At 44.3% G+C, this 57671-nt stretch carries 31 protein-coding genes (2 of these 31 only partly in view); 25 read left to right on the forward strand and 6 right to left on the reverse strand.

Annotation, left to right across the window (positions count from 1 at the left end; genetic code table 11):
- The 5 genes from ALKIM_RS0113640 to ALKIM_RS18630 all read left to right on the forward strand — a co-directional run.
- Positions 1–41, forward strand: partial view of an XRE family transcriptional regulator gene (locus tag ALKIM_RS0113640; protein WP_026475127.1) — the 3' end only. The gene continues 757 nt to the left of window position 1, outside the view; only the last 41 of its 798 coding nucleotides appear in the window; its start codon lies off the left edge, out of view; the stop codon is at positions 39–41.
- A gap of 154 nt (positions 42–195) precedes the next feature.
- Complete coding sequence (gene menA, locus ALKIM_RS0113645) at positions 196–1095, forward strand: 1,4-dihydroxy-2-naphthoate octaprenyltransferase (protein ID WP_026475128.1); 900 nt, start codon at positions 196–198, stop codon at positions 1093–1095.
- 367 nt (positions 1096–1462) lie between these two features.
- Complete coding sequence (locus ALKIM_RS0113650) at positions 1463–2497, forward strand: o-succinylbenzoate synthase (RefSeq protein WP_026475129.1); 1035 nt, start codon at positions 1463–1465, stop codon at positions 2495–2497.
- A 572-nt stretch (positions 2498–3069) separates the two neighbouring features.
- Positions 3070–11442: a T9SS type A sorting domain-containing protein gene (locus ALKIM_RS0113655; RefSeq protein WP_157363913.1), complete on the forward strand. Its 8373-nt coding sequence runs from the start codon at positions 3070–3072 to the stop codon at positions 11440–11442.
- Positions 11443–11997: 555 nt separating this feature from the next.
- Entirely contained in the window at positions 11998–22662 is a 10665-nt protein-coding gene (locus ALKIM_RS18630) for a T9SS type A sorting domain-containing protein (protein ID WP_044117959.1), read from the forward strand.
- A 141-nt stretch (positions 22663–22803) separates the two neighbouring features.
- On the opposite strand, the gene ALKIM_RS0113665 is transcribed toward ALKIM_RS18630, so the two are convergent.
- From ALKIM_RS0113665 to tsaD, 4 genes are all read right to left on the reverse strand, one after another.
- A complete protein-coding gene (locus tag ALKIM_RS0113665; protein ID WP_026475131.1) occupies positions 22804–23679 on the reverse strand; it encodes a hypothetical protein in 876 nt (291 codons plus the stop codon).
- Positions 23680–23699: 20 nt separating this feature from the next.
- Positions 23700–23939, reverse strand: a complete 240-nt coding sequence (locus tag ALKIM_RS0113670) for a hypothetical protein (RefSeq protein WP_026475132.1) — start codon at positions 23937–23939, stop codon at positions 23700–23702.
- A gap of 4 nt (positions 23940–23943) precedes the next feature.
- Positions 23944–24231: a PqqD family protein gene (locus tag ALKIM_RS0113675; protein WP_235714457.1), complete on the reverse strand. Its 288-nt coding sequence runs from the start codon at positions 24229–24231 to the stop codon at positions 23944–23946.
- Positions 24232–24420: 189 nt separating this feature from the next.
- Positions 24421–25437: a tRNA (adenosine(37)-N6)-threonylcarbamoyltransferase complex transferase subunit TsaD gene (tsaD, locus tag ALKIM_RS0113680; RefSeq protein ID WP_026475134.1), complete on the reverse strand. Its 1017-nt coding sequence runs from the start codon at positions 25435–25437 to the stop codon at positions 24421–24423.
- Between the two features lie 273 nt (positions 25438–25710).
- Between tsaD and ALKIM_RS0113685 the strand changes: the two genes are divergently transcribed.
- The 5 genes from ALKIM_RS0113685 to ALKIM_RS0113705 all read left to right on the forward strand — a co-directional run bounded on the left by ALKIM_RS0113685 (position 25711) and on the right by ALKIM_RS0113705 (position 34233).
- Positions 25711–30102: a translocation/assembly module TamB domain-containing protein gene (locus tag ALKIM_RS0113685; RefSeq protein ID WP_157363915.1), complete on the forward strand. Its 4392-nt coding sequence runs from the start codon at positions 25711–25713 to the stop codon at positions 30100–30102.
- Between the two features lie 98 nt (positions 30103–30200).
- Positions 30201–30896 carry a MotA/TolQ/ExbB proton channel family protein gene (locus ALKIM_RS0113690; RefSeq protein ID WP_026475136.1) on the forward strand — a complete coding sequence of 232 codons (696 nt, stop codon included), beginning with the start codon at positions 30201–30203 and terminating at the stop codon, positions 30894–30896.
- Positions 30897–30907: 11 nt separating this feature from the next.
- Positions 30908–31300, forward strand: a complete 393-nt coding sequence (locus ALKIM_RS0113695) for an ExbD/TolR family protein (RefSeq protein WP_026475137.1) — start codon at positions 30908–30910, stop codon at positions 31298–31300.
- Between the two features lie 2 nt (positions 31301–31302).
- Positions 31303–32235 carry an energy transducer TonB family protein gene (locus ALKIM_RS0113700; RefSeq protein WP_044118323.1) on the forward strand — a complete coding sequence of 311 codons (933 nt, stop codon included), beginning with the start codon at positions 31303–31305 and terminating at the stop codon, positions 32233–32235.
- Positions 32236–33078: 843 nt separating this feature from the next.
- Positions 33079–34233, forward strand: coding sequence for a helix-turn-helix domain-containing protein (locus ALKIM_RS0113705; protein WP_026475139.1), 1155 nt, complete (start codon positions 33079–33081; stop codon positions 34231–34233).
- 111 nt (positions 34234–34344) lie between these two features.
- Here the strand turns inward: ALKIM_RS0113705 and pheT are convergent, their stop codons facing one another.
- Entirely contained in the window at positions 34345–36798 is a 2454-nt protein-coding gene (pheT, locus tag ALKIM_RS0113710) for a phenylalanine--tRNA ligase subunit beta (RefSeq protein WP_026475140.1), read from the reverse strand.
- Between the two features lie 402 nt (positions 36799–37200).
- On the opposite strand from pheT, the gene surE reads away from it, so the two are divergent.
- From surE to ALKIM_RS0113770, 12 genes are all read left to right on the forward strand, one after another.
- Positions 37201–38007, forward strand: a complete 807-nt coding sequence (gene surE / locus ALKIM_RS0113715; RefSeq protein WP_026475141.1) for a 5'/3'-nucleotidase SurE — start codon at positions 37201–37203, stop codon at positions 38005–38007.
- A 5-nt stretch (positions 38008–38012) separates the two neighbouring features.
- Entirely contained in the window at positions 38013–38312 is a 300-nt protein-coding gene (locus ALKIM_RS0113720) for a hypothetical protein (protein WP_026475142.1), read from the forward strand.
- Positions 38313–38572: 260 nt separating this feature from the next.
- Entirely contained in the window at positions 38573–39709 is a 1137-nt protein-coding gene (gene lpxB / locus ALKIM_RS0113725; protein WP_026475143.1) for a lipid-A-disaccharide synthase, read from the forward strand.
- Positions 39710–39753: 44 nt separating this feature from the next.
- Positions 39754–40485 carry a gliding motility-associated ABC transporter permease subunit GldF gene (gldF, locus tag ALKIM_RS0113730; protein WP_026475144.1) on the forward strand — a complete coding sequence of 244 codons (732 nt, stop codon included), beginning with the start codon at positions 39754–39756 and terminating at the stop codon, positions 40483–40485.
- A 43-nt stretch (positions 40486–40528) separates the two neighbouring features.
- The gene (gldG, locus tag ALKIM_RS0113735; protein ID WP_044117960.1) at positions 40529–42229 is read left to right on the forward strand and encodes a gliding motility-associated ABC transporter substrate-binding protein GldG; all 1701 of its coding nucleotides are present in this window, start codon (positions 40529–40531) and stop codon (positions 42227–42229) included.
- Between the two features lie 276 nt (positions 42230–42505).
- Positions 42506–43633 (forward strand): DNA polymerase III subunit beta, encoded by a 1128-nt coding sequence (dnaN, locus tag ALKIM_RS0113740; RefSeq protein WP_026475146.1) that lies wholly within the window; start codon positions 42506–42508, stop codon positions 43631–43633.
- A gap of 368 nt (positions 43634–44001) precedes the next feature.
- Positions 44002–46509, forward strand: coding sequence for a carboxylesterase family protein (locus tag ALKIM_RS0113745; RefSeq protein WP_044117961.1), 2508 nt, complete (start codon positions 44002–44004; stop codon positions 46507–46509).
- A 117-nt stretch (positions 46510–46626) separates the two neighbouring features.
- On the forward strand, positions 46627–47904 hold the full coding sequence (gene mnmA, locus ALKIM_RS0113750) for a tRNA 2-thiouridine(34) synthase MnmA (RefSeq protein ID WP_235714417.1): 1278 nt from the start codon (positions 46627–46629) through the stop codon (positions 47902–47904).
- An 86-nt stretch (positions 47905–47990) separates the two neighbouring features.
- Positions 47991–48425, forward strand: a complete 435-nt coding sequence (locus ALKIM_RS0113755) for an alanyl-tRNA editing protein (RefSeq protein ID WP_044117962.1) — start codon at positions 47991–47993, stop codon at positions 48423–48425.
- The gene (locus ALKIM_RS0113760) at positions 48388–48930 is read left to right on the forward strand and encodes a metallophosphoesterase family protein (protein WP_235714418.1); all 543 of its coding nucleotides are present in this window, start codon (positions 48388–48390) and stop codon (positions 48928–48930) included. Before ALKIM_RS0113755 ends, ALKIM_RS0113760 begins: the two co-directional genes overlap by 38 nt.
- A gap of 211 nt (positions 48931–49141) precedes the next feature.
- The gene (gene ppk1, locus ALKIM_RS0113765; RefSeq protein ID WP_026475151.1) at positions 49142–51238 is read left to right on the forward strand and encodes a polyphosphate kinase 1; all 2097 of its coding nucleotides are present in this window, start codon (positions 49142–49144) and stop codon (positions 51236–51238) included.
- Between the two features lie 105 nt (positions 51239–51343).
- The gene (locus ALKIM_RS0113770; RefSeq protein WP_044117963.1) at positions 51344–51853 is read left to right on the forward strand and encodes a SixA phosphatase family protein; all 510 of its coding nucleotides are present in this window, start codon (positions 51344–51346) and stop codon (positions 51851–51853) included.
- Positions 51854–52025: 172 nt separating this feature from the next.
- Here ALKIM_RS0113770 and ALKIM_RS18635 read toward each other — a convergent pair whose 3' ends face one another.
- Entirely contained in the window at positions 52026–54296 is a 2271-nt protein-coding gene (locus ALKIM_RS18635) for a PAS domain-containing protein (protein ID WP_044117964.1), read from the reverse strand.
- A gap of 355 nt (positions 54297–54651) precedes the next feature.
- On the opposite strand from ALKIM_RS18635, the gene hydG reads away from it, so the two are divergent.
- From hydG to ALKIM_RS0113790, 3 genes are all read left to right on the forward strand, one after another.
- A complete protein-coding gene (gene hydG, locus ALKIM_RS0113780) occupies positions 54652–56085 on the forward strand; it encodes a [FeFe] hydrogenase H-cluster radical SAM maturase HydG (RefSeq protein WP_026475153.1) in 1434 nt (477 codons plus the stop codon).
- Between the two features lie 353 nt (positions 56086–56438).
- A complete protein-coding gene (locus ALKIM_RS0113785; RefSeq protein ID WP_026475154.1) occupies positions 56439–57221 on the forward strand; it encodes a hypothetical protein in 783 nt (260 codons plus the stop codon).
- Positions 57222–57284: 63 nt separating this feature from the next.
- Positions 57285–57671, forward strand: the 5' end (the start) of a protein-coding gene (locus ALKIM_RS0113790) for a GH1 family beta-glucosidase (RefSeq protein ID WP_044117965.1). 945 nt of this gene lie beyond the right edge of the window; 387 of the gene's 1332 nt are visible here — the first part of the coding sequence; it begins with the start codon at positions 57285–57287; the stop codon falls past the right edge of the window.

The following is a 57671-nucleotide window of genomic DNA, read 5'->3' on the forward strand; positions in this document are numbered from 1 at the left end:
TTCAGCATGATGTGGGAGAGCTGAAGAACAAACTCCTCTAATGTTGGTTTAAACTATCGTTTTTCAATTTTTATAGCAGATTATCCTATTTTTGTATTAATCAACCATTTTTAAACCATAGAATGCTGAAAGAATAAGGTCATCTCAGGTAATTCCTTAGTCACTTTGCTTCTCTGCATTTTGCCATCTAATTTTATGACCAACATCAAAGCCTGGATTGTATCGTTTAGACTTCGCACTTTACCACTTGCGTTTTCAACCATTTTCATGGGCAGCGTGCTCGCAGCTGAGATGGCGTTTTTTAATGCCAACGTAATGCTATGGGCTTCGCTTACAACGCTCTTTCTACAGATTTTATCCAATTTGGCAAACGATTACGGCGACGCGGTATCCGGAGCTGACAATGCCGATCGTGTAGGACCTCAGCGCATGATCCAAAGCGGGGTGATTTCGCTTGCGCAGATGAAGATGGCCATGTATATCTGTGGTGTATGTGCTTTTGCATCCGGTCTGATATTGCTATGGATATCATTTGAAGGCGTTTGGCTTCAGGTACTTTTTTTATTGTTGGGAATGGCTGCCATTGCTGCTGCCGTAAAGTACACGGTTGGCAGCAGTCCTTACGGTTATCGGGGACTTGGTGATGTGTATGTCTTCATTTTCTTTGGTTTGCTGGGAGTGGCCGGAACCTTTTTCCTGCATAGCAACTACTGGTCGTGGGGCGTGCTGTTACCGGCATCTACCATTGGTCTTTTTAGTGCCGGAGTACTTAACCTGAATAACCTGCGCGACATTGAATCAGACCGTAACAGCAATAAAATCACGCTGGTGGTGCGCATGGGCGCTAAAGCTGCTGTTTGGTATCATCTTGGTCTTATAGCCGGTGGCTGGGTGCTGATGGCTACGTATATTCTTCTCTTTTCCGAATGGCGCATATTTTGGCCAGTGGTTTTATCGCTGCCGCTGTTTGCCCGGAATATTCTGGTTGTTTTCAGGCATAATCAACCTTCTCAACTAGATGGAGAACTGCGTAATCTGGCCCTTTCAACGCTCATTTTTGTGGTTTTAAGTGCACTGTCTGTAATGTTTCTTTGATTTGTGTGCAGGTAGGTTTTTATAAATTTCTATTAGTATCCGTTATAATTTTGAATTTACTTGAATGTGTTTGTACACAAGGAAACCTGTTGTTTTTTGTTTTCCTGGGGACTGCTTTCCGCCTCAAGGAATTTTCGTTAAGAAAATCAAATTGATTGTCGTTTGAAAATCCGGGTTGTTTAAGCGTAGCGAGTTTCCCGGATTTTAGACAATTGATTTGATTTTTAGAAAATTACTTGTAGCGGCGGCCTTTTTTGCTTCCTTTTTGGGGCTGTAGCCAAAAAGGAAGAGCCCGTGCGGCTTGAGCACTTAAAAGATAGAGTGTGTTTTTACCGGACAATAATGTCTCTTTATTAAAAAACAAGTAATGCTACCCAACACATACCAGGCATCGTATCAAGCTTACCAGCTTCATTTTAAGGAGCCTGGCGGCACTTCCAGGGGCGTTCTGTTGTCTAAGATGAGCTACTTTGTTACGGTGTGGCGCACCGGATTTCCTGAAATTAGAGGTGTAGGGGAGTGTTCCATCCTGCCAGGGCTTAGTCCGGATGACAAACCGAATCTTACGGAGATGTTGGATTGGTGCTGCAACAATGTAAATGAGATTGAAGGTGATTTTCACGACAGACTAATGGAGTGGCCAGCCATCCGTTTTGCCTTCGAGATGGCATTCAGGGATTTGGAGTTGGGTGGTCGAAGAATCTATTTTGATTCAGATTTTCTGAATGGTAGTCGAGGCATCTCCATAAATGGGCTTATTTGGATGGGCAACATCGAGGAGATGTCCATGCGCATTCGCCAAAAACTCAATGATGGGTATAACTGCCTAAAGTTGAAGATAGGTGCCTTGAATTTTGAGGAGGAGCATGCGTTGTTAAAAGGGCTGCGCAAACAGTTTGACCCGCAAACACTCGAACTTCGCGTAGACGCCAACGGAGCTTTCACCCCTGAAACCGCACCTGCTATATTAGAGAATCTGGCAAAACTATCGATTCACTCCATTGAACAGCCCCTAAAACATGGACAGTGGGAGGCTATGGCAACACTTTGCCGCAATACACCCATTCCCATCGCCCTCGACGAAGAGCTCATCTCCATCCACAATGAATCTCAGCGCAAAGAGATGCTCAACTACATCCGGGCACAATACATCATTCTAAAACCAAGTCTCACCGGCGGGTTTCTATCCTCTGAAAACTGGATTACCCTTGCATCTCAGGCAGGATGTGAGTGGTGGGTCACCTCTGCCCTCGAAAGTAATCTTGGCCTCAACGCCATTGCACAATGGACGGCTACGCTCCACAATGCCATGCCTCAGGGGCTTGGCACCGGGCAGGTGTTCACAAACAATGTGGAGTCGCCATTGAACGTGGAAAGAGGCGTGCTTTGGTACAGAAGTTAGGTTGGTGCATGCTTTTAACTATGATTCTCCCGAAAGCGCAGAAGAAACATCACATTGTTGGTCTCTTTGGGCTACTTATTCTCAAAATGAATACTCCATCAGCGTGTGCGACATACAAATGCATTGTATGATATGTAATTGCTATTTCTGCGGTTAAGTTTAAACCATCTCTTGATTCAATTCACAATTGTTGCTGGGGAATTCCCCGTTGATATTTTACGCCCTTCAACCATACCGATTTAAATTTTAACAGTTTATGCGCAGTGGCTTGTCTGTTTTCTATTCATGAGATGCTATAGACTCACTGTTATATGGGTTTTCCCGAATTTTTTATCACCAATTTTAATATGTTTATTATTGAGTCTTTTTTAACTTTTTAACTGCAACCAATTGAGCTTGTTGGCGTATAAAAACTCAATATTAATAACTATTTTTGTTGTTTTATTTTATGTGAAGCCGCTGTTTTTGCTTCATTTCAAATAAAACCAAACTGAAGATTAAACGTTTAAAATTGATATTACCGTTTTCGTAAACGGGTATTTAAGTGTTCGAATCGAATAAATTGTTGGTTTATGAGGAAGATATACACGCGAAGGACAATGATGATGGTGGTGGTGTTTGTTGTAGCAGCATTGTCCATCAACGCCCAAACCACCTGGTATGCATTAAACACAGGTAGCTGGGACAATCCCAATAACTGGACGCTGGATCCGGCAGCGGCAATACACTACAACCCATCCAATAGTTTTCCGCAATTAACCACAGACAATGTGGTTATTAAAACCGGTGTAACCATTACTGTTCCTGTTAAAGACCCGGCGCTTGTGCTAAATTGTGGCACTATTACCGTTGATGGGCGCCTCGATTTGGGAACTACCACCGGGCATGCTTTTGCTGTCATTCGTGGTAGCGGACGCATCCTGATGAAGGCTGACAACTTCCCTGCCGGTAATGCAACTCATTTTGTCACAAAAGGACAAGGAGAAGGAACTGTGGTTTTTCAGGGCAACTCATTTGCCATAACCAACACACGCACTTTCTATAACATGGAAGTTGAAATGAGTGCAGGACAATCGCTTGCACTTGGTGCCAATGTGATTCTTAACGGCAACCTGAATGTAATTACCGGGGCACTTAATATTGGTAACAGCACTACCGCTCGCACTTTGATTGTGAACGGAAATGTTACAGTTAATAATGGTGCCGCCTTTGGGGTGGGATCTGCGAATGCCACCCACTCTCTCGAACTTTTCGGCAATTTTACCAACAATGGAACTGTGCAGTTCTCCAATTCGGCACAATATGCAGCTGCCAATAATGGGGCTGTAAAAGTGCTGTTTAGAGGAGCTTCTAATAATAGTTTGGTGGCCAACGGCACTACCAACTTCTATAGAATGATTGTGAACAAAGGTGTTGACCAATCCTTTGTGTTGTCATTTTCTGCTAACAATACCAACAATTTCAAACTATTTGGTCCTGTAACCGGCACTACCGGAATCGATGCTTCTGATGGAACTTTGGGCTGGGAACAGCTACCAATTGTACTGCGCAATGGAACACTTAAGTTAGGTAGTAACATTGTTATTCCAATTTTAGGACACAATAGGGGAAGTAATAACCCAAGGGAGTTTACCATACCTCCAACATCTCGATTATGGATTGATGGAGCAAGTGTTACATCAGCACCCACACTGGGAGCCGGAGTGGAATGGAGCGGTGTCACAGTACGTGGTACACTTAGGGTTTCGGCGGGAGTTTTAACTACGCCTGCCAACTCTTCGGGGATAACTTATAGTGATAACGCTGCTACTCCTGCATCATTAATTGTTGAAGGAGGAACGCTTAATCTTACAAATATTCGCCGTCGCGATACGGAAGGCTTGTTAAACTTCTCTCAATCGGGTGGTACTATAAACTTTCTTACCGCTGGATACTACCATAATACTTGGGCCAATAATGGTCAAAATGCTGTTTTCTCATTGCCCGATAATCGTCAGGTTTTTGAAATGAGCGGTGGTTCCATGGTATTTGGGATTGCGAACGATGGTCACGTTGGTGGTATTAATATTGAGTCGCAAGAGGGTAATTACTTTGTTACCGGTGGAACAATTGAAGTGCGGGTTCCAATAGGTAGAGATTTTAAGATTCTGTCTAAAGCACCATTCTACAACCTCAGTACCGTTTCAACCGGCTCAACCCAAAAAGTTTGGATGACCAATCTGTATGGTGATAACAATGCCTATTTTGATGGCAATCTCGTTGTTTTAAATGATTTGAATATTGCTGCCGGAACCACCTTTGATCCGGGTTCGTATAATCTGTTTCTGGGCAGAAATCTAACCATAAACGGAACGTTTGCAACAGGAGGTAAAATAACACTGAATGGTTCGGCAAATGGTACAGTTACCAATAACAGTACTACTTTTACTATCAACAAACTATTTGTTGAGAAAGAGCAACCTTCGGCATTGATAAACCTTGCCGGTACTGGTAATTTTGCAATTACCGACAGTCTTACATTGGTTAGTGGTAATTTAAACATGGGCAGCAAGCAGGTGCCTGCACAAGGTCACATATCCCTATTTAACGGCAGCATACAAAATTCCGGTTCCGGGCGACTGGTTTTGTCGGGTAATACATCCAGGAACCTCTTCTCAGCAAGAGGTAAAGATTTATCCTTTGGGGTGATTGAACTCAACAAAACTTCCTCGGCTCCTCACATCACACTTACAAGTGCAGCTAAAGCCAGTGAGGTAATTTTTACCGGAAATCAAATTATGAATCTGGACATCCATAACCTCGAAATAGAAGAGGCCGGCACCTACAAAGACCAAACATGGACAGCAAACAGGATGTTCCGTACGGCCGGAAATGCTTCCGATGGTGGATTGACATTACCTGTGGTGTTAAATGGTAATTACGGAGCTTCAAATAATTCAACTGGAACAATCGTGCAAGTATTTCCTGTTGGTATTGATGCGGGCTATAATCCGATGACTTTGTACGCCAGAAATACATTAAATACATCTGGTATTGTGCGTGTTGTTCCCGTGAATAAGCAGCACCCAACAGTTGATGATAGTAAAAAGAATGATGCGATACCTTTTTATTGGCGTGTTTGGAATAATGTTGATGTAACAGTTAGTAGTTTGCGCTATCACTTTTTGTTTGGTAGCAATATTGATAACAATTTGCAAAAAGCCAGAGTTTTAACTGATTTTAACTGGGCAGAACCAAGTGCTTCTTTCCCAGGAAATACTTCCATTAATTTCGATTTTGGAGCACCTTTAGAGCAGGATTACACTTGTGGAAACCAATCAGCTTTTAACAGCATTACTCGCTTGTATAGTAAAACATCAGGAAACTGGAATGATGCAGCTACATGGACAACCAATGCCGATCATACAACAGGCACCGGTTCTGTTCCCAAATCGTACGATGTGGTTATAATTGGTGGTGCAGGAGCTACCAACCATAACGTAACCATCAGCGCCAATGGAGCAGTTGCCTCACAGGTTTACATCAAAGGAAAATCCGTAACCAACATTGGTGTTGGTAATGATGTAGTTGCGCCACCTACATTAACCATTGCCCATAACACATCGGGACATAATATCGATTTGATTAAAGGACATGGGCGGATAGTGCATCAGAATAACTTTACTTATAATAGTGATTACCCACGTATTAATGGCGATTATTCAGAGTTCTGCAACAGCACCGAAGCTATTTTGGAGTTTACCGGTACCGGAGCAGGCCCCAGAATAATGCCTGCCAATACTATTATTCCTGTTTATCCTAATTTGCATATTACCGGAACAGCCGGAACATCTCAGTTTAATGGTGGTGGTGACTTAAGAGTGAAAGGTAATCTGGTTGTTGCCAGTACTACTTTTAATTTGCCTGCTATAAATAACGGGATGGTTACGGTTGATGGTAATGTTATTATTAATAATGGTACAGTTGGCTTTACAACCGGATATAATCATCACATGACCATAAATGGTGATTTAATATTCACCGGCAATGGTACTTTCAATGGTCAATCAGGTTCAGCAGATAAAAACCTGTTTTTGAAAGGTAATCTGAGTTTGGGTAACGGAACCATTCAGTTTAACAACACTCAAAAGATTAATCTGGTATTTACAGGCAATAATTCTGTAACCTACTCAAAAGGTTCGGGAACTGCCAATATCTTCAGGGTAACTATTGATAAGCCGGAAGGGCAAAAAGTGCATTTTACGGCACCGTTTAATTTGGGAGCTGCAACCGATGGTGCTACTAAAGCCATTGTTTTGAAGTCGGGTATGGCACATCTCGATAATTCCGGTATTGACATCAATCTTTCAACGGGAGGTGCTGACTTTAGAATTCCATCAAATACAGTGCTGAACGTTGACAATGGTGCCAAAGTAAATATTGGAGGTGCCACCAATACAGGTTTATGGCTCGATGGCAGCCTGATACTCAACAATGGCGCACGAGCAAACTTCGACCGTGGCACAGGAAGTGCTCTGGATAACTACATACAATATACCGCATCTGGAAATGCTTCTATTTGGATAGGTAATGGTGCCCAGTTGCATGTGGGTTCACAAATACGACGTCAGACTACCACAACAGCAGGCACACTTAAATTTACACAGGCCAATGCCAATACCACTGTTCAAATAGCTAAAAACAGTGCGCCGGTTAATGCCCGTGGCGTTTTTGAAATCCTAAACGAGGGCTCATCTTTTGTACAAACAGAAACCGGCTCATCCTTTTCCATATTGCGCGGACAACCTTCGCCAGCCATTGCAGCACTCTATTTTGATCCGGCCTCGGCTTCTATTGCTACAGGCAGCGGCTTTGCGATAGGTGGTGGTGTAAATGGTCAAACCATCCGGATATATGCCGGCAAACCATTACAGGATTTAACTATCAATAGTGTTAATGCTCCTGTTGCGCAATTGGACGTATTACCCCTCACCCTCAACGGTAACCTCACCATAAACACCGGCGCCACCTTTAATGCCAATGGTTTGGATGTGAACATTAAAGGTAACATGGTAAATGCCGGAACTTATAATGCAGCAGGCAATACCACCTTTTTTAGTGGTATTGTAAATCAGACGCTTACCGGTGCCACCACCTTCCATAACCTTGTAAAGAATGGAGGAACAGCCCGACTCACTTTAAGCAGTGCAACGCCTGTGACTGTTAGCAATAACCTGACATTGACATCGGGCAGCTTTGATACTGGCATTAACAATGTCACCGTATTAGGAAATACAAGAATAGACCAGGGGTTTGTAACCCTGAGCAGTGGTGCAAGCGAAGGTTTTGTACTACAGGGAGCCACGCAGCAGCAATTGACCGGTTCAGGTACATTTGCCCGATTAACTGTAGATAATCCCGAAGGGGTAATTGTGCCTACGCAGTCGTCGTCGGTAAACTATAGTGATCAGCTAAGGCTGAAGCGAGGCGTTCTGGATATTGGTCGCAACCTGATGATACTTGAGAAGAATGCTACAGTTGTGGCTGTGAATCCATTCTCGAGCAGCAATATGATTCAGACCAACCTCTCCTTTACCGATGCCGGAATCATGAAATATATTCCTGCCGGGGCGCAAACAGTTGTCTATCCCATTGGTTCAGGAGGCAAGTACACGCCGGTAACACTCAATGTTACTGCCAATACTGCTGACAATGGTTTTGTGCGTGTTAAAGCTGCCAATGAAGCACATATCACTGTACTTGAAGCAAATCGCAACAACGTTCTGAATTATAACTGGACGCTGGATGCAGGAGGCGTATCGGGCTTCTCGGGTAATGCCGTGATGCAGGCCATACCTGCCGATGCAATGGTGACTGCTCCCAATACGCTCAGCGATTACATTGCTGCACGTATTCTTGCGGGGGGTATCGACTGGAATAAACTGGAGAACATCATTCAGGGATCTGAGCTAATCGAAGGTTTTAATAAAGATACATACCAACTGGTATTTCGTTTTAACAATACAAATGCCACATTGATAAATGGCGATTATACTGCCGGAGTTGCTACGGCCATTCCCGACCAGGTGCCATCATACATCACCATGAATAATGGCAACTGGGCTGATGCCTCAACCTGGGCTACTTATAATCCAATTACCAATGTCACTGGAGCTGTTGGGGAGAATATTCCTGCAGGTGGACCACGTGGTAGCATTGTGTTTGTGAATCACAATCTTGCCATCACCGACAACTTTATGTCGGCTTACCGCACCCGAATCAATGCTACGGGCGTTGTGAATATTGGCAATACCATTAACCACCGTTTCGGGACCGTGGCCGGACAGGGACGTTTAATTCTGCAAAATGGATCATTCCCTGCTGGTACTTATGATGAGTTCTTTGCCCCCACAGGCGGTACGGTGGAGTTTGCCGGAAGCGGCAATTACGACATCCTCAGCGAGTTGCCCGTGGTAAACAATGTAGTGTTTTCCGGTACCGGCACAAGAAGATTGTCAAATCTGGAAACCATCATCTTCAATGGTAACATGGAACTATCAGGTCCTGTGTTGGTGAATGAGTTTAGTAAGATAAATGCTGTGAAAGGCAATATCATATTCAACAGCGGTAGTTACAATGCCAAAGAAGGAACAATCTCTATGTCCGGAACCGGTCCGCAAACAATTGGAGGAACAGCATCATTTACCGGAACAAATGGCTTGTATAACTTTGTGGTGAACAACAGTGCAGGTGTTACGCTCCAACGGCATTTAGAGGTGAAAAATGAGTTGGCATTTGTAAAAGGTGTTATCAGCACTAGCGATGCAGCCATCCTAACCATCGCCAATACCAATACAAATGCAATTACAGGCGCATCTGCAACCAGTTTTGTGAATGGTCCGTTACGTAAAAGCATCAATGCCGGAAATGCTTTTGCATATCCTGTGGGTAAAAGTGGACGCAATGGTGAGCTTTCTGTAAACAATGTGTCTGTAGGTGGTTTATGGATGGTCGAGTATTTTAATAGTGGTGCTGCGGATCGGGGTTCTTTTGATAGCTCTGTTAAATACGTTAGTGCCAACGAATATTGGAGCGTGACTGCCCCCTCGGCAAGTGCCAATTCAGTTGTAACCCTAAGGTGGGATGCCAATAGTGGTGTTAATCCCGATGATGCTGCTTTCAGGGTGGTTAGCTCAACAGGTTCGGGCTGGAGCGCTGTGGACTTTACCAACAAAACCGGCAACATGTCGGGTGGTACTGTCAACACTGTTTCGCTGGCATACAACAATAACCGCAGGTTTACCTTTGGTTCAAACAGCATCGATCCTTACACATGGACAGGCGCTGCAAACACCACAAACTGGTTTACTGCAGGTAACTGGGCTGGAAACACTGTGCCTTCAGCATCAAATAATGCCATTATTGCCACATCAACACATCAGCCTGTTATTGAGGGCAGTGTCATTGCACAAACCAATGACTTAAGTGTTAACAGCGGCGCCACCCTCACCATCAATCCCGGAGGTAAACTTACCATTAACGGCAATTTAAATATTGCCCAACCCGGTGGATTGGTCATCAAGAACGAAACAGGACAAGGAAAAATGGCCTCGGTGATTACGCATGGTGCAGTGGCAGGACATGCGAATATACAACTCACTTTGCCCAAAGAGCAGTGGTTCTATCTGGGTAGTTCCATCCAGAACCCAACATTTGGCAATTTCAGTCCCGGCGCCAATGGTAGTGGTACTTTTATTAATGTGTATCGTGATAAGTGGTATTCTACTTATACACAGCACAGCAACACAGCATTGCGCTCTATGGAAGGTATCGCTGCGTTTTACGTGGTTCCGGGTGCCGAAACTACCAAGCAACTCTCATACACAGGGGTTTTAAATACAGGAGCCATGAGTCGAACTTTTGTTGAGAATCGCTATCAACTAATGGCCAATCCATATCCAAGTTTCATCAACTGGCAGAATGATGCCGGTTGGGATCGGGCGAATTTTGAGCCTACCATCTGGTATCGTGCAAAAGTGGGCGAGGCTATGGCGTTTATAACTTACAACCGGTCTGCATTACCGGGCGCAAGAGTGGCCCTTTTCCCGGATGGAAACAGCACGTTCAACGAGGAAGAACTCGCATTGATAGCGCCTATGCAGTCGGTGTTTGTGCGTCCTCTCGCTGCCAATGCGCAGATTTCTGTTGACAATACCGCTCGTGCGCATGGATTGCCCATCTCGCAGCTTAAGAGCAGTAGCTCGGAGCATGGCGATGTGGTGCGTATTGTGGCTGACAATGGCGTTTCGCGCGATGGTGCTGTTATCTATTTCTCTGCACGTTCCACCGAAGGTATCGACTCAGGTGACTCTGAGAAATATAGGAATGATGACAATCGTGTGCCGGAGATTTATACAAAAGTAGGTGGTCGTGAATTGGCCATCAACGGCATGCCCCAACTGGTGGCAGCTAATCGTACCATTCCATTGTCGGTTCGTAACCGTCAGACTGGTGAAGTCACATTGACTTTCGACATGAGTTATTTCAACGGTATGCACTCTGTCTATTTGGAGGATAGAGATACCGGTGCCCATAGCAACATCACCCGTGGTGGCAGCTACACATATACTGTTGCAGAAACCGGTGAGCGCGATGATCGTTTCATGCTTCATTTCTATCAGGTGTCTACCAGCATAGAGCCAGACGTGGAAGATGGCCGTACATCTGCCGGCATCAATATTCTGAGTATGAATGGCAAAGTGTTGGTGAGCTTCACGCCTGAACTGCTTCAACAAGGCGAAGGTATCATTGAACTTTACACCATCGAAGGGCGCAAGGTAAGTGAGACCACTGCACGCAACAGCAGAACCATCATCATGTTGCCACGCGAGAGTGGCGTGTACATTGTGCGCGCTAAAGCTGGTGGAGCTGTTAAGAGTGAGCGGGTGATTGCTGCTAGCAGATAGATTATTCTATTTATATACAAATGAGGGCTTCACTTGCAGTGAAGCCCTCATTTGTATAATACACTTTTGTTTTAGCTACAATTTTAAACTTATTCTAAGGGTTTCACTTGCAGTGAAGCCCTCAACTAATATTGTCCTATTATATGTTTTTTAGGCATAAGGTATGTTGATGTGGCATTTTATTTACTCGATGTAGCAATGACTATTACACTTGATGCTTTACAGATTTTAATCTGCTATTATATAATTAAGGTGCCGGATGACCAATGGATTCTGATGCAAGTATCAACCCTCTGGCTGTGAAATTAATCCAAAATTAACACCTCTCTTTTTTTCTATTGAATAATGACATAACTCAGTTCACGGGAGTTGTCAATACCTTTTATGGAATATTTTATTCTTTTCATCACTATTATGAAGTCACTCAGCACAATTCAGTTAATTTTGCCCTCCATTTTAATAACTCTAATACAATTATTTGCGTACAAAGTACACCGAAAGTAGAATGCAATATTTTTTGATGCGTATCTTCTTGATTCACATAACGATATCTTTATGATAAACTTTGCCACTACAAATCTTTTCAGTGCTGACAAACGTTATTACGTGGCATCACTGTTTTTTACTCTATTTGCTGTTTTTGCTATGCCTTCGCTAATGGTTGGGCAAGGGGACATGAAAGTAGAAACATTCACAACTCCCGGCAACGGCACATGGACTGTTCCTGCCGGAGTAACTCAAATCACTGTGGAAGCATGGGGTGGTGGCGGTGGTGGCGGTGGTTCCAATAGTAATAATAATGGTGGTTCCGGCGGTGGTGGTGGTGGATATGCTACTTATACTATTACGGTTACTCCCGGACAATCTATTCCTTATACAGTTGGTGCCGGAGGTTCTGGAGGTGCTGCAAATAATAGTTTTGCGGGTAATGGTGGTAACTCAGCAATTTTATCTCTAACCGCCAATGGTGGTACTGGAGGTCGTGGGAATGCCGGTGCTGCTGGAGTTGGAGGAGAAGGTTCAGGTGGGATAGACAATGCATCTGGAGCCAATGGCGTTCAAGGTGGCAATTCTGGTGGTAACGGTGGTAATGGTGCCAATGGTGGTACAGGAGGCTTAGGTAATACCGATGGAAATGGAGGTAATGGAGATGCTCCTGGAGGAGGCGGAGGAGGTGGTGAAAGAAACAATGGATTTTTTGGAATTGGGGCTTCAAATCATACTGGCGGCGCCGGAGCCTCCGGTCAAATTCGCATATCTTACGTACCCGCATACCGTGCCGAGTTTATTTCGATGAACACAGGTTCAGATATATGGGAAACAGGCGAAACCAGAAGTGTATCCGTAACTGTGCGTAATACCGGACAGGCTACATGGACCAACAGTAACCCTGATGTCAATATCGGAGTTAAATGGAATGCCGATTCAGACTACCAGATTCGTGTGGATGCAGACAACCTGGCCCCTGGAGAATCACGTACTTATGAGCTTGCTGTAACAGCGCCAATGGCAATTGGCACTAACAATCTAACTTTTGATGTGGTAAATGAGGGGGCATGCTGGTTTGGAAGCAATCTCAATGTGTGTGGTCCCGGTAATGCAGTTTTTCGTTCAACCGATATAACCATCGCTCCAGTAATAAACAGATACTACAGTTACCAATCGGGCGACTGGAACAGTGCCAACACATGGACACAAGACCCATCGGGTACGTTATCCGTTAATCCGGCGGTACCGGGTCAATACGATTTTGTAACCATTCTTAATGGTCGTGATGTGTTTATTCCAAACAACAACAAATCGGTGTTTTCTTTGGAGATTCAGAATGGTGGTACGCTTGACTTGCGAACCTCAACTGGTCACAACTTTGGAATAGTGCGTGGCGAAGGTACTTTGCGTCTTCAAACCAATAATTTCCCGGGTGGTAATTTTGATGTGTTTACGACAGCAGGGGGGGGGACTGTAGAGTATTACAATCCGGCTGCAAATTTCACTCTGCAGCAACTTGAATATAATAACCTGACATTTAATTTTGCAGTGGCAACACGCACTGCAACGCTTGCAGGCAACCTTAACATAAATGGCAATTTAAACATAACTCGGGGTCGGTTTCAAATAGGAAATAATGCAATCGCAAGAACTATACAGATAAATGGCAATGTTTTGGTTGATAACAATGGTCGTATTCAAATTGGTACAAATGATACCAACCACCGATTTATCGTAAATGGGGATTTTACAAACTATGGTGTGGTAAGGTTTACCAATCAAGATGCCCCAAATTATACGGTTGTGCCAAACAATGGTCGTGCAGATGTGGTGTTTAATAACCCGACAGCCAATCAGAATCTCTATCTGGCAGGGCAAAGCGATTTTTATCGAATCGAGATAGATAAAGGTATTGACCAAACATTTGTTTTGAATATTGATGCAACTGCAACTGGAAATTTCAGGTTGTTTGGTATAAACAATGTAGTTCCCGGTACAAATGCGCCAAATATTAATAATCCCCACGCATTAGGTCTACTGACCGGTACGGTCAGATTGGGACAAAACATTGTTATACCATCTTTGGCTACCGGAACAACTTATACAGTTGATGAGGACGCCATGTTGTGGCTCGATGGAGCCAATGTTACATTTGGCGATGGAACAACAAGCGACGGAACTACACTTTTGTTGTATGGCGCATTAAAAGTTTCGGGTAATTCTATTTTAAATGACAACAGCAAACAAGGTATAGTGAGCCGCGCTACGGCCGCAATAATTATTGAAGGTGGGGAAATCACTACCGAATGTGTTCGTACGTCATATCAAACAGGCGTACACCGCGGTGCTTTTAATATGTCTGGAGGTGAGCTAACCGTTCGTGCCGTCAATTTGCCAAATCTTGGTGGTATGGATGTTTATCCTGCATTTACATTGCCTTATCCTGACAATACAGTTAATATTTCAGGTGGGGTAATAAATATTCTATCACCAAACCTATTGGGCAATAGTTCAGGTACAAATTTTAGTCTTTTAATTGGAGCCAATCCCAATAATGTAAGTATCACGGGTGGTGAGATTAATATAACAGTTCCGAATAACAGAAATGCGTTTATTCTTTCTACTGCTCCTTTATGGGATTTAAATATTATATCTACATCTAATAACAATTCGGCACAACCCAGAGCCTACGCCAACAATGCTACAATACCCGGTATTGCTGTGCAGCCTTTGGTTGTAAAGAACAACCTTACGCTTGTAAACAGAGGAGTGCTTACTTCAGGCAATGCCAATGCGGATGTTATTGTAGGAGGGAATTTTACAATAAACAATAATACCACCTATACCCCCGGCACCAACACCACCATTTTCAATGGTAATGGACCACAAACGTTTACCAACAGCGGAACGCTAACCGACGGCTTTAACAATTTGGAACTGGTCGGCAAATCCGATTTAACGCTAAATGGTGCTGCAACGTTTGCTGTACGCGGAAGCTTAACCTTGGGTAAAGAGACCATTTTACGTGACAACGGCCGTGTTATTACTGTTGCCGGTAATATCAACAACAGTGGTACACATTTTCGCCCGGTATCGGGTGCAGGGCGTATTGAGCTTACCGGAGGTGCTGCTCAGTTGCTTTCGGGCGATGGCAATGGCGTGTTCAATAATCTTTCGGTTAACAAAAGTGGGGGCTCGGTTACAATGGATGCCACTATGGCCGTAAACGGCGATTTACGTCTTGTGAGTAATCACCGCTTTGCCATTGGCAACAATCTGCTTAAGCTTGGTGCCGATGCCAATATTTACAGTGCCGCCACAGGAACAGCACAAACATTTAACAACAACAAAATGATTGTGACCGGTGGGTTAATGTCCAACGGTGGTGTACAAAAGCAATTTTCAAACACCGATGCGTTTCTCTATCCGTTTGGTTTTGCCATAGGTACCACAAATTATTATATGCCTGCCACTGTTCGTTTTAGTGCAGTACCAACTCAATGGGGAGCTGTCACTTCTCGTCCGGTAAATGGTCGTCACCATTTGGCACAAGGCACAAACAATGCTCTTACCACCTACTGGAAAACAACCAGCAGTGGTTTTACTGGAATTCCTGCAAACTCGGTGGTGCATACTTATAGCTATACCGATGCGTTTGTGCAAGGCAATGAGAATAATTATATCCCTGCTGTTTACAACTACGGTACTGCATGGCGCACCATCAACGATGTGAACCTGGTTAACCAGGCCACCAACGTAATCACCTTTAATGCCGAAAGCAATGCCAATGGTGAATATACAGCGGGGCTTCCCGCTGCTTTTACCGGCATTCCTGTTTTGTACTCGCGTACCACCGGAAACTGGAACCAGGCGGCTACATGGAGTACGACAGGGCACGATGGTGGAGCTGGCTCAATTACGCCTAATGCCAACACCATTGTGGTAATAGGTGAGGGGCATACAGTCACCATGACGGCTAACGGTGCTACAGCAGGTGCATTATTTATCAAGGAAGGTGCAATACTTGATTTACAAAATTTCAACAATCATAACTTTGCCGCATTACCGGAGGAAACCGTTACAGGAAGTGGAACATTGCGTATTGCCAGTACAAACTATTTCCCGCAAGGAGACTTTGGTGATTTCATTGGACCAAATGGTGGTACTGTAGAATATTATACAACTGCAGCTGATGTGGTCGTGCCTACATCATCCAGTGGAACAGGACTTGCACTTAACAGATATTACAATCTTGTGTTAAATGTTTCGGCAGGCCGCACTATTACATTGCCCGATACAGATGTAGAAGTATTGAACAATTTAACAATTAAAGGAAGTAATATTGTTCAGACAAGAAATGGCGGGACATCCAGGAGTTATCAGGTAAATAAAAACCTGAACATAGAATCCGGAACGTTGCAATATCGTAATGGCGTTGTTACAAATATTAGGGTTTTAGGCAATTTGGAAATATCATCTGGGGCATCATTCAATGTTTTAAATGGTGGAACCGCTGTTGCCAACACACTTGAAATATATGGTAACCTTATTAACAACGGTACTTTCAATATGGTTGGAAGTACACGTAATACAGCTACCTATTTCAAAGGCGAACAAAACGCATCTATTGAAGGTTCCGGTGCCACATTCAACTTCCACAGTTTGTTTGTTGACAAAGGTTCAGATGCCACACCGGTGCTGACTTTAAAATCGACCATTACTACAGGCATTACCAACCCGTTCTTAATCTTGTTAAATGGAACATTCCGGGTTGACCGCGAAGGTTTGGTGGTTACTGTTACCGATGGGACAACTAACTTCTCTATTCCATCAACAGCAGCACTGTCGGTAAATGCCGGTACGGTGCGTGTGGCTTATGGTAACAACAATGCCAACTTGTTACTGGCAGGTAAGTTAGAGGTGTTGGGTGGATTGATGGAGATTGGTCAGTCAACTCAAAATCAAAATAATAGCATTGAATATGCTGCTGCCGGTAAACCTGAGATTTTTGTGTCGGGTGGTACATTGTATGTAAATGGTCAAGTTCGTCGACCATCTACAACAACCAGTGGCTCGCTTAATTATATACAAACCGGTGGTGAGGTTATAATTGCCGGTCGTAACCGCATGGCGGCGCGTGGCTTGCTGGAGGTTGTCAATGCCGGTAGTTTGTTCAGCACATCGGGCGGTACGCTTACTTTGGTGCGTCCATCTGCTGTGGGTACAACTTTTGGAGATTTATACCTTCGTCCGGAAGCGCACAATGTAACAGGTGGTACCATTCAGTTGGGAGCTACCGGTAACACTGCCGGTTACAGCTTTGCTGTTCAGTCGTCGGCGCCGGTTTGGAACATCACAATTGGTGCAAATACCGGACAAGCAGCTTCATTGGCAGTATTGCCATTGGTGGTTAAAAATGCTCTTTCAATCAGCAATAACTCGCTATTCATGGCCAACGGTCTTGATGTGGAGATTGCAGGAAGTTTGATAAACAACAATATTTCATCCAACCGTGGTGTAAATGAGGGAGGTTTCCGGCCCGGAACTGCGACTCAGGTAACACGTTTCAACGGAACCGGAAGTCAAACCATTCAGGGTGTTGGCACCAATGTGACCAACTTTGCCAATTTGGAAGTGCGCTCGGCCAATTTAACTTTGGCGGCTAATTCGGCGCTCTTTGTAAATAATAACTTGTCGCTTTTCTCCGGCGTGTTTAACGATGGCGGTAACATTGTGGCAGTGTCGCGCAATATTCACAATGTGGCAACACATGTGAGTGGTTCTGCAACCGGTGGTATATCGGTTGAAGGCACACAAGCGCAAACCATATCGGGCAATAATGCTGTGTTCGGAAATATCTTGATGAACAACAGCAATGGAGCCATTGTGGTGAACAACATGCGTATTAATGGCCGACTCACCTTCACGGCGGGTTCGCTTTATGTGAACGATTATCTGCTTACGTTTGGTGAAAGTGCCACCATTGGCGGTACGCCCAATAACAAGCAAATGGTGATGCTCAACGGTGTGCTTTCCGACCAGGGCGTTCGCAAACTGTTTAATGCAGGCGCTTCACCTGAGTTTGTATTCCCAATAGGTGTTCAGGGTAAATATACGCCGGCGGCATATACCATATTGGCCAATAGCGCAGCAGGTTCAATCACCTTGCGCCCAATAAACGAAAAACATGCGGCCGTGAATGATGCAGTTGCTAATGAGCTGGCCTATTACTGGAGTGTAAAATCGGAGGGTTTTGGAGGTTTGTCGGTTAACCATCGCTACACTTATGTGCAGGACGATGTGAATGCTGATGAGTTGCAGTATGTTGGTGGTCGATACGATTATGAGAACTATACATGGTACAACCTTGGCAGCGTGGTTAACGCTGCTGATAATACCATCAATTTTACAGCAGATTACATTACTGGTGAATATACAGTAGGATATGCGCCCAACTTTGTTACCAAGCCTGTCCTATATAGTCGTCAAACTGGCAACTGGAATAATGGTAATACGTGGTCGTTAACTCAGGGTGGCGCTGCCAGTGGATTAACTCCAAATGGCAATCCAGTAATAATTGCTACAGGTCATACAGTTACCTTAAATTCCAACAGCGCTTACTCATACTCTGTTGAAATTAATGGAACTTTAGATGCAGGCACAACGCTTTACCATAATCTAGGCCATATTTTTGGAATTGGAACCTTGGCATTAAACTCAACATCGGAAGGAATTTTTGTTTTACCCGGTGGACGTTTTGATGACTTCTTTGATAATGTGTCAACAACAATCGAGTTTAGAGGTAACAATGCAGCTAACCTGCCACTTAAGCCGGGTAATGTTTATAAACCCTATCAGAATGTAATTCTTTCCGGAACCGGCGCCAAAAATATCAGTGCCGAGGATATGAAAATCAATGGTAATCTGATTATCCGCAATGGTACAGTACTCAATAACTCGAATTACAACCGAACCATCTATGTGGGTGGCGACTGGATAAATCAGAATACATCAGCCGGTGGCTTTATTGCCGGTCGTGGAACTGTGGTGTTCGATGGCAATCGCACGCAGAAGTTTAATGTGCGTGTAACTGAGAATTTCTACAACGTGACTATGAATACTACTGGTGTGGTTGATATGGCAGAGAGCGCCAACAACGCTGCTCTGGCTGTTTCAAATCGCTTAAGTTTGTCGCGTGGTATCATCCGCAGTTACGATAATAAGGTGGTTCATGTAACCAATACGGCTGCTGATGCCGTAGCTGGTGGCAACGCCAATGCTTACGTGGATGGACCATTGACTAAACGTATTTTTAGTGGTCAATCTTTTACATTCCAGGTAGGTAATGATGGCCGATATGGCCGCATGGCTGTGTTGAATACCCAGGGAGGAGCTTCTCCAGCCGACTGGACTGTGAAGTATGTGAATGAAAATCCTTATCCACGCAATGAGGCAAATCTAAATACACCTATCACATCGGTAAGTAATAACGAGCATTGGCTGGTTTCTCGTCCTACAGGTGCTTCGGCAAATATTCAATTACGTTGGGACGACTACTCTTACCCGGGTGTTACTTCTGATGCTTCGCTGAGAAACAGGCTGAGGGTTGTGCAGTACAACAATGCCGATACCAAATGGAGCGAGCGCGGACAAACGGTTAATGCTTCGGCAAAAACGGTTGCCACAGCCAATCGGGTGACAACCAACGATTATATTTTCACCCTTGGTTTAAGCGGTGTTACGGCTACCATCAGTGACTTTACGCAAGTAGAGATTTGTAACAACGGTTCTGTGGCATCTATTCCTGTGACTTTAACAGGTACTGCGCCATGGACGCTTAGCTATCGTGTAACAGGACCTGTAACCCGTAACTTTACACAAACGGGCATTACTTCGCCAAATTATGTGATTCAGCTTACAGGAGCCGATTTAGCCGGTGCCGGTAATTACTCGGTATCGCTGGTTTCGGTGTCGGATAACTCGGCTGCTGGTATTGCCAATGCCGGCTCGGTTAATTTGGTTGTTCAGCAGGCTTTTGTGCCGGTAATATCCGGTGCTGCAATGGTTGGACGTAGTGAGGTGCGTACATACTCAACACCCCAAAATGGTGCAAACACATACACATGGAGTTGGGTAGGTGCAGCGGGTGGTACCATCGCCACGCCTAATGCCGCATCAACAAACATCACTTTTGGTACTACCAATGGCACGTATCAACTTCAGGTTACGGAAACTACAACCGCTACCGGTTGTCAGGTTTCTACCGTGTTTGCCATCGAGGTGACCGATATTCCGGTGCCCGATATTAACCCCAAAGAACCTAATATTTGCATAGGTACTACTGTAACATATACTACGGCAGCCATTACAAATAATCAGTATCTCTGGACTGTAACAGGAGGAACCATTCAAACTGCAGGCGCTACCAATTGGAGAACGATTGCTGCGAATGGTAATAGCATTACTGTAGTTTGGAATACAGCCGGTAATGGCAGTGTGAAAGTGGAAGAGCGTGTTGGAACAACTTCTGTTCAGGGGGAAACCACCGAAAATATAGTAGTTAGTCCAGCCATTAATGGCCGCATTGTTTCTGTTGAGGATGCTCAGGTTTGCGATGGAACTGGTACTTTTATTCGTGTGGCAGCATCTGAGCTGAATGTATCCTATCGCTTAAGAGACCAAAACGGCATTTACAGAGGCCCATCAGTAGGTGGTACAGGTGCTGATTTGTTGCTGCCAACGGGTGATTTGTCGCATGGTCAGTCGCCCTACACTTTCACTGTGGTAGCGTTTAACCTGGCATGCGAAATCGAATTAGCCAATAAGCCTCAGGTGATTGTTAATCCTCAACCTGTTGTCAATCTTATTTCTGATGCAGAAGGTGGACTATTCTGCCTTGGCACCCAGGTGGCGTTTGAAGCCACTCCCGGTTTATCAAGCTATACTTTCAGAGTAAATGGTGTGGATGTGTTAACCGGTACGAGTAATCTGTTTGCCTCATCATCTCTCACAGGAGGCAGCGAGATAACTGTACGTGCCGCAAATGCACAGGGATGTGTGGCTACTTCAGCTGCAATTGTGCTCAACGCCAACACATCAAATGGAATTTGGACCGGTGTAGTTAACTCTGAAATTAACAATCCGGCCAACTGGTGTAATGGTAGCGTGCCTGCCATGAGCAATCTGGTGATTTCATCCAAAATGATTCATCAGCCGCACCTAAACGATGAGGTTACAATCACCAACCTAACCATTGAGCCAAATGCATCTGTCGCCATTAACGGAGGAGCCAAGGTGACGCTAAATGGAGTGTTAAATAACAGTGGGGAACTGGTGCTTAACAACTCCTATCTGGTGAATGGCATGGCATCTTTTATTCACAACGGTTCGCAAACTGGAAGCGGTGTGGCCAGAGTTAATCTGACTCTTCCAAAAGAGCAGTGGTTCTATCTGGGTAGCTCCATCCAAAACCCAACTTTTGGCAATTTCAGTCCCGGCGCCAATGGTAGTGGTACTTTTATCAATGTGTATCGTGATAAGTGGTATTCTACCTATACACAGCACAGCAACACTGCTTTACGTCCGTTGGAAGGGGTGGCTGTTTACTATGTACTGCCTGTTGGTGAGACTTTGAAGAGTTTGTCTTATACCGGTGTGCTTAATTCTGGTCCTATAACACGTACCTTTATAGAGAACCGTTATCAACTCATGGCCAACCCATACCCAAGCTTTATCGATTGGCAAAACCATGCCGGTTGGGAACGGGCAAATTTTGAACCTACCATCTGGTATCGCGCAAAAGTGGGCGAGGCTATGGCGTTTGTGACCTATAACTGGGATGCAGATGAGGGTGCAAGAGTGGCGCTGTTCCCTGATGGCAGCAGCACATTCAATGAGGATGAGATGGCTCGCATTGCTCCGATGCAATCTGTGTTTGTGCGCCCCCGTGTTGCCAATGCACAGATTACCCTTAACAACTCAACAAGAGCGCATGGTTATGCTACTTCGCGACTAAAAAGTGGCAGTTCAGGAAATAGCGATGTGGTGCGTATTGTGGCTGACAATGGCGTTTCGCGCGATGGTGCCGTTATCTATTTCTCTGCACGCTCCACCGAGGGAATCGACACAGGTGACTCTGAGAAGTATAGAAATGATGACAACCGCGTACCGGAGATTTATACCAAAGTGGGTGGTCGTGAACTGGCCATCAACGGCATGCCCGAACTGGTGGCAGCTAATCGTACCATCCCATTGTCGGTTCGCAACCGTCAAACAGGTGAAGTCACATTGACTTTCGACATGAGTTATTTCAATGGCATGCACTCTGTCTATTTGGAGGACAGAGATACCGGAGCCTATAGCAACATCACCCGTGGAGGAAGCTATTCCTATACTGTTACGGAGACAGGCGAGCGTGACGACCGCTTCATGCTACATTTCTATCAGGTGTCAACCAGGATAGAGCCTGACATGGAAGACGGCCGTACTTCTGCCGGTATCAATATCCTGAGCATGAATGGTAAAGTATTGGTGAGCTTCACACCTGAGCTGCTTCAGCAAGGCGAAGGTATCATCGAACTTTATACCATCGAAGGGCGTAAGGTAAGTGAGACCACTGCCCGCAACAGCCGAACCATTATCATGTTGCCGCGTGAAAGTGGTGTGTACATTGTGCGCGCTGCCGCCGGTGGAGCTGTTAAGAGTGAGCGGGTGATTGGTAACAGTAGGTAATTTAATCACTGACAGATATTGAGGGTTTCACTCCAAGTGAAGCCCTCAATTATGAAATCGATGGAATCTATTGATGACTTCACACCAAGTGAAGCTATCGATACAAAAAAAGGGCTTCTCCTTGTGTGATGCCCTTTTTTCTTAGGAAAGTTTTCGGATTAAATCCACTATCTCGTTGTCAGGCTTAAAACCCAAATCGTACACAGGTACCTGAGAGGTAAAATCTATTAGCTTATCTAAATGTTGAGCCGACATCTCTTTATTAAAAAGATGCTGAATACAGTTGGCCATAACCCGCATGGAGCCTTTGACGCCTTCTACTTTTGAGACTTCGTTCACCGGCGATTGCCTAATCAGAAAAATCTTGTCGATTGGGTAGGCGAGTGGCGGCTGTGAGTAGAACACCATGGGCGTATTAAACATGTGCCATCTGCCATCCGTCTTATGAATCCAGAGGCGGTCATCGTTGCAGACGGTGGCGCCGGACTCTTTCCATATTTTGGCCATAGTTGATTTACCTGTGCCCGATACAGCTGTAAAGATGTAATTTTTATCCTCGTGTGAAATACCTGACGCGTGTATCAGAAATCCACCTGAAAAGTGTGCCAGATAAACCATAAGTAATGACCCCAGTGGTTGAAAAAGTGGGTCAATGACAATTGTCTCATTTGATTTGGTCTGTATCCAAATGTCGATGCGCTTTTCTGAGGGTGTAATGATGGCCAGCACCCGGTCGGCAAAATTTGGGATTATGTATTCAATTTTTATGGCAATGGTGGCGTTGTTCGTATAGATAAACCAGTTGTATGGCATTAACAGGTTGTCTGTTGATTTTCCGGCAAATTCTGGTTTATACGCTTCGAGCGAAGGCGTGTGTTCCGATACGTTAAAGCAGCACAAATATTCAGATGATGGCTGAATGATGGGAGATAGATATCCGGCAGAAGGGAGAAGTTTGAACCGTATCCGCTCGTCTGACTGAAGTTTGAGTTTTACCGGGGCAATATACAAATCCATGTTTGTTGGATTAAAACCCTCTAATACTTCGGAGAATTTCCAAAAGGATTCTCAGCTTGCTTGTAATTAAGTGAACCGTAATCAGGGCTTTTTGTTGCTTTTTCCATTTCCGAAGAGTTGTCAGTAAAATCAGGAAGCTCATCACACTCTCCTTCACATATAGTTATGCCAGTAAGCGTTATTGCTACATCCAGTTCCACCTCCTCAATGGCCGGTTTACGGTAGGTTTTCTTGATATTATATAGTGAAGTAATTTTCATTCAGTTAAGCAACTATTTCAATCAGTTGTTTTTCAATGGCTTCGTCAATAAAATGGATGATGTCTGCCCTTAATTGTTCCTTTTCTACGTTGTAGGAATCAAAAAGTTGCGTAACCACCTGATTTAAGGTGTTTTTTCCATCCAGGGCTTCCAGAATGGCGGCGCCTGTCTCGTTAAGGGTAATCACGCGGGTCATATCGGCCACGCTGTTAACCAAAGGCACCAGCACCATTTCATCGCCTACTTTCCGGGTCACAAAAGTATCACTTTTCAACCGGAAAACCGCATCCATATCAGCCACAATATCTTTGTTTACGCTTTTTATAACGTGCAAAGATTGCAAAAAAATCGGAATACCAATACCTGATTAGGGTACACTTTAACGTAATTTGACGAATGCAGACTTTTTTTTTGTGAAATGTCTTGATTTTATTATGAATAGGGTGTATAGACGAGGCTTTTCGTGAGAACAAAGTCTTGTTTACAGGTTTCTTGCGTATGGCGCTGCGTCTTGTCCGGTAAATTCACCATTTAGATATTTGTAATAACCTGTTACGGCAATCATTGCGGCATTGTCGGTGGTGAAGGCAAGTTTGGGGATGTAGGTTTGCCAGCCACGCTTTTGCGCCTGACTCGTTAATGCCGCGCGAAGACCGCTGTTTGCCGATACGCCACCTGCCAATGCTACCTCTTTAATACCGGTCTCTTTTGCGGCTTTTATAAGCTTATCCATCAGAATATCGATGATGGTTTTTTGCAGAGAAGCGCATAGGTCGGCTTTGTTTTCTTCAACAAAATTTGGGTTTTCCTTTAGCCGGTCGCGCAGGAAGTAGAGAAACGAAGTTTTTAGTCCGCTAAAGCTGTAGTTGAGATCCGCAATTCGGGGTTTGCCAAATTCATACAAACTGGCATTGCCCTGTTGCGCATACTTGTCGATGAGGGGGCCACCCGGATAGGGAAAGCCCATCACTTTGGCACATTTGTCAAAGGCTTCACCCGCAGCATCGTCAATGGTCTGGCCAATGATTTCCATGTCAAGGTGTGTACGCACAAGAATTATTTGGCTATTGCCACCTGAAACCAGCAAGCAGAGAAACGGAAATGAGGGCATTTTTTTATCCTCGTCATTCTCCTTTATAAAATGCGCCAGAACGTGTGCCTTGAGGTGATCCACCTCAATGAGCGGAATGTTTCTCGAGAGTGCAAAACCTTTGGCAAAAGAAGCTCCAACGAGCAGCGAACCCATGAGACCCGGGCCACGGGTAAACGCCACAGCATCCACATCTGTCGCTTTAATACCCGCATCCTTTAATGCTTTATCCACCACCGGAATGATATTTTGCTGATGAGCTCTTGAAGCCAGCTCGGGAACCACACCACCGTATGCTTCGTGCACCGATTGTGAGGCTATCACATTGCTCAGAATGGTATTATTTTTGATGATGGAAGCAGATGTGTCATCGCACGAAGATTCAATGCCGAGGATGGTGATTTCCATAATGGGAATTATTTTAATTTAAAACCTGTTATCAGGCTGCATGTTCGGTTTAAGTTGATTATTTTTGTGGTACAAAGTGCAATATGGTCTCGTTTTTTGTCCGATTATCCCTGTCGGCGAAACTAAACCTCTTATGCCACAACTCAAAACTAATAACCTTAAACCTTAAACCTTAAACTCAAAACCCTAAACTCAAAACTTAAAACTCAAAAACTATCATATCCGGGGGGTAAAATTATCAAAAAAATACACAAAATATTAATTGTAGTGCTTTTGGCACTGATTGGATTTCCTGTTTTGGTATCCACAGTGCTTCTTATCCCTGCGGTTCAAACCGGGTTGGTGCGCATCATCACCAATCGGCTTTCCACCGATTTAAATGCTGAAATATCCATTCAGAAAGTACGGATTGCTCCTTTTTCCGGCATCCATCTTTCCGGTTTTTTAATGAAGGACCAGTTGAAGGACACGCTTTTTTATGCCGAAAATGTCCGTGCAGGTGTCGATATGTTTTCGCTTCGTAAAAAACATCTTTACATGGGTCGCGTCAGGTTTCAGTCGCCGGTGATCCATCTTGAGCAGCATGAGGAGGAGATGAATTTCTCTTTTTTGATGGATGCGCTAATAGCCAATCGAAAGGATAGTGCCGAGTGGAAATACTCCATTCGCAACCTGGTGATTCGCGATGGGCAGGTCTCTTTCAGTCACAGCATACTCGAAAATCCCAACGCCATCAAAAACAGACTCTATTTTACCGGTTTAGAGCTGGACGTACGTCGAATGTCTGATGTAAATGATTCGCTGGTGTTTGAAGTGGCTGATTTTGCAGTACGTGAGGAGATTGGACTTGCCATTGAGGCTTTTCGAACCACCGGCTTTGTTTATAAAGATCGCATTGTAATTCGTGACCTGCTTTTTCGAACAGCTGCCTCTTCGTTTGATTTTGCCGAGATTGAGCTGCCTTTGGTACGGGAGGATACTTCGGGTTATGAGATTCCGTTTCGGGGTTTGGCCAGGGAGATTGTGATTGCGCCTGATGAAGTTCGGATGCTCTTCTCCGGATTTCCACACATCGAAGATGATTTGCGGTTGTCGGGTCTCATATTTGGTTCGCTTGAGAATCTTAAGGGAAGGCAGATTACCGGCTCCTTTGGTCAGGATACGCGCATTGTGACCAGTTTTGATATCAATGGCCTCTCCAATTTTAACGAAGCTTTCCTCTATCTCGATATTGAGTCGTTTCAAACTTCAGTAGCCGACCTTGAGCTGCTTTTTGAAGGTGAAGCACCTGCTTTACCGCCCTCCTTTAAAGAGTTGGGCATCATCCGTTATAAAGGTAACGTCACCGGGTTTATCAACGATTTGGTGGCTTTTGGTGCTTTTACCACCAACCTGGGAGTCATCAATACAGATATTGGACTTAAACTGATGCCCAACAGGGAGTTGATCTATTCGGGATTGATACGCACTTCGAGGTTTCATTTGGGCAGGCTGCTGAATCTGGCTCCTGCCATGCGCCGCATTTCGCTCGATATGGAGATTAGTGGTAACCGCCGTTCCGGTGAAGACTATTTCCTTTTTATGGATGGAAACATTGCTTCTCTGGACTTTAACGATTACCTCTACAGCAACATTGCTGTTCAGGGGCTCATGCGCCATCAAATGTTTGATGGAAGCGTAAGAATAAACGACCCCAACGGACGGCTCGATTTTATTGGAAAAGTTGACATGTCGGGAGTGGTGCCCCATTTTAACTTCAGTGCAGCTGTGGCCAATGCACAGCTCGACAGGCTCAAACTTCTCCCCGATATGGAGGATGGCGTATTGTCGGTGGTGATTGAAACCAACTTCGAAGGGGATAATCTCGATGACCTCGTGGGTGAGATTGTGCTCCTGGATGGACTTCTCTCTACCCGAAATGCTTCAATCGATTTTGACTCCGTTTCTGTTCGTGCACACCGCATAGATACCGGTAAGCAATTGGTGCTCGAGTCTGCTTTTGCCCGTGGCACTGTAACCGGTAACTACTCCTTTCGAAATATCCGTCAGTCCATGTTCATGTTTCTGGACAACTATCTGCCATCGCTGGCTCATAAGAAATACAGAGCAGGCAGTAGAATTGTGAACGATTTTGAATTCGATGTGGAGCTCATAAAAATTAGGGAGCTGATGTCTGTTTTTGTTAAGGAGTTGGATGTTAGTGATAAAGGTCACCTGAAAGGACATTTTTCCAACAGACCCGCTTCCTTTGAGTTGGATGCAGGTTTCGATTTTCTCAATTATAAAAGTTTTTCATCCAGTGGATTTGAAGTGAAAGCCAGTTCCAGAGGGGCACAGGATGCAGGAATTGTAATGCGTGCCGAGCGTGTGGCTTACGGGAAATTTCTGGATCTCATGAATTTTTCGATACATCAAAAAGCTGGTAACGACACGCTTGTGACAAATGTTTTTTGGAACAATTGGGATGAGGTATCTTATAGTGGAGCGCTTTATTCTACCACAGGTTTCAAAATCGATCAGGACGGAAACCGCCATACGAGCGTCAGGATGCACCCATCGGCCATCATTGTGGCAGACACCATCTGGAATTTATATGAATCACAGGCCACATTTTACGCCCGTGGTATGAGCGTGCGAGATTTTAGAATTGAGCATCTGGGGCAGTTTGTAACGCTAAATGGTTTCTTGCATAAGGATGTGGACGATGGATTAAAGGTTGTGTTCAACCGGCTTAATCTTAAGCAGTTTCTGAAGGGCAACGAAAGTGGAAGTCTTTCATTTGCCGGTGAGGTGGATGGTGAACTTACTTTAAGGGATTATTACAGGGAGCCGCTACTCACCAGCAATCTGACTGTTGCCGATTTCTATTTTAATGGGGTTAATTATGGCGCTTTACGAATTAACAGTAATTGGAATCGCGAGTTGGAGGCGCTTACCGTAAGTACGCTACTCTCAAAAGGTGGCACTGAATCCTTGCGTGGCTTTGGTCTTTTCCATCCTGGTGATCAGTTTCTCGATTTTCAGTTCAATGTGGATAGTCTCGAAGTGGGATTTCTTAACCCTTTTCTCAACAAAGTGGTTCAGAATGTGAAAGGTACTGCATCGGGTCGCATGTTTTTTAAGGGCCCCATCAGCAAACCATACCTCACCGGACGCGTCAGGCTGAATGATGGTGGTTTCAATGTTGATATGCTGCAGACGGGCTATAGTCTCGCCGACTCGGTGATTTTCTATCCCAACGAAATCAGGTTTAAGGAGATGCTTGTGACCGATCGCCATGGGCGCTCAGGTAGGTTCCGGGGCTCAATCTACCATGCCGGAAATTTCTCCGAAATGATTTACAATCTGCGGCTCGATGCCAATAACATGCTTATGCTGAACACCCGAATGCGCGACAACCCATACTACTACGGAACAGTATATGGCACCGGGTTTATGCAGATAACCGGCAATACTGATAATATCAACATTGCCATCAATGGTCGTACACGTCCAAATACGATGTTTTACATACCAATGCAGTCGAGAGAGGTGGCTTCTGAGAGTGATTTCATAAGGTTTGTGTCAAAGGGTCAGCAAAAACCGGAGAGCGGGGTGATGCCTGTATCTCAGGAGTATGCCATCGATTTATCTGGTGTGCGGCTTGATATGGATATAGAAGTAACGCCCGATGCACAAGTGCAGATTATCTTTGATGAGCGCATTGGTGACATTCTTCGCAGTACTGGTGCAGGTAACATTCAAATACGCATGGATCGCCAGGGAAACTTGAGGTTCTTTGGCGATTATACCATCTCTGACGGAGATTATCTCTTCTCGTTGCAAAATCTTATAAACAAGCGTTTTACGCTTAACCAGGGCGGAACCGTTAAATGGACTGGTGATCCTTACAATGCCGACATTGATATTACTGCTGTTTACCGGTTAAAAGCTTCTCTGAGTGAGCTTATTGGCCCTATGTCGAGCAGTGGAGAACGCTCCTCTGATTTGCAACGTCGCATTCAGATTCACTGTAACCTGATGCTGAGCGACAGATTGCAGCAGCCGGTTATCAGATTCGGACTGGAGATGCCAACACTCGATGAGAGCCGCGAATCGCTTATCCTGGATATGATATCCTCCGAAGATGAGTTGAATCGCCAGGTGCTTTCACTGCTGATACTAAATCGTTTTTACACGCCAGACCACCTTCGGATGTCCGAGAGTTCGGTCTCACGACACGACAATACTGCTCTGCTCACCACCACCGAAATGTTGTCGTCGCAAATCAGCCGCTGGTTTTCATCCATCAGTAACGATGTGGATGTAGGATTTGCCTACCGCCCGGCAGATAACATCACCAGCGAAGAGCTTGAACTGGCCATCTCAACACAGGTGTTTAACAACCGTGTTTCCATTAACGGAAACGTGGGCTACGGGAAATATTATACCAACACCAGTAAGCTGGTAGGTGATTTTGATATGGACATCAAACTAAACCGCAGCGGAACCATACGCGCACGTGCCTATACCCGTTCCAATGAAGATCTTATATACGAAACATCGCCAACAACACAAGGGATAGGCCTCTCGTTTAAGGAGGAGTTTGACGAGTTTCGGGAGCTCATGCGCAAATATTGGCGCATCATTTCGGGTAGAAAGGATGGCGAGGAGGATGGTGTGTAATTTATTTTACGCCCTAACGTATAACCTATTGGCAAAACGCATTATTTTTGAATTTTATTAATTTAGCAGGATAATAACAATTAAAAACTAGAATAGGTATGAGTCCTTTTTTAATGATGCAGGCTACGGCACAAGCACTTGACGGCATGGAAGCCGGCGGCCAGGTGGAACAAAGTATCAATCTGATTCAGTTGATGTTGAAAGGAGGATGGATAATGATTCCACTGGGTCTGTTGTCCATCGTTTCGGTATATATTTTTTTAGAGCGTTATTTTGCACTTAGACGCGCATCCTCGGAGGATACCGGCTTCATGAATCGTATCAAGGATTACATCCACGATGGCAAAATCGACTCTGCATTGGCGCTCTGCCGTTCAAATAACCATCCCATCTCCCGTATGATTGAGAAAGGTATTTCCCGCATCGGACGGCCATTAAGCGATGTGAATACGGCCATCGAAAATGTAGGTAATATGGAAGTTTCGCGCCTCGAAAAAGGATTGCCCACGCTTGCAACTGTAGCTGGTGGCGCCCCAATGATTGGGTTTCTTGGTACAGTTATTGGTATGATTAAATCATTCTGGGAGATGTCCAACGCAGGAAATAATATCATGGTGGATCAGTTGGCCGGTGGTATATATACAGCGCTTGTAACAACGGTTACCGGTCTGATTGTGGGCATCATTGCTTATTTTGCCTACAATATCCTGGTTGCCCGTGTCGAAAAAGTTGTATTTAAGATGGAGGCACGCACCATGGAGTTTATGGATATCCTGAATGAACCGGTACGCTAAACGAATTTAAAATGGCATTAAAATCCAGAAGTAAAATAAATGCGACATTCAGCATGTCGTCAATGACCGATGTGGTATTCCTTTTGTTGATATTTTTCATGATTACCTCTACGCTGGTCAATCCAAATGCCATCAAGCTGTTGTTGCCCCAAAGCCAGCAGCAGACGGCAGCCAAACCGCTTACCACGGTCTCCATTACCCATGATTTGCGCTACTATGTTGAAACGCGCAGGGTAAACTTCGACCAGATTGAGTCGGCGTTGCGCGACCGCGTTGGAAGTGAAACTGATGTGTACATTTCTCTGCATGTGGACGAGAACGTGCCCATGAAAGAAGTGGTTAAGGTGATGAACATTGCCAAGCAAAACCGTTATAAAATGATTCTGGCCACCAGAGCAAGATGATGATGGAAGAGAACGAAAACAAACGTGATAAAACCATTGGGGTTATTGGAACCACGCTGTTTCATGTGGCGCTTTTGCTGCTGCTGGTCGTGTTGGGGCTGCGCTCCATGCCGCAGGAGGAGGAGGGGATTCTGATTAACTTTGGAGATTCACCTACGGGAATGGGGCCTTCGGAGCCGGTGCGTAACATGCCCACGGCACAGCAAACCACGCCTGCGCCTTCGCGGCCAACACCAACCACTACTCCGCCACCGGCTGCGCCATCCAACCCTCAGCCCGCCCGCGAACGGCTGCTGACTCAGGATACCGAGGCGGCTCCGGCTGTATCGGCAGAGGAGAAAGCCCGCCGGGAAGCAGAGCAGAAACGGGTGGAAGATGAACGTCGCCGCCAGCAGGAGTTGGAGCGTCAGCGTCAGGTAGAAGCTGAACGCCGCCGACAGGAGGAGCTTGAGAAGCAGCGCCAGGCACAGGAGGAACTGCGCCGCCAACAGGAGCAGCAACGACAGGCGCAGGCTGCCAGAGATGCAGCAAGCCGTGCGTTTAGCAATACTTCCGGTTCCGGCCAGTCTGAAGGTGTAACGCAAGGCGCTGGTAATCAAGGGCATCTCACCGGAGATCCCAATGCCACCAGTCGCACAGGAAGTGGTCTGGGACAAAGTGGAAGTTCTTTCAGCCTTTCAGGCCGCAGTTTGTCTGGCGCTCTCCCGCGTCCCGAGTATAACATACAGGAAGAGGGTATTGTAGTGGTAGAGATTACCGTGGACCGTACCGGTGTGGTAACCAACGCACAACCAATTTTGAGGGGTACAACCACACAGAACTCTTATCTGTGGCGGGTAGCAAGAGAAGCAGCCATGAAGGCCCGCTTTAATAGCGACCCCAATTCTCCGGCATTTCAGAAGGGAACTATTACCTATCATTTTGTTTTGCAATAGTGCTTAAAAATAGCCATTAAAGCCCCGGGATGTTTAACGCCCGGGGCTTTTTGTTCATACGTACTTCTACTGCAGATTTGCAACTGTCATCTATCCAACTGTTAGGCTTTTTTTTCTGTGATTACTTTTCTGTTGTGTATAATGAGGCTGTTAATTCCTTGTTAACGTCGCGCTTCTTATATGGAATGAATAAGAATAGAACTATTTTTGAACTTGTATTACTTCTGTATATGAGATAAGTCATGGTGTGTAAATCACTTTGATTCATATCTTTGAGATAGAAGTAGGGCTGCGGAGATTCTGTCTCATTTCGTGTTTTGAATGAAGTGCGGCGAACATTATTCCGATGAATTTCAAATTTAGATGAGGGGTGTTGTGTAAAAGTATGTAACACTTTTTAGTTTTTAGACAGGCAGACTATTTGGTATTCATTTACAAGAATGCCGAAATTATTGAAGTCAAAAAAGTGGTTAAAAAATCTTCAGTTTTAATGATGTTAATATTTGTTAAATACCATTGCAGTCTGCTGTATTTTTGATAAAATTGCAATACTATTTGATGAACGAATCAGATTTGCATGCGAACGGATTATTTGAATGTAAAACGAAAATCGTATAAGGTTTGAGAGTAAAAAAAAATCATCAAAAAGAACTATTTAGAGTTTTATTTGTTTTTAAATAAAATAGGTTTTTCATAATTTTGGGTTAGGGTTAAGGTTAGAAACGGGATGCACCAAACGAGGTGGTCCCGTTTCTGTTTTTTCGTCGGTATCCTTCCGTCTTCTGTTTCTCTTTTTAACAGAACGATGTTTTAATTGCATACACACTCCAAATCTGAAAAGCAATGCTCTATATTCTGATTGCTGTCACTCCTTTTTATATCACCCTTTTCTGGAGCATCGTATTTTTAAGTAAAGGGCCGCTTAAAAGCCCGGCTATATTTGCGCTGGGAGTTTTTATGGTGCTCTCAGCCGGCTTGTATCTCAGCCATTCTCTCTATTTCCTTGGATTTTACAATGCCTACCTTTCGGTGGATGCATTTTATATGTTTGCTGCTCTCTCAGTATATCCCATGTATTTTTGGTATGTAAAAATGTTGACGAGCGAAGCTGAATACAACTATATCAATCTACTCCATTTCATTCCGGCAATAGTTTTATCTATCGCAATGCTTGTGCTGCATCTTGTATCTACTTTTGATGAGCGCATGTCGTATTTCAGAAGAGTGCTAATTGATAATGACTTGTCGGTTGTTGCTGAAAAGGGCAATGCAGGAGCATTGGCCCGGCTTTTTCTAATCAGTCGAATCTATTTCGCTGTTCAGGTTTTTTATTATTTGATACGCGGATATCGGCTGGCCGACAGATACAATGACCGAATTGCAGCATTTTATAGCAACATGCAGCATCGTCAGCTGTTATGGGTTAAACTTCTTAGCCTGATTTTTTTATTCACTTCTGTAAGTAGTTTAATTTTCAATGTCATTGGTCGCGGTATCTTTTTGGAGAACAGAGAGATGTTGTTATTTCCATCTCTGTTATTCAGTGCTTTGTTGTTCATGATTGGCTATCAGGGGAATTTACAGGTGTTTACCATCAAGGACGTGGTGAATGATGAGTCTGATGTGCACCATTATGCTGTGCCGGTAGATGCCCGTGAGATTCTGAAGAAGCGGCTCGTTGAACTGATGGAGAAGGAGCAGCTCTTCTTGCAGCCTGATTTGCGTGTCTCTTTGTTGTGTGAACGGCTGCATACCAATCGGACTTATATTTCCGGTCTAATCAACGACGAGTTTGGCGAGAGTTTCAATGCTTTTGTGAACCGATACCGGGTAAAGTACGTATGCGCAATTATGCAGGAACGCAGATTTGAGTGCAACTATTCCTTAGATTATCTGGCGGCAGAAGCCGGATTTGGGTCGGCCAGCTCTTTTATTCGTTCATTTAAACAACTGGAGGGTGTTACGCCCGGAAAATACATGAAGAGCCTGGGATTGTGATGTTTCAGTATTTGCTCCTTACCATTGTTTCAGATGGTCAATGTGATTCCATTAAAATAGAAATGGCTACCATTTCTGGCAGCCATTCACTCTTTTTATCCCATCAATTATTTATCCTCTGAGTTTGGCGCCTAACTCTTTTTCAAAAGCTTGCACCAATGTCTCCATAATCTTGTCTATCTGTTTGTCGGTAAGTGTTTTTGTTGTGTCCTCCAAAACAAAAGTAACGGCGTATGACTTTTTGCCTGCACCCAGTTTCTCTCCTTCATATACATCAAACAGTGAAATGCTCTTAAGCAGTTTCTTTTCACTCTTTTTTGCTACAGCTTCAATGTCGGCAAATTGTACCGACTGGTCGATAAGCAGAGCCAGGTCACGTCTTACCTCGGGAAAGCGAGACAGTTCTTTGAATTTGATGGTTTGTCTGGCCGATATCTTTATCAGGGCATCGAGGTTGGTCTCCGCAAAAAAGACTGGCTCATCGATGTCGAACTGCTTAAGCAGCTTTTGCTTCACAATACCTATAGTGAAGATGTGCGTGTTTCCATGGTTATAGGTGAGTCCCTCGGACAACAGATCCGGGCTGATACCTTTTGTTTGCCAGGCATCTGATGAGATACCCAGACGAATAAGAATGTTCTCGCAATGACTCTTTAAATCCGCAAAACTCACTTTTTGTGCAGGTGTATTCCAGTTTTCAGGGTAGCGGTTACCGGTGATAAACAGTGCCAGTCGATGCTGCTCTTTGTAGCTTTTTTGTAGCGATTGGTCTGCACCTTCCTTTAAATGGTAGCAGTTACCCATCTCAAAAAGTTTCAAGTTGGGGTTTTGACGATTCCGGTTGTGTCTGATGGTTTCGAGTCCACCAAACAGCAGTGTTTGACGCATCCCGTTTAAATCGCTGCTAAGCGGATTGGCCAGAACCACGGTCTGTGATGCCGGATAGTCAACCGACTCATCGTAATAGGCAGCTTTGGTGAGCGAATTACACATGATTTCCATGAAGCCTGCACCGGTAAGTTGCGCTGCAACGGCATTTCGTATCTCATTTTCATCTGGCTTTGGTGAATAGACAATGGTGGAGTTTAAATTCATCGTCATCTCCACATTGTTGTATCCATAGATGCGAAGAATCTCTTCAATCACATCGGCTTCGCGCTGCACATCAACACGATAGGGAGGCACGGCCAGTTGCAGGCCATCGGCATCTTCCAACACTATACGAATGTCAAGAGCTGTCAATATCCTTTTAATAAGTGCCTGCTCAATATCTTTTCCGATAAGACGTCGGATATTTTTCCAGGTCACCTTCACATCAAAATCGGCAACCGGATTTGGGTAAATGTCGATGATATCAGATGATATTTCGCCGCCGGCAACTTCTTTGATAAGCAGAGCTGCGCGCTTGAGGGCAAAGATGGTCATATTGGGATCAGAACCTCTCTCAAAACGGAAAGAAGCGTCAGTAAACAGTACGTGTCTGCGTGAGGTTTGTCTGATAAAAACAGGGTTGAAGCATGCACTCTCAAGAAATATACGCGTCGTTTTTTCTGTTACGCCACTTTTTATTCCACCAAAAACGCCTGCTATGCACATGCCTTCGTTGGCATTGCAGATCATCAGATCCTGTTCGTTCAATTCTCTCTCTTTTTCATCGAGGGTGACAAATCTGGAACCGGCGGGAAGTGTTTTAACAATCACATGATCACCTGCCACCTGGTCGCCATCAAAGGCGTGCAAGGGCTGGCCGCATTCATGCAGCACAAAGTTTGTTACATCCACCACATTGTTGATGGGCGTCATGCCTATGCTTCTCAGTCGGTTTTTCAACCAGTCGGGCGACTCCTGCACTTTAACCCCTGTAAGAGTAAGGCCGCTGTATCGTGGGCACGCTTCTGCGTTTTCCACGGTTACTTTCAGGGGATAGTTGTTGTTGTCAACTTTAAATGCATCTACCGATGGCCAACTCACTTTTACCGATGGATTGGTGAGTTGAAGAGATGCTGCCAAATCGCGCGCTACGCCAAGGTGCGAGGCGCCGTCGATGCGGTTGGGAGTGATGTCAACTTCAATCATCACATCCGATTCAATATTGAAATACTCGGCGGCAGGCGTACCCACAACAGCCTTGTTGGGCAAAACCATAATGCCATCGTGGCTGGTGCCAAGACCTATTTCATCTTCGGCACATATCATGCCTTCCGACTGTTCGCCACGTATTTTAGCTTTTTTTATTACAAACGGTTCATCGCCACTATAGAGGGTTGTGCCAACGGTGGCAACAACTACTTTCTGGCCTGTCTTTACGTTGGGTGCACCACAAACAATGGGCAATGACTCTCCCGTACCTATATTTACAGTGGTCACACTTAGCTTGTCGGCGTTGGGATGTCTTTCACAGGTGAGCACTTCGCCAATTACAAGGCCTCTCAGTCCGCCTTTTATGGTTTCTACTTCTTCAATGCTGCCCACTTCAAGCCCCAATGAGGTAAGTATTTCTGCAATTTGGGCAGGTGATTTATCTGTATTGATGTAGTTCTTTAGCCAATTGTACGAAATGTCCATGCTTTATGTGATTTTTTCGTTTGTTATTGCGAATGTATTGTTATAGATGTGCGTGCAGATACTGCATCGACTGACAAAAATAGTTAATTTAGTGTGACCGTACTATTTTCCGGCACACCATTTTAGGGCATTACCTTTAAATTTGTCTGCTCGTGGCAGCGTTTTACCACAATCGAGATTGCCAGATGCACGTGTAGTCTGGCGTGACTACATTCGATAGGTTTTGTGCCAGATGGGAAGCATTTGCAGCTGCTATCATGGTATAATCCACAAAAGTCTGACCAAATTGGAATGAAATACCAATATGGATGAAAATAGTGATTTTTAGAACCAGTCACTACCTTTTTACATTGTCCTTTGCGCCTGAATCGTTATCTTTGATTTTTGTAAATTGATGATTTTATGCAGAGAGTAAGTTCAAATCACCGACCCTTGATACTGGTGACAAATGATGATGGTGTGCAGGCCGGTGGTATTAAGGCACTGATTGAAGTGGTTCGCCCATATGGCGATGTGGTAGTAGTGGCACCGGATCAGGCTATGTCGGGGATGTCGCACGCCATAACTGTTAAAGTGCCGTTATACCTGACACACATGCACAGCGAGAAAGGTCTCGAGATATATAAAAGCAACGGAACGCCTGCTGATTGTGTTAAGTTGGCCATTAACTCCTTGCTCGATCGGATGCCCGATTTTGTGGTGTCAGGAATTAACCATGGAACAAACAGCTCCGTGAGTATGCATTATTCAGGTACAGTAGGTGGCGCACGTGAGGGTGTGCTTAATGGAATTCCTTCCATCGCTTATTCTTTGTTGGATTATCATGCCGATGCTGACTTTTCGACTGCCATTCACTTTTGCCGTGAGATATTCAGCACTGTTATCACTCATGGCATTGAAGCAGGTGTGTGCTACAATGTGAATATCCCTCAAGGTAAAGGCATTAAAGGGGTTAAGGTATGCCGACAGGCAAAAGGACGCTGGGTTGAAGAGTTTGATGAGCGCGTTGACCCGCGTGGTCGCACGTACTTTTGGCTTACAGGCCATTTTGAGAACCATGAGCCTGAAGCTACTGACACCGATGAGTGGGCGCTTGAAAATGGATTTGTCTCAATAGTTCCCTGTACCATTGATGCAACGCACTTGCCTTCGGTCGACAGGTTGAAGAACATTGGCTTGGATCGTGTTTCGACACATAACATTATATAAACGAAATGGAGAAGAAAGTCGCTAACAATCTGTGGATTGGACTGATTATAGGATTGGTAATGCCCCTCATCACATCCTATTTAATATATGCAACCAGATATCCTGGAGACGAAACCTACACAGAATTCATTGTGGCAATGATTAAAGTGGAAAGCTTAGGTAAGCTGCTTAGCTTAAGTGTATTGCCCAACTTGCTTTTTTTCTTCCTGGGAATATGGAGCGAGCGTTTACTGGCTGCAAGAGGCGTTTTGATAGCCACAGTATTATATACATTGGCTTCGGTGGCAATGTTTCTTATGAAATAGTTTGGCAATGCCCGGAATATAGACAGATTCCATTTTGATTTATACCGTTATTTGCCTGGGCAAGGCTATTGGCAATGGGTTTGATGTTGAAATAGGTTGATTTTCATCCGAAAAATTTATCATTTCACGGCACGGAATAGATTATTTATATCCGTTCTGAGTTTAAAGATTCGGGCGTCTTATATCGGTAATTGCAAGCGTTGAGCCATGTGTGGCCAACGCGTATAAATAATCATCATCATAAATATAATAACGATAGAGTGAAGTACTATTTAATAGCCGGTGAGGCATCAGGCGATTTGCATGCCTCCAATCTGATGCGGGCAATAAAAAAGTTGGATCCAATGGCACATTTTCGCTATTGGGGTGGAGACCTGATGGCTGCCCAGGGGGGACAACTTGTGAAGCATTACCGAGACACTGCATTTATGGGTGTTTTTGAGGTGGTGAAGAATCTGCCGGCTATTTTCAGGAACTTCAGATTGTGTGAATCCGATATTCAATCGTATAATCCGGACGTGGTGATTATGGTTGATTATCCTGGCTTTAACCTCCGCATGGCCAGGTTTGCCAAGAAGTCGGGATACAGGGTGTTTTATTATATTGCACCCAAAGTATGGGCATGGAACAGACGGCGTGTGCATAAAATCAGAAAGTATGTTGATAAGGTTTTTACCATACTGCCTTTTGAGACCGAATTTTATGCCAAATACAATGTGCCTGTTACATATTCCGGAAATCCATTGCTCGATGCCATACACAACCGCCCCCGCAAAGAGGAGTCCTTCGATGGTTTTAGTGTGCGCAACAATCTTAGCGGACAACCCATCATAGCTCTTTTAGCCGGAAGCCGTCATCAGGAGATCTCTCGTTTGCTTCCCGATATGCTGGCCATGCGTTCCCATTTTCCCAATCATCAGTTTGTGATTGCCGGAGCACCATCTTTTAATGAGAACGATTATGCCCCCTATCTGGAAGGTACAGATGGCGTTAAAGTGGTATTCAATGAGACCTACAGCTTGTTGCAACATGCCCATGCTGCCATGGTAACTTCCGGAACGGCCACGCTCGAAGCGGCCCTGTTGCGCTGTCCACAGGTGGTCTGCTATAAAATGTGGGGAGGTAGTTTCACCGATTTTATGTCCAAAAAAGTCATCATCAAAGTACCATATATTTCGCTCGTGAACCTGATAATGAACCGGGAGGTGGTGAAGGAACTTTTCCAGAGTACATTTTCGCTTGATGCATTAAAGGATGAGGTGTCAAAACTCTGTTATAACGAGGAGTATCGCAGGCTTATGCTGAAGGGGTACGATGAATTAGGTTATATTATGGGCGGCCCGGGTAGCAGCGAGCGCACGGCACAAGCCATGTGGGACGCTCTCACAGGTAGATGACGGCGTTTCCGTAAAAGTAGAATTTCAGAATTAATACGAAGATTATGGTGGCATTGTGGAAAAGAGAGGTTATGGCATTTTTTAGTTCGGTAACCGGATATCTGGTGGCCGGCGTTTTTTTGCTGATGACTGCACTGTTTCTTTGGATTATCCCGGGAAACCTTAACATCCCCTTTGGAGGATATGCCACGCTGGACTCCTTATTCTGGATAGCGCCCTGGTTGTATCTTTTTTTGGTGCCCGCTGTTACAATGAGACTGCTGGCGGATGAAAAGAGGAGCGGTACCATTGAATTGCTGCTCACGAATCCTATTACCGACTGGCAGCTGGTATTTGGTAAGTATCTGGCAGGTGTTACCCTGGTGGTAATATCCCTATTGCCAACGCTGGTCTATTTCTATTCTGTTAACCAGTTGTCTCAACCGGTTGGAAATATTGATCATGGCGCCATCTGGGGCTCATACATCGGATTGGTATTGCTTGCTGGTGTATATGTGGCCATTGGTCTCTTTGCTTCTTCGTTAACTGACAATCAGATTGTGGCTTTTGTGTTGGCCGTAGTGGTGTGTTACTTCTTTTACAGTGGTTTTCAGGCGTTGGCGGCAATGCCAGCTTTACGTTTTATGAGTGCTTTTCTGGTCACACTGGGTATTGATGAACATTATCAATCCATTAGTCGTGGAGTAGTGGATTCGCGCGACCTCTTTTACTTTGCCGGAGTTATTATTTTTTTTCTGGCACTTACGCGAACTGTTATTGGCACTCGCAAATGGTAAACGAGGACCGTTTTTTTTCGATGAATAATTAAAGTAAAAGATAATGCTAAAGAACAGGGCTGTGAAAAGAGATTTAATACAACTGGCTATTGTGTTGGTTGTTATTGTGTTGGTTAATCTGGTCTCTACCAGATGGTTTTTCCGTATCGATTTAACGGCAGAAAAAAGATACACCCTGGCTCCTGTAACCCGTTCTTTTTTGCGCAACCTCGATCATGATGTGATGGTCAAAGTTTTTCTGGCAGGCGACCTCAATGTTGGCTTCCAACGATTGGCTCGAGCCACAAAAGAGACTATGGACGAGTTCAGACTGGTGTCGCGCGGAGCATTTATGTATGAGTTTATTGATCCGGCAGCCAATTCTCAGGCACTCGATGAGTTGCGTGAGTATGGTCTTCGACCCATACCTGTTTTTGAAGCGGCTGCTGATGGTCGCCAGATTCAGTCCAATGTATATCCGTATGCCATTCTTCATATCGATGGTTATGAGATAGCCATCAACCTGCTAGAAAACATGCCCGGCCGCTCCGGCGCTGAGAATCTAAATATTTCGATGGAGTCGCTTGAGTATAAAGTTACCGATGCCATGCGCCGATTGTTGATTGATGAGGTCCCGGCAATCGCTTTTTTGGAAGGGCACGGTGAGTTGGACGAGCTCGATGTGTGGGACATCACCGATGCGCTCTCTCATTACTACCAGGTTGATCGTGGCGTTTTAACGGATGATCCTTTCGTTCTTGATAATTATCAGGCACTCATCATAGCCAAACCACAAGAGCAGTTCTCTCAAAAGGATAAATTTATCATTGACCAGTATATTATGCGCGGTGGTAAGGTGCTCTGGTTACTGGATGCTGTTAATGTAACCCTCGATAGCCTTCGCCGCACCACACAAACGGTGGGATTGGCTTCCGATTTTAACCTTTCTGACCAGTTGTTTCGCTACGGCGTACGCATAAACCATGAACTTTTGCAGGATATTCAGGCTGCCATGATTCCGATCAATGTGGCCCGCCAGGGTGAGCAGCCTCAGATGGTGCCTGTCCCATGGCTTTTCAATCCATTACTTAACATTAGTATGGAGCATCCTGTAACGCGCAATCTGAATGTGGTGCGGGGTGAGTTTGTCAGCAGTGTAGATACTGTTGGCAATCTGGAAGGAATACGTCGCGACGTGCTGCTGCGTACAGGACGTTTTACGCGTCGGAATCCGGTTCCTGTTTTTATCACTTTGGCGCTGGTTAATGAACAGCCGCTGCGCGAAGATTTTACAAGCTCATTTATTCCGGTAGCTGTGTCTATGGAAGGCCAGTTTCCATCTGCATTCACCAACCGTCCTGTGCCGCCGGGAGTAAATATCCGACCCGAGAAAATCCTTCACCAGAGCAAGCAAACGCGAATGATAGTGGTAGCCGATGGAGACATCATACGCAACGATGTCCGGCTTCGTCATGGAGCTTCACCTCAGCCACTCCCACTGGGTTTTGATGAGGTGAGTAATCAAACGTTTGGTAACAAACAGTTTGTGCTCAATGCGGTTAACTATCTCACTGATGATGAAGGATGGATGTTGTTGCGAAATCGTAATTATGAGTTGCGCCTGCTCGATCGTGAAAAGCTTTCATCGCAAATCACATACTGGAAAGTTTTAAATGTTTCGTTGCCTTTGTTTTTTTTATTGCTGTTGGGTTTAACACTCCCATTGTGGCGTAAATACAGATATGGCAGACAACGAACAAAGTAATTTACTGAAGCAGAAAAAGTTTTTTCAACCGCAGATGTAAGCGTTCAATTTTTCATTACTGGGCGCGCTGCACAAATCCGAAATTTCGTATCTTCGGGAACTTTTGCGTTGTGAGTTGTTAGGTGTAATAGCTTTTTTTTCAACAGATTTGGTTGTTGGCGTATTGCAAATGTCATTGCTGGCATCTCGCAAAGTTTCGCTAAAAAATAGCAGGTATTGATGTCGTAATTTATTGATAATTCATATATTTGGATTGAAACTTAAAAAATTGAGATAATGAAATTTGTAGTATCCAGTTCTGAACTGCTGTCTCATTTGCAGGCCATCAGCAGGGCAATTTCTTCAAAAAGCCAGCTTCCGGTACTTGATTGTTTTCTGTTCGACCTGAAAGGGACAACTCTAAGCATTACAGCATCCGACCTGGAGGTAACGATGACCACCTCCATGGAAACAGACAGCAACGATGGAGACGGAAAAGTGGCTCTGCCTTCCAAAATGTTGCTGGAGATACTTAAAAAACTGCCTGAGCAGCCTTTAACCATCGATGTGTCGATGAGCAGTCTGGTGGTTGACATTATTTCTGAGAAGGGAAAGTACAATTTTGTGGCTCAGGCTGGCGAGGATTACCCTGTTATTCCCGGTATAGACGAGGATAAAGCAAGTAAATTGCAGGTTCCCACATCGCTGTTACTTACCGGCATCACCAAAACGCTTTTCGCCACTGCAGATGATGAACTGCGCCCGGTAATGAATGGTATTCTTTTTGAGTTTTCGCCCAACAACCTGACTTTTGTGGCATCAGATTCTCACAAACTCGTGAGATACCAGCGTTTGGACGCAAGAAGCGATTTTGAGGCCTCTTTTATCCTTCCCAAAAAGCCTGCAGGACTTCTAAAAAATGTGTTGCCACGAGAAAGTGGTGATGTGGTGATTGAGTTTGACCATAAGAATGCATTCTTCAATCTTCCAAATTATAAGTTGGTTTGCCGTCTGGTTGAGGGCAATTATCCTACCTATAATGCTGTTATCCCACAGGGCAATCCCAACAAGGCAATTGTAGATCGTGTAGATTTGGCCAACACACTGAGCCGGGTTTCAATTTTCTCCAATCAGGCCTCAAACCTGGTGAAGTTACATTTAAGCAACGACGAGATGGTGGTTTCAGCTCAGGATATCGACTTTTCGCTTTCTGGTTTTGAGAAACTTAAGTGTCAGTATGAGGGCGATGAGATGGAGATAGGTTTTAAATCGGTCTTTCTTTCTGATATTCTTGAGAATATTTCATCAGGCGATATTATAATTGAGTTGTCTGACCCATCAAGGGCTGCCATTGTTCTGCCGTTTGATAAAAATGAGGACGAGGACGAGCTTATGCTTATTATGCCCATGATGATTAACGCTTAAGGATTTTGTTATCGCACTACAATTTTGATGGGTACTAAACTGTTGCTCTTCTGTATGGATGTGCTTTTCAGGTATTGCATCAGATATTAAGCGACACATTGACAACTAATGAAACTGAATCTTCAGCACGAAGAATATCCAGTTACGAATTTTGATAGCATCAGGAAAGCCGGCTTTATGCCGGTTTTTTTTTGTGCCATGCTGAGGTGTTTTTTCCCCAAGTGACAGACCTTCTTGGTAGGGCGGTTATATATTTCTAAAAAATTTATGACTATAATTTGCAGTCTTTTGAAAAAAAATTAATAAATTCGCTTATCTTTAATCAAAAATAAAACAAAGGTTTTTGTGTTTATAATATAAAGTCACAGATGAGGTATTTAAAATTTTTATGTTTGGTTGTTATATTGTCTGGTATAACCGCTATACAGGCAACAGCGCAGCAACAAGGTAATATAGTTGAGTATTTTGGTAAGGAGCGGATTGAAACAACGGATGAAGGTGATGTATTTCATATTTTCACCAATGGATTCATCCTTGAAGGCGCGTCTCGTGGGGGCGTTTTGTTTAGCAGTCAGGATATTGTGGCATGGCAGTATGCTACAAATAAATTCTTTTCACCTACTGTGAAAACGGAGTTAACTGAATCATTTCCTGATGCTGAACTGACAATGGCTTGGAGGCCCATCGAGGCAGACTCTGCTCAACGGTTTATTGGTCGTGAGTTAAGAAACGCACATCTGTACACCTCATTTGAGGCGCCTGAAGAGCGTGTGGTATTGCTCGAAGCCAAAGGCCATACGCGGGTTTATATAAATGGATTACCTCAAGAGGGTGATCATTATGATTTTGGTTATACGCTCATTCCCTTTAAGATGAAGAAAGGGGTGAATGAGTTTGTTTATACACCCGGACGTTTTGGGCGGGTCACATCACGACTTGTCATGCCTAATAAACCGGTGAGTTTCACAAGTAGAGATATGACACTTCCGGATTTGATAATTGGCGAGTCGGGTACAAAATGGGGTGCTATCCGAATCATCAATGCATCAGAGGCAGACCTTAAAAACCTTGTTATACGTTGTGTTCTTGAGAGTGGCGAAACAGCCGAATTTGCAACAGATGAGGTGATGCCAATGGCCGTTCGTAAAGTGAAATTTCAGATTCCTGCCATCGCAACAATTCAGCAAGATGGAAAGGTTAATGCAACACTTTACCTGCGCGACAGAAATGGGAGAGAGTTGGATCGGACTACCATCACGTTGGAACAGCGAGATGCTTCCGTACATCATGAACGCACTTTTATTAGCAATATCGACAACAGCGTGCAATATTACAGCGTGGCACCATCAACCAGTAGTTCTGAAGGACAGGCTTTGGTATTGACTGTTCATGGCGCTTCGGTAGAGGCTCGTAATCAGGCACGGGCTTATCAGAAAAAGGATTGGGCACACATTATTGCACCAACCAACCGACGTCCATTTGGCTTCAACTGGGAAGAGTGGGGAAGGGTGGATGCAATGGAGGTTCTGGAAGATGCCCGCAAAGTATTTCAAACAGATCCTCATAAGACTTATCTCACTGGCCATTCGATGGGAGGGCATGGTACTTGGTATTTGGGAGTGACCTATCCCGATATGTTTGCGGCCATTGCGCCTTGTGCCTCGTATCCCGACATTATTGGGTATGGCCGGCGGGGCAATAACAGCGCTATGGAGGCGCACCCGCATTATGAGAACATTCGCCGTGCTGCCAATGCAGGACGCGTGTTGGATTTAAAGCGTAACTATCTGCAATCGGGAATTTATGTTTTGCATGGCGATGCTGATGTGGTGGTGAGTGTGGAGCAGGCGCGCATGATGCGCCAGGTGCTTGGTGAGTTTCATCCCAACTTCTGTTATTATGAGTATCCCGGAGGTTCGCACTGGTATGGCGATCACAGTGTGGATTGGTTTCCCATCTTCGATTATTTTAAATGGCACTCCATCCCTGCCAACAAAAATGTTAAACATATTGAATTTCATACGGCATCACCTGCCATATCAGCAAGTAATCACTGGGTGAGAATTGAACAACAGGAGCGTTCATGGGATTTTTCCAACGTGATTTTTGATATTAAAGGTGATACCATTCAGGGTGAATTAGAAAATGTGAGCATTTTCGCCTTGAAACTATCAGAACTGACTTTTGAGTCAAATCCGCTTTTGGTTCTGGAAAATCAAACCATTCAATTGGCCAACGGCCAGGATGTGATATTGCGCAAAACAGATAAAGGCTGGAAGATTATTGACAGAATCAATACAAATGAGAAGTACTCTGTGAGGCATGGCGGCTTTAAACAGGCATTTGACAACCGGATGGTATTTGTTTATGCTACCGGTGGTAGTCGTGAGGAAAATGAGTGGTATCGCAACAAGGCACGTTTTGACGCTGAAACATGGCTTTATCGTGGCAACGGTTCTGTGGATGTTATCTCTGACCGTGACTTCAGACCTGCCGATTATAAGGATCGCAACGTGATTTTGTATGGAAATGCAACCAATAACAGGGCGTGGCGTCAATTATTAGGAAAAGCGCCCATTCAGGTGCGCAAAGGAGAGATTCGATTTGGCAGTGAAGTGTTTAAGGGCGATGATTTGGGAGCTTATTTTATCTATCCACGTCCTGATAGTGAAACTGCCAGCGTTGGTGTGATTGCCGGTACTGGATTAACCGGCATGAAAGCCACATTTGCCAACAACTACTTTTCAGGAATTACCGGTTTTCCGGATGTGCTTGTTTTCTCTGCCGATATGCTTAAGGACGGTATAGAGGGTGTTAAAGTTTCCGGATTTTTTGGAAACGACTGGAGTGTAATTAATGCAGATTTTTTCAAATAGTTTTAGGTTTAGGTTTAGTTTTTATTTGGGACAGGAAGGTTGTCATCTGGTAAAACAGATGACAGCCTTTTTAATTTTATAAACAGCCTAAAAGCGTATATTTGTAAAGTTTTTGCAATGCAATTCATTGCCCTTGATAATGTGTTAGATGATTGCGTTGTATTTGTTTATTTCAGACAGGTAATAGAGATGTCATCAGAAAAGAAAAAGGTTGTTATTGGTTTGTCAGGTGGGGTTGATTCCAGCATCGCAGCTTATGTCTTAAAGGAGCAGGGGTACGATGTTATCGGGCTTTTTATGAAAAACTGGCACGATACCACCGGAGTGCTTAAGGCTGATTGTCCGTGGCTCGATGATAAGTTTGATGCCGAGGCCGTGGCACGTAAGCTCAACATCCCTTTTCACATGGTTGACTTGAGCGTACAATATCGTGCACGGGTGGTTGATTATATGTTCTCTGAATATGAAAAGGGACGAACGCCAAACCCCGATGTGCTCTGTAACAGGGAGATAAAGTTTGATGTGTTTCTTGATGAGGCCATGCGCCTTGGTGCCGACTATGTGGCTACCGGTCACTATTGTCGGCGTGAGGAGATTGTGGTGGAGGGAAAGCCTGTTTATCGCTTGTTGGCAGGTTCTGATCCCAATAAAGATCAAAGCTATTTTTTGTGTCAGCTATCGCAGAAGCAGTTGGAGAAATCACTGTTTCCAATTGGAGACCTGCAGAAATCCGAAGTACGCCGCATTGCGGGAGAGTTAAAATTGGTAACAGCGCATAAAAAGGACTCTCAAGGGATCTGTTTTGTGGGGAAGGTCGATCTTCCGGTTTTTCTGCAACAGCAACTCTCAGCCAAAGCTGGTCGTGTGTTTTTGATACCCGATGAGAGTGAAGTGTTTGCGCGCGACTGGCAGGTGGCTAAAGAAAATCCGTCCGACGAAGTGCTGGCGCAGCTATCGCAAGGTTTTGCGCTTCATCCAAAACACGGAAAGAAGATTGGTGACCACAACGGGGCGCACTTTTATACCATTGGTCAGCGTAAAGGCTTGAATATCGGTGGGTTTCCGGAGCCACTATTTGTCATCGGTATAAATGTTGAATACAATCAGGTGTATGTGGGCATGGGGCAGGAGCACCCGGGTCTATATCGTTCGGTTTTAAAAGTGGCAAATGATGAAGTACATTGGGTACGACCCGATTTAGCACTTCAAATAGGTGAGCAATGCAGGTTTAACGTTCGAATCAGATACCGGCAGCCTTTGCAGGGTGCTGTGGTTCATAAGCGTGAAAATGGCTTGTTTATCGTTTTTGATGAGCCACAGCGAGGCATCACAGCAGGTCAGTTCGCGGCCTGGTATACCAACGATGAGTTGGTTGGTTCGGGTGTTATATCTTAGAAATAGCTTGCTATTGAAATATGCCCCATGTGGATGATTAATAGTGGCTATTGTTTGATTTTCCTGCTATCTTACATCAAATAGTTATGAAGAATTACGATCCATATATGCACACGGCCGAGCACATTCTGAATCAAACAATGGTTCGGATGTTTGCGTGTGAGCGCTCTTTCTCAAATCATCTGGAAAAGAAAAAGTCAAAGTGCGACTATCATTTTGAACGTGCTCTAACCGAAAGTGAGGAGATTGAGTTGCAGTTGAGAGTGAATGAGCAGATATTAAAAAATCTGGAGGTTTCTGAACGTATCGTCAGTAGAGAAGAAGCTGCATCCATGTTTAATCTGAGCAATTTGCCCGATGCCTCCGGCGAAACAGTCAGGCTTGTGAGCGTAGGGGATTATGATGTATGTCCGTGCATTGGCCACCATGTATCCAACACATCTGAAATCGGTGCTTTCGTGATTGGCTCTACAACATTTGAGGATGGGGTATTACGCATCCGGTTTAAACTCAAAAGATAGCCTGTTTATGCAGCTTATAGGCCTTTTATCAGATACGCATGGGTATTTAAACCCATCGTTATATGATTTTTTTAAGGATGTGGATCAAATATGGCATGCAGGTGATATTGGTTCAGAGGATGTACTCGACAAACTGGAAGCCTTTAAACCCGTGCGTGCCGTTTATGGCAATATTGATGGAGCCACAATTCGGCGCAGATTAAAGGAGACCCAACGTTTCAATTGCGAGGGCGTGGATGTGATGCTTACCCATATTGGAGGTTATCCAGGTAAGTATGCCGTGCAGATTAAGAGAGAAATATATGCCAACCCTCCCAAACTATTCATTTGTGGCCACAGTCACATACTTAAAGTTATCAATGACAAAGCACTTGGCCTTTTGCATATCAATCCGGGAGCAGCGGGTAAGTATGGGTTTCATCTGGTGAGCACAGCAATCCGTTTCTCCATTCACAATGGTGATATCACCGGACTTGAAGTCATTGAGTTGGGCTCGAAAAGCTGATATTCATTTTAAGTCTTTTTTTCTCATAATTATTATCTTACATCACTTAGGTCAACATGTTTTTTGGAGCTCTTATTGAACTTCCGGATTGTTTTTTTTGTTCATCAGCGATTTTGTATGTCAGTAAAAAAAGTAGTTTGATGTTGTTTTTTTTAATATTTTTAGTCTACTGCTTGTAACATGATTGTATCGGTCCGCTAAACGATTGTTTATGTTGAATGCCCCTAAATATTTTAACCGCGATATAAGTTGGCTCTCGTTTAATTATCGGGTGCTGGAGGAAGCGGATGACAAGTCCCTGCCATTGTATGAGCGGTTAAAGTTTCTTGCCATCTATTCATCCAATTTGGATGAGTTTTATAAGGTGCGTGTTGCTGAGTACAAGTATAATTTTGATCCTGAAGAGCTGGAAGACATGCGCGGTACGTCACCCGTGAAAGTGCTTCACGAAATCAATACCATTGTGGACAAGCAGCTACAGGTATTTGGACGCATTTTTCACGATGAGATTTTGGCTGGTTTGTATCGGGAAGGACTGGTGTTGTATCAGGGTGAAATGCCTGCTGCTCCTGAGCATCAGGTTTTTATACGCGATTACTTTTACCGCGAGGTGATACCTTATCTGCAGCCGGTATTACTCACACGCGGTACGCGTTCATTTTTGCGCGATAACCGCCTCTATCTTGCCATCAGGCTTTTTCGTAAAAAGAAAGATGTTGAGAAACTTAAAAACCGTCGTCCGCGCTATGCAATTGTGAAGCTGCCATCAAACGATTTGCCCCGCTTTATACGTCTGCCGGATATCAATGGTCAGTATCATTTTTTGTTTCTTGATGATTTGGTGCGTTTCAATCTGCAAGAGCTGTTTCCCGGTTACGATGTGGACTCAAGCTACTGCATAAAAATGCTCAGGGATGCTGATTTGGGCATTCAGGATGAGTTTAGTGGCAATCTTGTAGAGAAAATACGGCGCAACATTGGACTGCGAAAAGTTGGTGAGCCAGCTCTCTTCACTTACGACAGGGAGATGCCGGCAGATTTTTTACAAGTTATAAAGGAAGCTTTTGGGCTTTATAAAGAAGACCTTTTGGCCGGTGAACGTTATCTCAGTTTTCAGGACTTCTTCTCATTTCCCAACCCTTTTGCACCAAGGCTTCAGTTGAATCATCCCACACCCATTCATCCATCAGTGCTGGAGGGCTATAGCTCTATGTTTGCCGCCATAAAAGCAGGGGACAGATTGCTTCATTATCCATATCAGTCCTTTGATTATGTATTGAAATTTCTTAACGAAGCAGCTGTAGATACAAAGGTGGAAGAGATAAAGGTGACTCAGTATCGGGTTGCCAGCAATTCGGCCGTGGTAAATGCCCTTATTGGTGCGGCGCGTAATGGCAAAAAAGTTACGGTATTTGTGGAAGTAAAAGCCCGGTTTGATGAGGAGAATAATCTCTATTTGGCCCGTTTAATGGAGAATGCCGGCATCAGGATTATATATAGTCTGCCCGGTTTAAAAGTTCATGCTAAAATGGCATTGGTAATTCGCAGAGCCGGGGGCGTGAGGAAGCGTTCCTATGCATATATGAGCACTGGCAATTTTAATGAGAAAACAGCCCGTTTGTATGCCGATCATGGCTTCTTTACATGTAAGGATGAGTATCTTTATGACTTGGAGCAGTTGTTTGAGTTTTTTGAAAATCAGGATAACTCTGTTAGTTTTAACAAACTGCTGGTGACTCCCTTCAATTTTAAAAATGAGCTGGTGCGCCGTATCGACCGCGAGATTGAGATTGTCAACACGGGAGGTGAGGGGTATATTCTTTTAAAAATGAATGGTATACAAAATAAAACTTTCATCAATAAACTATACGAAGCCAGCGAAGCCGGCGTGAAAATAGACCTGATTGTGAGAGGGATTTGTTGTGTTGTGCCCAACCAGCCTTTTAGTCGCAACATTCGCATCATCCGAATTGTTGATAGTTATCTGGAGCATGCACGTGTTTGGGTATTTGGAAACAATGGGCAGAAAGAGCTTTTTATGACTTCGGCCGACTGGATGAACCGAAACATCAACCGACGAATCGAGACGGCCTTTCCCGTTGAGGATGAGGCGCTTCGCAATGAGCTGCTGCAGATGCTTGAATTGCAGGTTAACGACAATGTAAAGGCACGATATATCAACGAGCGACTCGAAAATGAGAGAAGGCCCAATGCCGCTCCCAGAGTGCGCGCACAGTATGACACCTATAAGTTGCTGGCTGCAAAGGAGCCACAAGGCAAATATGTGTTACATTCAGATTTATATTAAGCCGCTGTTTAGATGATTTGATAGTCTGTGGACTTATCCAAACCACTGCAAAACGATGATTTTTAAACTTAAGTGCTTATCTACTATTCTATTAAACTATTTACAATGAAGCGACTTATTCTGGTGAGACATGCCAAAACAGAACCATTAACCGATGCGCTTTCAGATTTTGAACGTCAGCTAAAGAAACGTGGCCATAACGATGCACGTCTCGTGGCCAACGAGCTGAAAGATAAAGGTTTTTGTCCTGATACAATCATATCAAGTCCTGCAGTCAGAGCCATACAGACAGCGCGTGTATTTGCGGATGTTTTTGAGATTCCTGCGCTGCAAATTAAACAGGCAGGATTTATCTACGATGGTGAAACCACTGCCGGTTTATTGTCGGGTATCACGTCTATGGCTGGCGGTGAAGAAACTGTTCTGGTGGTAGGGCACAATCCCGATATTGCCATGCTAAGCATGCGCCTCACAGGTGAAGCTTTTGCCCACTTCCCAACCACAGCCACACTGGTTATTGCATTCTCTGCTTCAACTTGGAGCGACATCAGTGTGGGTACCGGACGCGCAGAGTATTTCGTCTATCCCCGGCTACTCAAAGATGAACAACAGTAACTGAGGTATGATGATGCAGTTTATTGCTGGTTCCAGTTCAGGAGATTAATTTATTGCAGATGTTTAATCAACAGCGTAAAACGTGCAGTTTGTTGAGTTTGCTGACTTTTTTATTGCAATGCGTATTAACAATTATAGCGTCCTATCGTTCTGCATTCTATTATACCCATCATCACAGATTATGCTTCTGAGCAAAGGTTTTTAAACTTGCCGTTTCTGGCTTAAATGGGATGTGGAATGTGAAGGTAGCACCCTGATCTATGTCGGATTCTACATATATCTTTCCGCCCATCAAATGTACCAGACTTTTTGAGATGGCCAGTCCAAGTCCGGTTCCGCCTGAATTATCGTTGCTGCCATTGGGAGCCTGACGAAAGCGTTCAAAAATGATGGCATGGTCGTTAGGTGCTATACCTCGTCCTGAATCTGAAACTCTAAAGGTAAGCATGTCAGGTTGTTGAATCTCATAACTTAATTCTACGATGCCTGAAGCAGTAAATTTAATAGCGTTATTTAGCAGGTTGTAAAGCACTTGTTCCACCCGGAATGGATCCGCATTGATAATTAACTCCTTTTGGGATAACTCTTTTTTAATTACCAGCGTGATATCTTTTTTCTTGCTTTTGATGAGTGTTTGAGCCACCAATGCGACATTATCCAGCAAATTGTGTAAGTCAAAGGTTTCGGGTTTCAGTTTTATTTGACCCGATTCAATTTTTGAGATGTCGATGATGTCATTGATAAGGTTTAATAAACTCTCACCACTCTTCCTTATCATCCCCAGATAGTTTAGGAACTCTTCTCTGTTGGCCTGGTCGTAAAGTAATATATCTGAAAAGCCCAAAATCGCATTCATGGGGGTTCTAATCTCGTGCGACATGTTGGCCAGAAAAGCAGATTTAAGCCGATCGCTTTCTTCAGCTTTTTCTTTGGCAAGTTGCAGCTGCTCTTCAAATTCCTTTTGAAAATGAATATTCATTAAAATACCAACCATCCTTACTGGTTTGTTATTCTCCTTGTGGGTAAGTCGTCCGTGTAGGGCAAACCATTTATAATCGCCTGAGCTGGTTTTTAGTCTTACCTCTCCGTTAAAGGCTGGCGATATATCTTGGGCATGCATTACAAATGCTTCCTCAATCTGATTGATGTCCTGAGGGTGAAATATCGATTGCCATTCTTTTAGGCTATAGTTAAGATCGGCTGGTTTCTTATATCCTAAAAGTTCTGCAATACCATTGTTCGTATAAACATCATTAAATCTGAAATCTACATCCCACAAACCAATATTGGCGCCCTCCAACGCAAGTTCAAGTCTGCTTTCACTTTTTTTTAGATTACTCTCCGCTTTGTTTTTGAGAGCAATAATTCGGGTGAGAACCAGAATTACCAGCATTAAAAAAGCTAATACAGAGCCAATTATGGATATTTCTGATTTGTTTTTTTCGAAGTAGCCAATTGGTTTGTTGATGAAAAGGGTTGATTCAGGTAGCTTTGATGCATCCAGATTGTGTCTTTTCAATTGGTTGTAGTCGATGATGATTTGTTGGGGCGTTGGTGCTAAAAACGGTATATCCTCCAATTGGCCGTTTAAAATAGAGCGCATAATACCGGCTGCTCCAACTCCCTGATCCCGTCCGTTGATGATGTATCCACCAATAATAAAATCACCAAACAGAAAATTCCAGTTCCCATATATTGGAATGTCGAGACAAGATTGCAGAAATGCGGCCTCTTCAATCATGTCACGCGTGGCGCCTTCTCTTGGGATATACAGACTTAGGATATAGATAGCTCTGTTTTTGGGGGCATAATTGCTCAACTCGTGGCCAAGCTGCGTTGCCGACACCGCGTGTATTGCAGAATATTTGAGATCAGGGAATTTGGTGATGGTTCTTTTGAATTGATCCATGAAGAGCAATCCGGTTAGCGACGAGTCTGATACCACAATCAACTCTTCCAAATTGGGCTGTAGGGACATTATTATCTCCAGAGTCCCTGCAATGTCGATGTCTTCGGCTATGCCTTTGTATTTCGAGGAATCAATGGCAAAATCCCTGATGTTGTTTACCCCACAAAATACCATGGGCTTATCTCCCCAAATCTCATTGCCATATTTAAGAAAGAACTCAAACGCATGATTGTCGCTGCAAATGATGCCATCTACATTCAGGGGACTGTATTTGATTTTAAAGTACTCTTTTACGGCTTCGAGGTGTGCCTCGTTGTAAAAGCGTTTGGTGTCCATATACTCAATGGAGATGCGATAACCCTCCGATTCTGATAATGTGTTTACGACTCCCTCTGTAAGCTCACGCGTCCACATAAAGGTGGGGTGATAGGAGTTTATAAGCACAACATCTTTAATCTCAGATTTGATTTCACCTGTGAACAGAAATGTCGATACTAAAATAATAATTGTAATAAAGGGTCGAAAATTCTTCATTATGGGCGGTTTTCACAACTAATTTATATTTTTTATCGTTCATACTCAATGGGTATGCTTTTAATTTTAATAGTTGTGTGATTTCTGCGGCACAAATATGGCAATAAATGAAGTGTTATGATATTGATTGCCAATGAATTTATCAAATCGGTTGTCGGTCAAAAGTCATAGATTGTTGGATGGGTGATTTTTATCCAGTATGGAGCTTTTGTCTGGAATCTCAGATTCAACACAGTCAGCTTTGTTTCATCTTTTTTACATCGTGTGGCTATTTTTCCTTAATCTCTTTGTGTAAGTCTGCCAATGCTTGCTAACTTTACTAATGCGATTGTTTTCAATCTGAAAATTTGTTACCATGTCAATGATTTATAATCCGCAACGATATAAGATTGAAGATCTTCCCGGTCAGCCGTTTCTCGATGCGGATGAAATTTGGGGATACATTCATTCTACCGCAAATCCATCGCCCAATCGTGTGCGGCAGGTGATAGCCAAATCGTTAAGCAAACAGCGATTGTCTCTGGAGGAGACGGCGGTTTTAATAAATACCACCGACCCCGATTTGGTGGAAGAGATAAAAGATGGCGCCCGAAACCTGAAAGAGCTTGTTTATGGCCGCCGAATAGTACTTTTCGCCCCACTTTATATCGGAAATTTCTGTACCAATAATTGTGCTTATTGTGGCTTCAGGACAGGCAACTCCAATCAGCTGCGCACCACGCTGAATCACGATGAAATTGTGGCACAGGTGACTGCCCTCGAAGAGGCTGGTCACAAACGGCTAATCCTTGTTTTTGGTGAGCATCCGGACTATTCTCCGGAGTTTATTGCCGAAGCCGTGCGCACCGTGTACGGCGTAAAGAAAAACCATGGCGAAATACGCCGTGTAAACATCAATGCAGCGCCTTTTGATGTGGATGGTTTTAAAGTGGTTAAAGCGGCCGGAATTGGAACATACCAGGTGTTTCAAGAGACTTACCATCCCGAAATGTACAAACAGGTGCATATGGGCGGTAAAAAGCGTGATTATAACTGGCGACTTACGGCTCTTGACCGTGCTCAGGAGGCAGGCATTGACGATGTGGGAATAGGTGCGCTGCTGGGGCTCTACGATTGGCGGTTTGAGGTGCTGGGGCTTGTGAGGCACGTGAATCATTTTGAAGCGGTGTATAACGTGGGCCCGCACACCATCTCATTCCCTCGTATCAAAAAAGCCTCCGGATACACCATCAATCCAAAATATGAGGTGAGCGATGACGACTTTACCAAGCTGGTGGCCATTCTGCGACTGGCAGTGCCTTACACCGGCATGATTCTTACTGCGCGCGAACCCGCTCACATACGCGACGAAGTGCTACAGTTTGGTGTTTCTCAAATTGATGGTGGCACAAATATCGAGATGAAGGGCTATACGCTCGCAGGCAAACCACAGGACTTGGATGCGGAGCAGTTCGAAATTAACGACAATCGAAGCCTGAGAGAGGTGATGGCCGAACTTATCCGTAAGGAGTATATCCCATCGTTTTGTACGGCTTGCTACCGCCTGAACCGAACCGGCGAGCATTTCATGGAATTCTCAGTCCCCGGCTTTATTAAGCGGTTTTGCCAGCCCAACGCCATGCTCACCCTGGCCGAATATCTTGAAGATTATGCTACCCCGGATGACAAGCAGAAAGGTTACCGGCTTATTTCAGATACGCTGGAACATTATACGGATGAGACATTTAAAAACAAGCTGGAGGAGCGGCTTGAACGCATCCGCAATGGTGAGCGCGACCTCTATTTTTAGTTTCCAAAACATGTGGACGACGAATTGAAACAGAGTTCCGGACTAAGGAATTAGAGATGGTGAGATGTTAGATTTTTAGAGGGACAGATGAGATTTGTAAGTTCGTTTAGATATCAACCAGCATTTTTGACATCTCAATTACTTCTCCTGTAAGTTTTGCATAGATTCTGGTTTTAGTGAATTACTTTTTCTCACATTCAAATTGCACTGACAGTGTAATCTGTAAAAGTAGTTTTCACTTAACCTCCGTTCCGCCAACAAAAGGAAGAAACATACTTTCTGATATTTCCATTTACCGTTTCTGGTGTGGCATGTTTTTTGGAATTTCGCAGACTCTATTAAACCCTCAATCCATGAAAAAAATATTGTTTACGCTGTGCTTCCTTTTAACGGTGTTTTCTGCTGTTTCGCAAGTTCGTGATGTGCGTCAGAAAGCAGCAAAGGATAAATCAACTTCGGGCACTCGTGGTAGTTCAGGCTCAAAATCAGGCTCATCATCTTCTTTTTCTGATGACGACGATGGATGTTTTGATTTCATCGTATTTGAGTTGTTTTATCACGCCCTAACCGGAGCTTTCAAAGGTGTGTATTACGGTCAGAGTTACACGCTTCAGCAGAAGGCCGACCGGCCTGAGTTGGTCTCTTTTCAGGCGGCTCTCTCTTCGGGTTACGATTACAAATCCAACGCGTTTACCACTGTTCCCTCCTTACGTGGAAACTGGGGTGTATTTGCCAGCGATTTGCGCATGGTGCATGTGAATGATGTAACGGGAAATATGCAAATGGTCGACTGGCAGGTACTGATGGTGCGATTGCCCATCCAGAATGTGAAATTGGAGTACGGTATTGGTTTCACGCACCTATGGAGCCCTTCTAAAACCTATTTTGAGCAGAGTGCAGGTGTGGAACTGAATCTCTTCAATGGAGATGGTGCGGTACAGGGTGGTTATCGGTGGAGTCAGATGACATCACTCGACGAACGTTTCAGACAGGAGTTTAATCTGGAGGCCGATTATCAGGTGGCCATGCTGGGTTCATTCCGGTTGTGTCCCATGGTGGGCTACACTTGGCAAAACTACTTCGATTCCACAAAGTTTAATTTCTTCCGTGTGGGGATGAAGTTTAAACTTTATTGATGTTAACTTAACCTTTAGTTTATGGGTAGTGCCTAAGTTTGCCGGCTTAATAACATTTTTTTAATGATTAAGCGGAAAGATTTTGGTGCAGATTTTAAATGGGGGGTAACCATCAGCGCCTTTCAGAATGAGGGCGCTGCCGATACGGATGGCAAAGGCCCTTCTATTTGGGATGATTTTACGAAAGAGCCAGGAAATGTGAAGGATGGTTCTGTTCCGGGAGATACTTCTGATTTCTATCACCGCTATGCCGAAGACATTGAGTTGGCGCTCTCTATGGGGTTTCGCGTGTTTCGCTTTTCATTGTCATGGTCGCGCATACTTCCCGATGGCGTAGGTAAGGTTAATATGAAGGGGATACGCTTCTACAACAATGTGATTGATGCCTGCATAAAAAATGGCATGGAGCCGTGGGTGACCATTTACCATTGGGATTTGCCACAGCCTCTT

Origin of the sequence: Alkaliflexus imshenetskii DSM 15055, from assembly GCF_000517065.1 — a bacterium.
GTDB lineage: Bacteria > Bacteroidota > Bacteroidia > Bacteroidales > Marinilabiliaceae > Alkaliflexus > Alkaliflexus imshenetskii.

Coding starts and splice junctions, on each gene's coding strand:
- menA (WP_026475128.1), top strand. CDS start 196: ATGACCAACATCAAAGCCTGGATTGTATCGTTTAGACTTCGCACTTTA.
- ALKIM_RS0113650 (WP_026475129.1), top strand. CDS start 1,463: ATGCTACCCAACACATACCAGGCATCGTATCAAGCTTACCAGCTTCAT.
- ALKIM_RS0113655 (WP_157363913.1), top strand. CDS start 3,070: ATGAGGAAGATATACACGCGAAGGACAATGATGATGGTGGTGGTGTTT.
- ALKIM_RS18630 (WP_044117959.1), top strand. CDS start 11,998: ATGATAAACTTTGCCACTACAAATCTTTTCAGTGCTGACAAACGTTAT.
- ALKIM_RS0113665 (WP_026475131.1), bottom strand. CDS start 23,679: ATGGATTTGTATATTGCCCCGGTAAAACTCAAACTTCAGTCAGACGAG.
- ALKIM_RS0113670 (WP_026475132.1), bottom strand. CDS start 23,939: ATGAAAATTACTTCACTATATAATATCAAGAAAACCTACCGTAAACCG.
- ALKIM_RS0113675 (WP_235714457.1), bottom strand. CDS start 24,231: ATGGATGCGGTTTTCCGGTTGAAAAGTGATACTTTTGTGACCCGGAAA.
- tsaD (WP_026475134.1), bottom strand. CDS start 25,437: ATGGAAATCACCATCCTCGGCATTGAATCTTCGTGCGATGACACATCT.
- ALKIM_RS0113690 (WP_026475136.1), top strand. CDS start 30,201: ATGAGTCCTTTTTTAATGATGCAGGCTACGGCACAAGCACTTGACGGC.
- ALKIM_RS0113695 (WP_026475137.1), top strand. CDS start 30,908: ATGGCATTAAAATCCAGAAGTAAAATAAATGCGACATTCAGCATGTCG.
- ALKIM_RS0113700 (WP_044118323.1), top strand. CDS start 31,303: ATGGAAGAGAACGAAAACAAACGTGATAAAACCATTGGGGTTATTGGA.
- ALKIM_RS0113705 (WP_026475139.1), top strand. CDS start 33,079: ATGCTCTATATTCTGATTGCTGTCACTCCTTTTTATATCACCCTTTTC.
- pheT (WP_026475140.1), bottom strand. CDS start 36,798: ATGGACATTTCGTACAATTGGCTAAAGAACTACATCAATACAGATAAA.
- surE (WP_026475141.1), top strand. CDS start 37,201: ATGCAGAGAGTAAGTTCAAATCACCGACCCTTGATACTGGTGACAAAT.
- ALKIM_RS0113720 (WP_026475142.1), top strand. CDS start 38,013: ATGGAGAAGAAAGTCGCTAACAATCTGTGGATTGGACTGATTATAGGA.
- gldF (WP_026475144.1), top strand. CDS start 39,754: ATGGTGGCATTGTGGAAAAGAGAGGTTATGGCATTTTTTAGTTCGGTA.
- gldG (WP_044117960.1), top strand. CDS start 40,529: ATGCTAAAGAACAGGGCTGTGAAAAGAGATTTAATACAACTGGCTATT.
- dnaN (WP_026475146.1), top strand. CDS start 42,506: ATGAAATTTGTAGTATCCAGTTCTGAACTGCTGTCTCATTTGCAGGCC.
- ALKIM_RS0113745 (WP_044117961.1), top strand. CDS start 44,002: ATGAGGTATTTAAAATTTTTATGTTTGGTTGTTATATTGTCTGGTATA.
- mnmA (WP_235714417.1), top strand. CDS start 46,627: ATGCAATTCATTGCCCTTGATAATGTGTTAGATGATTGCGTTGTATTT.
- ALKIM_RS0113755 (WP_044117962.1), top strand. CDS start 47,991: ATGAAGAATTACGATCCATATATGCACACGGCCGAGCACATTCTGAAT.
- ALKIM_RS0113760 (WP_235714418.1), top strand. CDS start 48,388: ATGGGGTATTACGCATCCGGTTTAAACTCAAAAGATAGCCTGTTTATG.
- ppk1 (WP_026475151.1), top strand. CDS start 49,142: ATGTTGAATGCCCCTAAATATTTTAACCGCGATATAAGTTGGCTCTCG.
- ALKIM_RS0113770 (WP_044117963.1), top strand. CDS start 51,344: ATGAAGCGACTTATTCTGGTGAGACATGCCAAAACAGAACCATTAACC.
- ALKIM_RS18635 (WP_044117964.1), bottom strand. CDS start 54,296: ATGAAGAATTTTCGACCCTTTATTACAATTATTATTTTAGTATCGACA.
- hydG (WP_026475153.1), top strand. CDS start 54,652: ATGTCAATGATTTATAATCCGCAACGATATAAGATTGAAGATCTTCCC.
- ALKIM_RS0113785 (WP_026475154.1), top strand. CDS start 56,439: ATGAAAAAAATATTGTTTACGCTGTGCTTCCTTTTAACGGTGTTTTCT.